A 57671-nucleotide genomic window follows, 5' to 3' on the forward strand; every position below is an offset into this window, starting at 1 on the left:
TCCCTTCTCTCCTTCCTCTTGAAACCTGTACCCTATTTTAAATTAACAGGCTGTACTTCTACTTTTCTCCCGAAACGCAGGAGTTTATGGGTTGGCGACTGAGGGGGGAACAGTACGAGGAGATTGAGCCAACGGAGCAGGGGTGGCGCTGGAGCGAGGTGTTGGGGCTGTATCTGGGCATTCACAACCGGCAGCTGCGGTACTTTTTCCCCAATGGTGAGCTGGTGCCCACACCAGAAGAAGCCGAAAAGATCGAACGGCAACGGGCGGAGCGCCTGGCCCAAAAGTTGCGAGAACTGGGAGTGGATCCCGATACTTTGTAAAGAAAACTGGCCAGCCCAAAATACCTATCGGAGAACTGGCAATGACCAACCCCAAACCGATTATTGAGGTGCCGGATCCGGTTAATCTACCCGACTGGCCCCCTACCCAAGACGAGCTCCCCTACGACGACGGCGTACCTATGGGAAGCTGGCGACACAAGTGCCAGATGGACTTGCTCATCTCCGTCACCCAAACCTGGCTGCAGCAGCGCCCTGATGGCTTTGTCAGCGGCAACATGTTCCTCTACTACAACTTGGAGCAGACCCGCAGCCGCAATTTCCGAGGGCCTGATTATTTTGTGGTGCTGGGAGTGCCCAAGGGCGAGCGCAAAAGCTGGGTGATCTGGGAGCAGGGCAAAGGGCCAGACGTGGTGATTGAGCTTCTTTCTCCCAGCACTGCCCAGGATGATAAGACAAGCAAAAAGCAGCTTTACGAGCAAATTATCCGGGTGCCGGAGTACTTTTGGTTTGACCCGTTTGAGCCAGAGGACTGGGCGGGGTTTCGGCTGAGGGGCGACCACTATGAGCCGATTGAAGTCGATGCAGGAGGTCGCCTGCCGAGCGCAGTTCTGGGACTGTACCTGGTGAAATGGGAAGGCAGGTTTCGGGACATCGAAACCACATGGATTCGCTGGGCCACCTCTTCTGGGGAACTGGTACCCACCGAGGCTGAACTGGAGCGGCAAAGGGCTGAGCAAGAACGGCAACGAGCCGAGCAGGCCGAACAGCGGGCGGAGCGTCTGGCCCAAAAGCTGCGAGAACTGGGGGTGGATCCGGGTACATTAGGCTAGAGAGAACGAAACGCCAGGGATCCCTTCCATGCAGTGCCAAGACCTTGCTCAGGAGCTGGCTTCGGAGCTGGAGCAAGTCGGGAGTCTCGCTCAGCTATTAGACTGGGCTCTAGCTTGCCTACCTGAACAGCAGATCTTTTGTCAGATCGGCTGGGAAGACTCAGGAGCTGTGCTAGAGGCAATGGTTCGCCACTCGGAAAAGTTAGCAGTAATTCTACGGGATCCGCTCCAGAATTCTTCTAAAAAATTGCCCAGCACGGAAGATCTCCAAGCCCAGATCCTTCGGCTAGGGTTAGGAGAACGGGTTTTGCTGCTCGAAGGATTCATCCCCGCTCTTCTGGCAGATTTGGGGGAAGGGTTTCCCGATACCCGAATTGGCGTTTGCTTCTGGGCGGAGCTTGTTGACTATCGCACCCATTTGCTCCAGTCTCTGCTTCTGCGGGATTACCTGGCTGAGCCGGCCCTGTACTTGGTCGATCACTGCCGCTACGGATCCCTTGCCCAATCGACCTTAGACTTGATGGGGGTGGATCCCGCTTTTCATCTGCAAAAAGCTTTTCCCAAGCTCAGCCAAGGGATCCATCTCTTGAGCTGGGATCCCCAACACAGAGCTTTAACTGAGCAAGATTTGGCTTACATTCGAGAGCTAGGCCCAGGCTTGTTGCTGAATGCCAACCCAGTATCCCTCACGTTTTCTCAGCCAGATCCGCCGGAGCCAGCCCGCTTCTATCCTTGTAAGTACGTTAAGCTGGATAACTTCCTGCCGGCTGAAGTTAATCAAGCCATCTTGCAGCATGCCATCGCTCATCAAGATAAGTTTATCCCTGCGAGAAGCTATAGCCAAAGCAACACTGAGGCTGAGTCTCTCAAGTTTCGCCGCTCTCTACGCCTAGATTATGCTTACTTTCAGGAGTATGGATCCCTGCTGAGGGAGAAGATTGCGGCGGTGGCTCCTCAAATCTTTGTGGAGCTAGGCATCGAGAACTTCGATATCCAAATCTTCGAGATGGAGATGATTGCTAGCTATGATGGCTGCTACTTTACTCCCCATACCGATAATTCCTATCCCCAGACAGCCTTTCGTCAGGTAAGCTGTGTGTACTATTTTCACAAAGAGCCCAAGCCCTACCGAGGGGGTGAGCTGCGTATTTACGATACTCAAAGGCAGAAGCCCCATCCGCCAATTCTCCATGGAACCTATGATGAGGTGATTCCAACTAACAACAGCATCGTCTTCTTCCCCAGCAGTTGCCTGCACGAAATCCTGCCTGTGTTTAGCCCCAGTCAAGCCCTTGCCGATAGCCGCTTCACCATCAACACTTGGTTAGGAACCAAGCAACTTGCCTAAAGGCTCGAATTCAATATGGCCAAAGTCTGTATTGTTACCACAGTTCGGGATCCGGGAGTTTGCCTGGAATCCTTCATTCGCTACCACCTTGCCATCGGGATCGCCCACATCTATATCTTCTTTGACGATCCGGAGGATCCCGCTGCTCAGATAGCGCTTAGATTCTCCGACGTAACAGCTATTCCCAATGACGAAGCTTTGCAAGTCCAGCAAGCGCTAGGCAACATCCTCTATGCAAAGTATGGCCCTCATGTCAGCTACGAGGTCATGGCCCGCCAGATTTTAAATGTGGAAACTGCTATACAGATTGCCCTTGAGCAAGGCATGGATTGGATCATTCACATTGATGGAGATGAGCTCTTCTATCTCGGCGAGGCACTTACCTTGGATTGGTTTGACCAGCTAGATAGCGACATACTTCAGGTTCGCTTCTTAAACTACGAGGCAGCCCCCGAGAAGTTTGAGATTGAAGATTACTTTCGCGAAGTTACTCTGTTCAAGAGAAATCCTGCTGTTTTAGATCCCAACTTTTATACTAAGTTTGAGAGAATCTCTGGCAAGATTCAATACTTTTTAGCCTATCAAAATGGAAAATCAGCAGCTCGAGTTTATCCCAGTATTTTGCCAAATAGCGTACATAGTTTTGACATTCCAGAGGAGCATACCCTAGTCACCTCATCTCCAACCGTTTTGCACTACTTGAATTGCGGCTTCCAGAACTACTACAAGAAGTACGCTCAACTGGGCAACTTTCCCGACTACTGGTGGCGCTCAAAGTCTAATCCCATTCGCGTTCCCTTTCACTTGGCCTCAAGGGATGCATACTGCTCGCGAGATATCAATCAAATGGTGGCTCTTTACCAAAAGTTCATACTCTATAGCAACTCCATGATTAACCAGAGCTTGATAGAGGAGGGTATCCTCACCCGCATCTACTATCCTTCTCAGTTACTAGCAACTGTACTTACCCCCTGAAAATCCCAGGTTGTTTCAGAGGACTAAAAAAAGCTCCCCAAAGGGAGCCAGGCAAACAGTGCAACCAGCAGAAACTAGTCAAACACGTTGCAGCTCTTGCCTACGAAGCTGGAGAGAGTGACTACAACTGTCTCCCGGGATCCCAGGCCAATGGTGCATTGAATTGGTTGGCCGGAAGCGTTAACGTAGCGGCTTGCACCTGTGACAGCAGTGGTGTCCCAGCGCATCCCTTGAGGTGAAGTACTAACAATGTCACTGGCCACTGGCGTTTGGTAGTTGGGAGCGCTCCACGGGTCGTTCATGAATCTATCACCCTTGGCGCCGCAGGAGTCCGCACCGCTAGTAGTAGGACAACCAAACTGGATTCTGGTGTAGTCGTTCGGATATACGCCAACATCCAGGCGATAGACCTCAGAACCGCGACCTACTGCAGTAAGAGCCGCCTGAGCCTCGGCCGTGCGGGAGCGGCGCACTTGGTTCAGAAATTGGGGAATTGCCACCGCGGACAGCACGCCCACAATCACGATCACCACCAACAGTTCGATCAGGGTGAAGCCTTTGGCTTGGGAGAGAAGTTGCTGAGCCAGCTTGGCCCGCAACAGAGACTGACGAGACTTCGCGCTCATGGTACTCGATCCTTGGTTACTAGAGAGTTACTTGTGCAGGTTACCTGCCAGTCTTAACCTACCCAGCCTGAGGGCCATTCATAACAGCCTGTCCCCAAGCAAAATTGCGGATCTTTGGGGGGGGGTGGATCCAGAAAGGTTCCGTAGTTTGGCCGAGCAGGCCTCTGCATGGCAGATTAAAAACAGCGCTCTCCTTTCGGCCCATGAACCTCGCCCTACAAGCTCGGATCCTGGAAGGCAAGCAACTGCTGCAGCAATCGCCGGCTGTCTTTGCAGAATGGCTGGCGGCTTTCTACCCACAGCAAGATCCAGAGGCATGGCGAGAGTTCTTGTGGGGACTCTTTGACCTTAGGGTGCCTTCGCCGTCTGAAGAAGAAGCTTTCCCAGCTGACCGGGTAGCGACTACCCTTGCGGCGCTGGAGCAGGTTTTGATTTCGGGCCGCCTAGACCTTGCCTACCAGGTCTACACGTCGCTGGTCAAGGCCGGGATCCTGCCATCGGAGAAGGTGATAGAGCTATTGCTGTCTTTGGCAGGCCGTCTGGAAAATACGCCCACCCAGGATCCCCAGCAGCGTCTGCGGATCTGCCTAAAACTGCGGGAGATGGCTTTTGAGTTGGATCCACGCCGGCGGGATAACACCCAAGTTCTGCTGTTGCGGGCCTTGCAAGCTCAAGACGAGCTGGCCGTCGGCTTCTACGGGCAGGCCCTGGTGGAGCATTTGGCCAGCTTGGGAGATGAGGAGACCCTAGACATTACCCAGGAGTCGCTCCTAACCGAACTCCTTATTCGGCTATGGGATGACGGCTACCTGGATCTGTTTTTCGAAGTGGCCACAGTTCTACAAGCTCATCTCCTAGAGAGTCAGAAATCCGGCTTTGCCGCTCTCCTAGCTCAGCTAGCCCAGGCAGCAGATCCAAAGCAGGCCGAGCGCTATCAAGGTTTGTGGACAATAGAGGACTTGATCGGCGACTTCTTTCAGAGGGCAGCTCGTGCCCTCTTCGGAGACTCTACTAGCGACGCTTATTCCATCTTGGGAGAAGCGCTTCTTGCGGCAGCCGCAAGCCCCCAGGCAGAGGAGAACTTCTCGCTGGGCCTATCTCTTCTCTCAGAATCTTTGGAAAAGCTGATCCACGCTGCTCGGCCAGACAGGGTGAGCTTTGTCATTCAGAAAATTATGGATTTACTCACCTCAAGTTCTATTGACCTAGAGTCTCTAAAAGTAAATGAAGAAAATATGCTTGAGAGCTTAACCGTCGCCAAAGCTATTCTCTTTCGAGTCTGCTTTTGTTGGAGCTATCTAACAGATGATCGATCTCTAATTCGTCGTTACCAGCAGCTTGCTGGCAGGATTTTTAACGATTGCCTCAGCCTCATGGCCTCTCAGCGTGATTTCCTGTGGTCAGAGTATTGGAAAAAAAATCAGCAAGATTATCAAACAGTCAGTGGAGAAAGCCGTAAACTTCGAGTTGGTTTCCTGGGCAACTGTTTTCAGCGACACTCAGTAGGCTTCCTCAGCGAAGCCATTTTGAGAAACTTATCCCGTGATGTATTGGATATTTGTTACTACTACTACCAGGGCTGGAAAACCGAGGAAATAGCTAGCCGCGACAACATGTATCGGAAGTTTCGATCCCAGGAGAGCCTTCATTTTCGCTTCTTCTCTGAAGGAGTTAGTGCTCCTCAAGTGGCTGCCCAAGCTCGCGAGGATCATATCGATATCATGGTTTTCATGGACTCCATCACTAGCCACGACGCCAATATCGTAGCAGCTCTGCGGGCTGCCCCTATCCAAATTGGCTGGCTAGGGGGAGATGCTGTCGGCTTGCCTGAGTTTGATTACTTCTTTGCTGATCCTTATATTCTTCCCGAAGATGCGCAGGCTGATTACCACGAAGAAATTATCCGCCTACCAAGCTATTGTGCAGTTGACCATCTGGACGTTATCCCGGCCGATGAGGTGGACTTCAAAAGTAAGTTAAGAATAGGCCCAAGAGATGTTGTTCTCCTTACTGCGGCCAATGCCTACAAGCGAACTGACGACTGTATCAATGCTCATTTGCAAATTCTAAAAGCCATTCCCAACGGAATTCTCATTGTCAAAGGCTCAGGGGAAATTGCCACAGTGGTTAGACGCTACCAAGAGAAGTCTAAAGAGCTAGGTGTCTTAGACCGTGTCCGCTTTCTGGCCAAAGCTGGGGGTGTGGAAGAGCATCGTGGCCAACTGGGTTTAGTTGACTTAGTTCTAGATACTTTCCCTTACACAGGTGCAACCCACACCATGGAAGCCCTTTATATGGGCGTGCCAGTTCTTACCCTGGTAGGCCGCCATTACTATGGCCGCATGAGCTACAGTCTGCTGAAAAATATCGGTCTCGAAGAGTGCATCACCTGGTCAATTGAAGAGTTCATCGAGCGTGGGATCCAACTAGCCAATAATCCAGAACTCCTGAAAAAAGCTAAGCAAACCATTCGAGATTCCTATGACAGATCGATAATTTGGGATCCAAAGCGCCTAGCCAGAGCCATGGAGAAGGTATACTTTGATCTTGCGTACAAGCATCAGCTAATTGAATCTGTTCCGCCTTTGCAAGAGAATCAAGCTGAGCCTAGGTCTACTCAGCGTATCCGCCTTCACATTGGAGGTAAAGAACCTCACCCCGATTGGAAGATCCTGGATATTCAGGCAAGGGAGCACGTCGACTACGTGGGAAATGCTAAGGATCTCAGTCAGTTTGCCGATGGCTCCGTAGAGGCCATCTATGCTTCCCATGTCCTAGAGCACTTTGATTACATTCGAGAACTTCCAATTGTTCTCAAAGAGTGGCATCGAGTTTTGCGTTTTGGCGGCGAGTTGATGATCAGCGTTCCCGATCTGCCTATTCTTTGTCGTCTTTATTTGCAAGAAGCAGTTTTGCCTGAGGAGCGATTTGCGATTATGCGAATGATGTTCGGCGGACAAACTGATGAATATGACTACCATAAAGTTGGCCTCTCTTGGGAGTACCTGTTTATGTTACTAACTCAAGCAGGTTTCAGGATCATTCGTAAGGTTGATAAATTTGGCTTATTTAATGATTGCAGTGACATGTCTTTTTTAGGCGAGCCTATTAGCCTAAATGTAATTGCGATCAAGTAGAGCAGCTTGGCAAGTTACAGCCTGCTAAAGAATCGAGGAGTACAGTAGCAGCACTTAGCAAACTAACCTCGGAAGCAGGATGGATTGAACAGTAGTAAAGAAGTCTTCACTATCTGCTCCATGCTATACTTCCCAATTCTGGAAAAACTGCCGAATAAAATGCTTCAACACCGACCACATCATCTCACAATAGGATTCAATTTATCATGAACCGTTCGGCTACCTGGCAGATGGGGGTCTAACCTGCTTGATAAGCTGCCCCAACTCTTTACCGTAACTCCAAAGAAGGGGCTGGCATCCCCTTTCCTCCTTTTTCTGGAATACCTCTACCCTACTTTTTTAAAGTAACAGGCTGTACCAAATCCCTTGGTGAAGTGAGCCTTGAGCAAAATTAACTAACCCGAAGAACGCAGGGACTCCATCAACTGCTGGGGCGTCATCTGCTCGTAGGGCTCGAAGGGCTGGTGGATCCAGGGGTTATCGGGCAGGTAGTCCACGTAGTAGTCGGGCTGGTAGACAGAGGCCGCTTTGTACCAGAGTACGCCAGTGCGGATTTCCTCGATGTAAAAGCCGTAGTGGTGCTTAAGCCAGTGGACGGAGCGCTTCAGGGTCATGCCGGAGTCGGCCAGGTCGTCCACCAGCAACACATGGCTACCCAGGTTGGCAGTGGTCATGGCCAGATCCCGCGAAAAGGTCAGTTGCCCCCGTTGGCGATTGCCAGGGCCGGAGTAGGAAGAAGCGGCGAGAATGGCTAGGGGGAGGTCGAAGAGACGGGCCAGGGTATCGCCGATGCGCAGCCCGCCTTTGGCAATGCAGACAATTTGGTTAAACTCCCAGCCGCTTTCGTAAACTTTGACGGCCAGCTCTTCGATTTTGCGGTGGTAGTCGGCCCAGGTAATAGAAATCTCGTGCAAGGGATCCCTCTCCCGCAGTCTGGATTGCTCAATTCTAACTATATTGATTCTTTTCCCATCGACCGGCCTGACGATGGCAACCTGAGGGTCTAGCTTTCTTTCAGCGGGATCACCTTCACCCAATGGGCGTAGGCGGGATCCCGATTTTCGGTGATGGCCGTCAGCTTCTGCCGCAACTGCTCGGTGATGGGGCGGGAGAGGGGCAAGACGTATTGCTCGATCTGGCGAATGGGCGTGATCTTGGCGGCAGTGCCGGTGAGGAAGGCTTCCTCGGCAATCAACAGCTCCGACTTATCGACCGGCCGCTCTTGGGTGGGGATCCCCAGGTCGCGGGCCAGGGTGAGAACGCTGTCGCGGGTGATTCCTTCCAGGATGTCTTGGTCAAAGCTGGGGGTAATCAGCACGCCGTTGCGCACGATGAAGATGTTCATGCCCGAGGCTTCGCTTACCTTGCCTTGGGAGTTCATCAAAATGGCCTCATCATAGCCGGACTGCACTGCCTCAGTTTTGGCCAGAGAAGAGGTGATGTAGGCGCCGGTGATCTTGCCCCGCAACGGCAGGCTGCGATCCTCTTGGCGGGCCCAAGAGCTGATGCGGCAGGTGACTCCCTCTGGTGAGAGGTAGTCTCCCAACTCCAACCCGTACACGAAAAAGTCTTTCTCGATGTTGTGCAACCGCGGCGAGATGCCCAGGTCGGAGGTGTAGACCAGGGGGCGGATGTAGAAAGAGGTGGAGGGGCGATTTTTGCGGATCAGCTCGATGATCACCTGCTCGATCTTTTCGGCGGGCAGATCGAAGCAGAGCAGGCGAGCACTCTGGCTCAGCCGTCGGCAGTGGCGATCGAGACGAAACACCAGCACCTGATCCGGATTTTGCGGGTCGGGGATCCCGCGTAGACCGCCAAAGGCTGCCGTCCCGTAGTGCAGAGCATGGGTGGCAATGGAGATCTTCGCCTCGGCAAAGGGGACGATCTGGCCCTGAAAGTAGGCGTAGGGCAGAAAATCCGGCATGGTCGGCACCTACTGCGGTGGGAAAAGATGTAAGAGTAGGAATATTATCACCGATGGAGGCAGCATCGGCAGCCCCAGCGTTGGCAGCACTCGGAAAGATATGCGCACTGCAGTGTTTTTTAGCCAGTCAAGTTCTGAGAGGGCTGTGGAGGCAAACAGCTTCTAACTTACGAGGGGCCGACGAACTACACCCCATGACGCAAGGAGTCCACTCCCTTTGCGAAAGCAACAGTGCTCCTTTTGGCAAGGCTTCTTTCACCCCAAGGTTGGTAGGGTAAGAATGTGGTTACTCAAACAGTTGGAAATGAAGCTTCCAAAACTTGCTGTTGCTTCCTTGCTTGTGCCGGGCGTTTTGCTCCTCAGCAGCCCGATGTTATCGGTAGGCAAGAGCACAGAGGCAGCTTTTGCTCAATCTCCTGCTCCAGCCGTCCGCGTTGAAGAAGCGATTCAGATGGCTCGATCTGCTGTTCCCGATGCTGTGATCAAAGAAGTTGAGTTGGAGCGCGAAGATGGGCGCTTAGTTTGGGAAGTAAAATTCACCAACGATGTTGAGGTCAAGATCGACGCCACTACCGGCGATGTTGTCGATATCGATGACTAGTCCTCAGGGGGGCACAAACTGGGGTAAGCGTTGCCGGAAAAAGCGGTAGTTGCCACTGCCTGATGAATGCTTGATGAAAAAGTAGCAATCTTGAGAACTGCAAAAGCTGGGGATCCCGTTTATTTGGGCAGGGGGAAGGTGTTCGCATGATAGACACCCGCTGGCTGAGGCCAGTTTAACTGCTGGCCAGGGGCAGGTGGTCGAGTTAGTCTGGGCTAAAATGCTGTCTATCCGTCTTGCTGCTCCCCCTGATGGACGACCCCCCTTTAGTCTCAGCGGCTACTTTCCCCAACACTGAGCTTTCGTGGGGAGATGCGTCTCTTAGTCTCTTTTGGGTCATCGCTCTTCTGGTCATCAACGCTTTTTTTGTGGCGGTGGAGTTTTCCTTGGTGTCGGCGCGGCGCTCCCGCATGGTGCAGTTGGCCAGCGAAGGGAACCGCCAGGCGGCAATTGTGCAAAAGGCCCAGGAACAGTTGGAGTATGCCCTCTCCACCACCCAGTTGGGCATTACCCTGGCCAGCGTGCTGCTGGGCTGGATCGGGGCCACCCAGGTTGCGCCGACACTGTTTTTGGCCTTGAGGCAGTTGGCCTGGTTGCGGAACGTGGATCCCGCCGTTGTTCAGGGGGTGGCAGTGGTGGTGGTGTTTTCGCTGCTCACCTATTTCCAAATTGTGGTGGGGGAGCTGATCCCCAAGACTCTGGCCATTCTCTACTCGGAGCCGATTGCCCTAAAACTGGCCTGGCTCAACCGCTTGGTGAGCCGCTTTTTGCACCCTTGCGTGGAGCTGCTCCGGTTCTCCTCCCGCTGCTTGTTGCAGCTTTTTGGCGTCCGCATCCCGGAGGCCACTTCTTTTTACAGCACCATGACGGTGGAGGAGCTGCAACTGTTGATCGCCTCGTCGGTGGAGTCGGGCAACATCGAGGCGGAGGAGCGGGAGCTGTTGAGCAATATCTTCGAGTTCGGCGAGACGGTGGCCAGCGAGGTGATGATCCCGCGCACCAGCATCGACGCGGTGCCGGAAACCGCTACGGTGCAAGAGGTGCTGGCCGAGGTGGCCGAATCGGGGCATTCCCGTTACCCGGTCTACGGCGAGTCTTTGGATGACATCCGCGGCCTGATTCATGTCAAGGAGCTGATCGGCGAGCTGGCCAAGGGATCCCTGGATTTGCACAGCCCCATCACCCCTTTCATTCGCGAGGCCCACTTTGAGCCGGAGAACAAGCTGATTGCCGAACTGTTGCCGGAGATGCGGCAGCACCACTGGCCAATGGTGGTGGTGGTGGACGAGTTCGGCGGCACGGCGGGCCTGATCACCATTCAAGACCTGGTGGAGGAGATTGTCGGCAAGCTCTCCGATGGCCCAGATCCCAAGGCGAAGGAGCCGGATATTCAGGAGCTGGACGAAAATACCCTCCTCATCCAGGCCCAGTTGGATATTGAAGAGGTCAACGAGCGCTGCCACCTCAACTTGCCCCTCCACGAGGACTACCAGACGCTGGGGGGCTTTTTGATCTACCACCTGCAGAAGATCCCGCGCGTGGGGGAAAAGTTCACCTACCAAGACATGGAGTTCCAGGTGGTGCGCATGGAAGGCCCACGGGTGGATCGGGTGAAGGTCGTTCGCCACCGCCGCAGCTCTCCCAACCCGCTGCCAGTGCTCCCCCCCGCCCAGACGACCAAGCCTGGCTCTTAAGGAGCTAGGTTTTGACGACCTTGAGGGTCTGCAGCCGCACATCTTCGGGGCCGTTGATAAAGCCGCCTGCCTCGTGCACCAACAACAGATAGTCCACCGCTTCCTGGGTTACCTCTTCGCCGGGCACCAAGATAGGGATCCCAGGGGGGTAGGGGGAGATGATCTCGGCACAGATGTGGCCTACGGCTTCCTGAAAGGGGATCCGCTCGATGGGGGCAAAGAAAGCCTGCCGCGGCGAGAGCCGTTGGGGCGGCAGGGGAGGGCGTTTCAACTGGGCCAGGCGCCGCAGTTTCTCGGCCATCGCCAGCGAGGGTTGGGATCCCTGGGCCTGCTTCGACAAAGCGGCGAAGCTCTCCACCAGCCGGTCGATATCCCGCTGGGTGTTGCCGAGGCTAACGATAAAGACCACGTTGTGCAGGGTGGACATCTCCGGCTGCACGTGGAAGTGGTCGTTGACCCAGTCGTGGGCGTCGAAGCCAAAAAGGCCCAGCCCCGACACCGTCACCGTCAAGCGGGTGCGATCCAGATCGAAAAAGCCAGGTGTAGAGCCGATGCGCTCCGGGCCAAAGCAAAAGAGCCCTGGAATGCGGTTGAGACGGGCGCGGGCTTGATCGGCTAAAGCCAGGGCTTGGCCCACCAAAGCTTCCCCTTCTAGGGCCATCTGCCGCCGCGCCACGTCCAGCGACATCATCAGCACGTAGTTGGGGCTAGTCGATTGCAGCAGTTGCAAGATGTTGCGCACACGGTTGGGATCGATGCGGGATCCCTTGAGGTGGAGCATCGAGGCTTGCGTCATGCCGGAGATCACCTTGTGGGTGGACTGCACCACCAGATCGGCACCAGCTTCCAAGGCGGAGAGGGGCAGTTGCGGGTGAAAGCCAAAGTGGGGCCCGTGGGCCTCGTCCACCAGGAGGGGCAGGCCGTGGCTGTGGGCGATGGCCGCTAAGGTTTCTAGGTCGCAGCAAACCCCGTAGTAGGTGGGGCTGACCACCAACACGCCCTTGGCGTCGGGGTGCTCGGCCAGGGCCTGCTCCAGGCCGGCAGGAGTGATGCCGTGGGCAATGCCCAGTTCTATGTCGAAGTCGGGCTCGATATATGCCGGTACGGCCCCGGAGAGGATCACGCCGGCAATGGCCGACTTGTGACAGTTGCGCGGCAGCAGGATCTTGTCTCCTGGGTCGCACACGGCCATCACCAGGGTTTCTACACCACAGGTGGAGCCATTCACCAGAAACCAACTGCGATCCGCTCCGTAGGCGGCTGCCGCCAGCTCCTGTGCTTCCCGGATCACGCCGTCGGGATCGTGGAGGTTGTCCACCTCCGGCAACTCGGTGAGATCCGCCCGGAAGACGTTTTCTCCCAAAAACTCCCGCAGGTCGGTGGCGATCCCGCGTCCCTGCTTGTGGCCTGGCGTGTGAAAGGGAGCCTTGTCCAAGCTGCAATAGTGGCGGATGGCCTCAAAAAGAGGGGCCCGCTCTTGAGCTTTGCGATCCAGCAGACGCAGACGACGGGACGCCTTCGACAGATGCGACAGCACCATGGGCCACTCCCCAACACACCAGCGTCCAGCCATTATCCACCCCCAGCGGAGCCAAGTCCACCCTCAAGGTCACCCCAGGAAGTGTCTTTCCTGCTAGCCTGGGTTCAGGTTGCCCTTCCTGCTTGTATGTTTGAAAAGCTGCCCCTCCCCCTGAGCACCCTGGTGTTGTTGGCGGGCGTTGCCGCCACAGCTTGGGGCTTTGCCCAGTACAGCGATCCCACCCTGAACCTCATCGGCCTGTTTACCGGGATCCCCTTGCTGCTGGGGGGGGTGACCATGAAGGTGGTGGAGCTCAAGCCAGTGCCTGCCCTGACGCCCCCCTCGCCAGAAGTGCTTCAAGCCCGTGCCCAGCAGGCCACGGAAATTCAAAAACAAGTCCGCACCGACATCACCAAATATAGCTATGGGGCCAACGCCCACCTGGAAGAGGCCCTGGAGTTCCTCGGCCTGCGCGGCCCTCTGGAAGCAGACCTACCCAAAATCAGAGGCTACAGAGAAGAATTGCGGGATGGCCGCTACACCCTGGTACTTCTCTTCGATTCGCCGGCCGTTCCCTTCCAGCAATGGCAGGAGAGCTACCAGAAAAAAATGCAGGGCTTCTTTGGCCGCGACGTGGAGGTGCAACTGCAGCAACCCCGAGAGCATCAGGTGGAGCTGGCGCTCATCGCCTGTCCCGGATCCCAGGCCACCTGAGCAAGACAGCGGGGCTTAGGTCCTTTGCTTCTCTGCACGACTTTTTCACAGTTTTGTTCCTAAGATTAGAACGACTCACACAGGTGTGTTGAAGACTGAGACACTAGAGGAAGGAGACTTGGGGATCCCCATATTTGGGATCCCTATTTTTTGAATGATAAAAAGTTAGCAGGATTCCTCTCGGAGCGACACGAAAACAGCGCCAGCAATGACGCTAATCTCAGCTCTCGTCCTCAAGCTGGTTGCCAGTCGCTTGCCAAAAGCTTCTACAACCCACCTCATGCAATCCAAGGGATCCCTGGCAGCAGTTGTCACCGGTTGGTCTCGTAGGGTTTTGGTTCCAAGATAAGCAGTTGGTCAAGAAACTTAACATCTAGGTCAACTCATCTTAACTCAATAAAGACTCCCCGAGCCATCGGGTTAACTTTTGTGGGTCTCAGCAGCCCAATCCTGAATAATCCAGGTACGCAAGATCTGGATTTCTTCAGGGCTCAAGTGGCCCAAGCGATCCGTGCCGGTGCCGTTGCGGCGAATGTAGGCCAATTCGGGAGATCCGCTGCGTCCAATAAAAGAGCCGGGAAATTCTCCTTGGGGATCACTCACGGGGGGTCTCGGCGTCAGCACAGTTCCCGTCCCAAGCTCCGATAAGGAACCGGGGGCGTCGGCCCCTTCTCCTTCTGCATTCAAGGGGATCCCTGCCGCCCGTTGAATAACAGCATGGCGAGCCAACCAGCGCGGTTTCAGCAACTCGCTATTTTCTGATCCGGGCGTTACGTAACGCATCACCGCGGCATAGCTATCCAAAGGGCTGCGCCGCATCCGACCGGCCCGCTGATGACAACCCACACAGCTAGCATCCAGTAGGGGCTGAATATCTGGCTGGTAGGTGTATTGAGGCTCGGTGCGGAAGGTCAACTCTATGGGATTTTGTAAATCTAGCTCTTTGGCAGCAGGTAAGAACACTCTGTAATCGGTACTGTAGTTGAGTGGCTGTAAAGGCTGTACAATTAGCTCGTTTCCCTGGATATCAAAGGCCACTTCCAAAGGAGGCTGGATCCCAAAAGCCAAACTCGTCATTCCTGTCGGAAGCTCTCGGTCGAAACGCAGGCGAATACTTTGATCAACTGGGATCCCTCTTTGGCCATTGGAAGGATTGCTAGAGACCAATGCGACTCCACCTTGAGGAAGAGGAGTAAATTCTACCTGAGCTTTTCGGGCCGCCACTCTTGGTTGTAAAAGAGTTAATGCATTGGGATAGAAAGTGGCATATTGCTCCAGTTGAGTTGGCGATGGGTTTTGCTGCCAAACACTGCGAGGCATTCGCACCGTGAAGAGGGGCACTTGTTGTTCCCCACCTTGCCCCAGTACTTCTAAAGTGAGCTGCTCCGCCTGCGGCTGTGCCTGAAATTGTTGTGCCAAGGTTTGCCAAACCAAGGAGCGCGATTGCTCGACAAGCTGTGAATAGCTCTGCCCCTGCACCCGTAGAGAGAGATGATAGGTTTGCGGCCATCCTACCTCACCCCAAGCCAGCACCCAGGCCAACCCGAAGGCGAGCAACAGGGATCCCAGCTTCAGCCAAGGCCGGCGGCGAGAGTTCGACATCAGCATTAATCAGCAACGTATCTTAGGGTTTAGCCGTTTCTATGAGAATCTTCCATCTTTGGCAAAGCAACCGGTCTGAGAGAATGACAGTCATTGGCGGGCCACTCTTCTACTCTTCTAGAATAGTTGGGGTAATCAAGACAACAACTTCACTTCTAATGTTCGTCGTGTTTTGCCTACGAAAGAGAGCACCTAGCAGAGGAATCTCAGCAAGAAGTGGAACTTTATCAACAGACACTCGATCCTCCTCTTGTATCAATCCTGCCAAAAATAGTGTTTCCCTGTCTTTAAGTCTGATTTGCAAAGAGCCAACAGAACGCTGATTGAGCAAGCTAATTACGGCTCCGTCTGCTAAAGTGATTTGGCTACCGATAGATGAAACCTGGGGAAGAAGATTCAACGTAACGTAGCCATTGTCATCAATCCTAACATTTTGAATAATTAAATTGACCCCTGCGTTTCCTTTTTCAAAGACAACTGTTGATGCACCTGTTGCAGGGTCTGTTACCAATCTCCTGTTAGTGATAACTTCTTGTCCAACCACAATGGCCGCACCTGTATTGTTGGCAACAACTACTTTTGGATCGGCTAGTATCTTAGCCGTTCCTGAAGCAATGGCTGCATCTATACGGGCTGCAAGAGACTGCTGAAGTCGATTCAGAGTGTTGAACACAAGCGAGCCTCCAGTTCCCGCAGAAGGAACTACGCCAACGTTAGGAACCGAAGACCCTGCAGGTTGGTTGAGGGGAGTTCCACCAAAGGTGGTATTATCTCCAGAGCCCAGTGCAAAGTTGCCAGAGGCACCGCCTAATGCCACTCCTAGACTAGAGTTGTTATTGAGGTTAATCTCAATAAACCTAGCACTAACTAAGACCTGACGACTTCTAAGATCAATCTGGGCAAGGTAGGCTGCAATCACATCATGCTGGGCAGGTGTGGCAACAATAGTTAGTGAGTTTGTTCTTGGATCTGCTTGAATGGCTGACTCTTGAGCGAGAGGGATATTCGATGCTTCCAGGATAGCTAAAATTCTACTTCTGATTTCACTTGGAGTGATACTTAGTTGTATAGCATTGATTTCGACTGTTGCTTGCCCGCCTCCGGCCCCAGCAGCAGTAAGGTTAAAGGTCTGTTCTGTCTCTTCGATTCTTAGTTGATTAAGTCTATATGTTTTGACAATCTGCTGGCCGACTCCAGGAAGGCTAGTGCCGATAAAAACTGTTTGCCCTACACGAGTTGCTTGCAGTTCCTTCAGCCGCAAGATAAAGTTGAACGTTTCCTGTAAGGGTGAGTCGGCTACATCTAAGGAAATCGTCAAGTCCGGAGGAACGTCGTTAAGAACTACGTTTAGTCCAGCTCGACGTACCAAGAGACTCAACACATCACCTACGGGAGCATCCCTCAGGGTTAAGGTAATCTTGGCATTTGAGCCCAAGTCAACTGGAGGGGGAGCAGGAAGGATGCTGCCGACTGCAAGATCCCCTGCCGGAGGAGCTACTGCTCGACCCTGGAAGGGAGAAGTAGTGGGATCAACGGATCCCGGCGGCAGTTGGGGTTGGTTAAGCTGCCCTACGGGGGGCACCTGAGAAATGACCGGCCCAGGGGAAGCCGGCTGAGGGGCAGGAGCCACCTGAGCTGGCGGGGAAGGGGGAGGAGTTTGGGCAAGGGGCTGAGGAGTAGGGGCTGTTCCCTGGGGAGAAGGAGGGTTTTGAGCAACCGAAGGGGCGGCAGGAGCCGGCGGCGGGGCCACAGGCTGAGGTCGGGTTGGCGAGGCCGGTTGATTGGGCGCTACTTGGCTGGGCGCGGCAGCTACAGGAGCCGGTGGGGCAGAGGGCAAGCCCTCAAACTCGAAGACCAACTGTGTTGGGCTGCGCTGGGCCAGCAAGCCCTGGGGAGCTGCCGCAACACCGGCAATTTCTATCCGCACGCTGTCACTGCCCAGTTGCTTGGCTTCGATGAAGCGCACTCCCGGCAAGGGAGACTCCTGACGATAGCGGCCTTGACCGCCATCCAGTTGGGCATTGGTGATATCCCCAATCCAAGACCGGCCCTGTTGGGTAAAGAACACCTGTGGACGGGCACCCCCTGCGGTGTTGATCTCCAGCTTCATGCGGTTGCCGTGGGGCACCAGGCGGATATCGGTGATGCGGCTGAGGCTTTGTGGATTGGCGGAGGTCAACTGCTGAGCGGCGGCTTCCTCAAGTTGGCTTTCTACAGCCAACAGAGGCAGCGAAAGGATCAAGCTCAATGCACATCCCCAGGCAACTCGACGGTTCATCATCCTCACACCTCACTCCGTTAGCCAAGCGTGTTCTTGCTTCACTGCAGCACGGGTTCACCCAGTGCTTCCCTAATCAAAGCCGAAATCTCGCACTTTGCCACTACCCATAGGTGATTGAGGGAAAAATTTTCCCGGATCTCCGATTCTGACAACACTACCTGCAGCTCATCGTCTGTAACCTCTCGACCCTGGCCATCTATCACAGGGATCTGGATACGTGCTCATCGTCAATAGAAACGGATTGTCTCGCCAATTCCCAACTCCCCTCTCCCTCAGGGAGAGGGGCCGGGGGTGGTCGCGCTAGCAGCGCGGAGCGCTTGGGTTGATTCCCTCAGGGAGAGGGGTCACGGCAGCGGTGTGGAGAGCCTGGGAAGTGTCTCGATCTGGTTTGAAATGGCTACGCAGCCGCAACTCCGAAGCTGGGAGAAGGCTTCAATCTGAGATGTGGTGAGGTGTTGAGTTGAACAGGCGTCCAGAACCGACCAGCCTACTGACTGGGAGCTTCTTGGGCAGGAGCCGTGCCCAAGGGAACGTCCTTGTTGTAGATGTAGGCAATTAGATCGAAAGCGGTATCCAGCTCCCCTGTGTCTTGCACAGGATTTAGGCTGATGTTGCTCACCCGAAACAAGGTGCGTAGGCGCTCTACATCCCTCATGAGATTGATGATGTCCGTATAGGGGCCCCGCACCGCGACGCGGGTGGTTTGCACCTGGATGGCCGGAGCAATGATCGCGGGCACTTCGGAGTTGGCCGAAGAAGCAGGGGTGAGGGGAGAAGGGGCAAAACTGCGCAGCTCGCTGTTGGGCTGTCCCCGCACCAGCCGGTTGAGATCGATCAGTTGCGTGTCGGCATTCTCGGGGGTGGCCAGCAAGGCGCTGATCTGCTGCTGCTGCACGCGAGCCCTCTCGATTTGGTTGGGCACGTCCTGTAAGCCGGCGATCTGGCCCTGTACCTCCTGCAACTGGCTGGTTTTTTGGGCCACCTCTCTTTCCAAGGCTTGCACCTCTCCGATCAGAGGACGGAGTTGGGTGAAGGCCAAAAAGCCCGCCGCGCCCAGGCCCAGGATCCCGATCAACAGGCCAATGCGAATGGGAGTCAGCTCGACCCCCAACAATATCGGCGGCCCTGCCGGGGGTGCCATTAGTTGGTCGTCGTGAAAACTTTCTACCGAGCCGGTCATCAGTTCCCCTCCACTTGACGCAGAATGCGGATCTTTTCCACCAAGCCTATTGCTCCCCGCTGCTCCAGCTCGCGGGTAAACTCTGGGTCGGGATCCCCTATGGTCCGAATAGTAACCGTTAGGCCGTAGGTGACGCTGGGTTCAGTTTCAGGTGTGCCCTCCACTCGAGAGGCACTGTTGAGAACGGCACTGGTTACGAAGTTGGAATCCAGCAGGGTGAGCAAAAAGTCGTTCACCAAGGGAAAATCCAGCGCCCCGCCTTGGATGTTCACGGTATCCCCAGAGGCGCTGATGTTGGTTATCCACACCCCTCGGCCAGGGATCCTGCGCCGCACTTCTTCCAAAATGGCCGACCAGGGCTGGACGGATCCCAGAAAAGAGCGAAACCCTTCCGTCTGGGTGCGAATGGTTTGTAATTCTTGGCTGAGGCCCTGGAGTCGGGTCAACTCGGCATTGGCTGTGCTGAGTTCACCGTCGAGGCGGGTTCGCTCTGCCCTCAGAGTGTTCCGCTGACGGGAGAAGCTGTCTTGGAAATACCAAAAAGTTCCCATGGCCACAGCAGCTACGGCCCCTCCCAGGAGAATGGCCAAGATCCAACTTTCGGATCGGCTACCGGCAGTTGCCGTGACGGCTACCGCCCCTCCTCCTGCCTGAGCTGCGGTGAGGACATCCGGCCTTTCTTTGAGGAAATTGATCTCCGGTGTGTACATCTTTTCTGACCGCCTTGTGCATTGTTGGACACTGCATCTGCGTCATCCTGGGCAGATCCCTACTTGTCGGATTCCCGCAACGCCAACCCCAGGGCCACCCCCATCGCCGGGCGCTCCTCCAAGGGCACTTCGATTGAATCCGGCACAAGGATGTTGCCAAAGGGATCCGCCAGTTCTACCGCCACGCTCAACGACTGAGATAGGAAACCATCCATCTGGCCAATGCTGGCCCCCGGCCCGGCCAGCAAGACTTTCACCACCGGGAAGCTGCTTTCTGTGCTCGTAAAGAAGTCGATGGAGCGCTTCAGTTCATCCGCCAAATCGGAGACAACGCGCGTCACTGCTGCTATGCCGGGATTGCTGGGAATCGGTTGCTCTCCCGTGGCCAAAACATCGACGGGGTTGAGCAGGGGTAACCTCAGAGTTCGCAACAGGTCGCCGGTGCGGCTAACCGGCAAATTCAGAGATTGGGCCAGCACCTGCCGCATGTGGATGGTGCCGATGTTGACGGTGCGGGTAAATTGCGGGATGCCGTTGACCAAGATGCTGATCTCGCTGCTGTCGTAGCCGATGGAGCCAAGCAACACCGCCTCTTGAGGGCTGTGCTGGATGAGCTGGTCGCGGATGGTGCGAATGAGGGAGAAGCTGGCCAGCTCCACACAGCGCACCTTCAAGTTGGCCGCCTGCAGCACCTCTAGGTAGTTGTCCACCACCTCTTTTGGGATGGCCACCAGCAAGACTTCGATGCGCTCAATGCCATCCTGGGAAAGGTCTAGACCGAGGGGTTGGTAATCTACATCTGCCTGATCCCGTGGGTAGGGGATGTAGAGTTCGGCCTCCTGCTCCAAGACCACCCGGCGCAACTCGTCGGCAGGCAGGTCGGCAGGCAGGCGAATGAGACGAACGATGGCCTCTCTTACGGGCACTGCTGTGGCTGCCGGCAAGTTGGTGGGCACCTTGTATTCGTTCAACAAGTTGGCCAGGGTCAAGCCAACCGTGCTCGGATCGAGGATGCGCCCCTCGATCATTGCCCCCTCTGGCATTTCCACACTATGGTAGTGGGCCAGACGATAGCGACCATTGCCCTGTTTTTTCAGTTGGGCAACGGCAATGCGCTCGGGGTTGATGTCCACCCCAAGCATGGTTTGAGTTTTGGAACCGCCAAGAAAGCCGAACACGTCCGGAAACTCCGCCCTTTGCGCTACCGCTAGAGGCATACTACCCAATTTATCGGGGGGTTACCACCGATTTGCAGTTGACTCCAAATCTCTACTTCTTGCAGCGAGCGTTTGCATCCCTTTCCAGATGAGCCCAGCCAGAATCAGCAGAGAATCTATCTGGGTTTAAAATAGCGGGGCTGCAGACTTTCCCGCCCAACGCTCATGAACCTACCCAGCTTACTCTGGCCGGATCCCAACGGGATCCCGGCGCCTTCTCAGCCGGGGATCCTCGGCATTTTGGCTTCCGGCAATGGCAGCAATTTCGAGGCTATCGCTCAAGCCATTGAGGCAGGTGAGCTGCAGGCCCAGATTGCTGTGGTCATCACCAACAATCCCATAGCCTACGTGCGGCAGCGGGCCCAAAAGCGAGGGATCCCTTGCCTTGTGCTCAACCATCAAGACTACCCCCGTCGTGAAGATCTGGATGCCGCCATCGTCCAGGTGCTCCGGCAGCATCAGGTGGAATGGGTGATCATGGCCGGGTGGATGCGCCTGGTTACCCAGGTGTTGTTGTCCGCTTACCCGGATCGCGTCTTGAATTTGCATCCTAGCCTGTTGCCCAGCTTCAAGGGCCTGCGAGCCGTTGAACAAGCTCTGAAGTGCGGTGTGAAAATCGCCGGCTGCAGCGTTCACCGGGTCACGCTGGAAATGGACAGCGGCCCCATCGTGGCCCAAGCAGCCGTGCCGGTTCTGCCCGAAGATACCGTGGAATCCCTTTACCGGCGCATCCAAACTCAGGAGCACCGCCTCTACCCGCTGGCCATCCGCCTCTGCCTGGCCGAGGGATCCCTGCTACCCAAGGCTTGAGAGAGGCTGCACAATTGAGGTTGAGTCCAGCGCTGGCGCATCCTATGGCTGAGATCCCGCCTCTCCTCGTCTTCGACAGCCCGGTGATCCTGGCCGGTCGCTTGGCCCTATGGCAGGAGTGGGCCCGCTTTGGAGTGTGTGTGCTGCCGCAGGCGGTGATGGCCGAGCTGGAGCGCTTGACCCGACAGGCCATTGATCCCCAAGAAGAATCGACGGCCCGCGAGTTTTTGCGCCGCTGGCCTGGCCTGGGGTTTGCCGTCTCGGAAGCCCGGGCCCTGGTGGGCGGTGCCGCTGCCAGCGATCAGTCCCTGCGGATCCGCTTGGAAGAGGCAATTGCCGACTGCGCCTATGCCCTGGCCCAACAGCAGCCGGGAACGCTGGTGGTTGTGGTTAGCAACGACCGGCCTTTGGTGGGGCGAATTCAGGGTATAGGTCTCAACAACCTCTGTGCCATCTCCCTGGCAGAACTGAACCGGTGGCTGCGTCAGCAGCAGCGCCCTCAGGCTGTGGCCACGGCTTTGAAGCGGTTGCCAGGGCCGGCCATTCCTGCCGCCAGATTGGCTTCCTCTTCCAGCCCCGCTCCACCCGTCCGTCCCCTGAGTCCTTCTCCAGCTTCAGCGAAGCCACCTGCTCGGGTCGGGTCGAGCCCAACCCGCCTTGGGCCCCTTTTGCAAGGCCTACAGAATGCTCTTGCCTTGTTGCTGGCCCTGGTTTTCCTCTCGGCAGCCGGGTTATTGGCCTGGCGTTGGCTCGATCCAGCAGGGAGCGAAGGAATCTGGCGGCGGCTGCCGCTGTCTCGGATCCCTTGGCTTCGGGATCTGTAGTCATCAAAGCTACTGCTCAACAATCGTGACGTTAAAGCCCTTGCTTTTCAGGGTTTCTGCGTGATAGCGGGCATATTCCAGTTGCTCAAATGCTGCCAACTGCACAAACTTCTGGCCATTCACATCTTTCACAAAGGCCCCATCGGAAACTTGTCGAGCGCGCGCCAAGCTCTCGGCCCCCGAGTAGGTGGTAAGCACCAAGAAGGTGCCCTCGCCGCGGTTCGGCCCCAAAGTATCGGGATCGTTGTTGCCCAGAGGCACCAGGGTCAGGGATCCCACAGAGGTGGGAGATGAGGGTTGAGAGGGGCGCTCCAAACTGGCCGCCAACTGCTCCACCGTTCTGGGCCGAGAGGGTTCTGCGGCAGCCAAGACCAAGTCGGTTTGCAGGCTATCCAGCAGGTTGGGAACGTCTTGAAGGGGAGCGATCTGCAAGTCCCTCAAGTCTGGGGAGGTCGTCAAGCCCAGCGCCAGCCGACTCGGATCCAAGCTGCCGGAATAGAACTCCTCTCCCACCTGCCCTTGCAGCGGTTCCAGTGGGATCAAGGGCAACCGGGACAGATCCACCTGGATGGGGCTCCTTTCTTCTGCTCTGTTGGCAGTGCTTGGGGGCAGAGACAGTTCTGCCGGCCAGATCAGCCAGCGCACCCCAAAGCCAATCCCGGCGCAAGAGAGCACCCACAGCAGCAAGACCCAGAGGGGCGAAAAGGCTCCAGAGGGCCGTGGCATCTCTTCTTCTTCCAGGTCTTCCACCACCTCTTGAATGAGCACAGGTGAGGAGCGCTGCCCAGAGCTGGTATTCCTGAGCTGACCTGCTCGCGGCGGCCCAGAATTCGTGCGCTGCAAACGCTGCCAGAGGCGAAACCGCTCCAATTCTTTCAGCACATCCAGGTGCAGATGGCCCAGCGCTTCCTGAAGAGCAGGTTGAGAACCTGAATGGGATGGGGACTGCTGTGCCGTAGGTACGGGTTGGGTAGTGTCTGGAAGAAGCGGAGAAGGACTCATAGACAGCCCACACTCAACTTAATACAAGTCTGACGGCAAACAATGCCGGTTAACTGTTGTGACAGCCGGAAACAGCTTAACAGGAGAACCTGCCTTGCCAACAAGGACTACCAGCGCTCTATTACCCTGCCATAAGACCATGACAGTCTTCTAGGACTTTGCCTCGAGGTAGAGGGCACACACATCTGCCGGCAGGTGCTGAAGCAAGATCTGGCGGGCAGAGGCAACGATGGCATCCACATCTTCTGGGGCAAGGTAGTATCCGTCGGCCTTGAGTTGGGCGGCAATGCGGGCCGGTGACCAGCCAAAGCAATCCCGCAGCAGCAGAATGAAGCGCAGGTCTCCCGGCAAGGTGTCCAAGCCGGCGCTTAAATAACAGGCCAGTGCCGGCGACAGAGAGGACTTGGTCCCGCCGCCACCAACAGCCTGCGAAGGAGCGGCTTCTTTCTCGGCAGGGATCCCGTCCAAAGCTTGGAGCAGCTCACGAGTTTGCTCTGCCAGCCAGGGTTGCAGCACGGGATCCCCTCGACCAGCCGCTTCTCCCAGAAGGCTGCGGACATCCAGGCGCTGTAGGCGCAGGTAAAGCCGCAACCAAACCTGTTCTCGATAGGCGGCCCATTGCTCGGGCGGCAGATGTTCGGCCAGGATCCCGTCCACCCACTTGCAGTAGCGGCAAAACAGGCCGATGAAGTAGCGCGCCACCTCCGGCTGCCGTTGAAAGGCCCGCAGCAGCTCCAGATCGCTGTAATGGGCCACCCCTCGCACGATGGGGGCATCGCATTCCGGCCAAAGGACAGTAGCTTCGGGCATCAGCATCTCTCCCGCAGAAAAATCCCTAGCTATTCTCCAGGATCTCCCGGCAGGCCGATAGCAACTGCTCCTGCTCCGGCAAGGTGCGTAGGCCAATGCGCAAGTAGCGCTCCCCCAACTCAGGAAAACTCAGGCAATCCCGCACCAGGATGCGGTGTTGCCGCAACAGCTTCTCCTGAATCTGGGTGGCAGAGCCGGGGCAGCGCGCCAGCACAAAGTTGGCTTGGCCGGGCCAGGGATCCCAGCCGGGCAGCGCCTGCAGACCGCTCAGCAAATGCTCCCGCGCCGTGGGCAGCCAGGCCAGGGTGCGCCGGCGAAAGTTTTCATCCGCCAGAGCCGCTGCCACCGCCACCGCCGCCAATCCGTTGACGCTCCAGGGATCCCGCCACTGCCGCCAGCGCCGCCAGTGATCCGGGTGCCCCACCGCAAAGCCAATGCGCAAGCCGGGCAGGGTGAAAAACTTGGTCAGGGAACGGATGACGATGGTGTTGGGGTGAGCTGCTAGATGGGGGATCACCGTTTGGCTGCGGGGCATTGCCGACAGACTGGAGTCAGAGCTCAGGCTGGGCGGATCCCGGGGAGAGTCCCCTGGCAGAAAGTCCATAAAAGCCTCGTCCACCACCACCCGCTCGAACTGGGGCAAAAGAGGCAGGATCTCTTGTTGCAGGAGCAGCCGGCCCGTCGGGTTGTGAGGGTTGTTCAGCCAAAGCACCCGGCTGCTCTTGCCTGCCGCCGGCAGGGGTTCTTGCAGAAGGCCAAAATCAGGGGATCCCTGAGCGGGGAAAAAAGGCAACGGCTTGACGGTCACCCCCGCCGCCGCCAGGGCCCGTGCATACTCCCCAAAAGCAGGCTGGGGCAGCCATACTTCCTGCCCTTGGGCATCGCGGGCGGCCCAGGTGAGCAACTCCGCCGCCCCATTGCCCACAAAAATCCACTCGGGCTCGACTGCCCAATGGTTGGCCAAGCAGATGCGCAAGTCGCGGTAGTCGGGATCCGGGTAGCGGCTGATCACAACCGGCTCTGCTGCGGACAGCGCCTGAGCCAGAGCTTGCAAGACCGACGCCGGGGGGCCAAGCGGGTTCAGGCTGGCCGAAAAATCCAGGATCTCCTCCGGAGAGCAGCCAGCAATCGCCGCTCCCCAAGCCTGATTGCCACCATGCCGAGGCCGCCCCATGCCTTGAGAAGAGCCTTACCCAGCAAGCGAGTCCCCACCCGGCGAAATTAAGATTTCCCCCCTGCCACTGCATCGCGGAACGACTTGCCCGCCGTAAAAGCGGGGACAATGCTTTCTGGGATCACCATCTTCTCGTTGGTCTTTGGGTTGCGACCTTCCCGTTGTTTGCGTTTGCGGGCCTCAAAGGAGCCGAAGCCCACCAGGGTCACTTTCCCCTTGGGTTCGCCGTTTTCATCGCGGGATGCGACCTCTTCAACGATGATCTCCAGCGCTGCCGAAATGACGGCCTCCGCTTCTTTTTTGGTTACGTTGGCGCGATGAGCGACGGCATCCACAAGCTCTGCCTTGTTCATCCTGATCTCCTCGTGAGTTAGGCAATAGGGTTAGAACAGTCTCTGGCCGCGTACTCGCGAGGGGCTGCGAAGCAACCACGGCCCAGAGTGTCTTCAGTCTGTAGGAGCGGGGCTTGCCCTGCACTGCGCCAAGGCGCCGCTGGCGCGAATGGCAGGATTGTGGCAGTTTGGCTCCAAATCACTGACATATTCTACAGCCAAGTTAGGTCAGAAGCCTGCTGGGATAGGGGTTTTAGGGGGGCTTGAGGCAATTTTTGGGAAAAAAGAGGCTGCGGAGATGATTTTTGTGCCCGGTCGGCTCACTTATGACTCAGGTCGGAAGTAGGCCCGCATCAGCTCGCGGAAGATCGGAGCCGCCCGGGATCCACCCCCACCGCCGCTGTTTTCCAGAAAGACCACGACCACCAATTCGGGCCGGTCGGAGGGGGCATAGCCGACAAACCAGGCGTGGGAGCGCCGCGGCGGATCCTCGGCGGTGCCGGTTTTGCCGGCGGTAGGGGGAAAGCCCGGCCCCAGGTTGGCGTTGCCGCCGGTGCCGTAGACCACCACATCCCGCAGCCCCTGTTGCAAGATCTCCAGGGTAGCGGGGGAGAGACCTACCTTCTGCCGCAGGGGCACGGGGCTTTCCGGGATCACCTGCTGCGAGAGCAAGGGACGCACCCGCCAGCCGCCGTTGGCCACCGCTGCTGTGACCACCGCCATCTGCAGCGGCGTGGCGGTGATAAATCCCTGGCCGATGGACATGTTCACCGTATCGCCCACATACCAAGGCTCGCGCCAGTGACGCTGTTTCCAGTCGGCGTCGGGCACCAGCCCCACAGCTTCCCCCTTAAGGCCGATCCCGGTCAATTGCCCCAGCCCGAAGCGGCGCGACCATTCTTGCAGGGGGGCGGCCTTGGTGCCCAGGGCAATCTGGTAGAAGAAGGTGTCGCTGCTGTAGGCCATCGCCTGGCGGTAGTTCAGCCGCCCGAAGCCGGCGCGGTTCCAGTCCCAGAACCTCCACCCGCCCACCTGGATGTAGGGGCCGGTCTGCAGCACCGTATCCGGGGGAAAGGCCCCCGACTCGATCCCGGCGGCGGTGGTGATGATTTTGTAGGTGCTGGCGGGGGGATAGGGCCGCAGGGCGCGGTTGAGGAAGGGAAAGTCCTGCTGTTGCAGGCTCTCCCACTGGGCTTGGGTGATGCGGCTGGAAAAGAGGTTGGGATCAAAAGTGGGATAGCTGGCCATGGCCAGGATCGAGCCGTCGCGGGGATCCAGGGCGACTACTGCTCCTTTCTGCTGGCCCAGGGCTTGCTCTGCCGCCTGCTGCAGGCGTACGTCCAAAGTCAGCTGCAGGGTGTTGCCCGGTTGGGGGGCTTGTTCTCCCAGCACCCGCAGCACTTCTCCCATGGCGTCCACCTCCACCTGGCGCCCGCCCCACTGGCCGCGCAGATGGCTCTCGAACAATTCCTCCACGCCCATCAGGCCGACGATATCCCCCAAGCGATAGCTGGGATCGGCCCGCAGTTGTTCTTGCGAGATCTCGCCGGTATAGCCCAGCAGGTGGGCGGCCAAGTCGCCATGGGGATAAAACCGCACCGTCTCCGCCTCCACCATCACCCCCGGCAGTTCGCGGCTCATCTCTTCCAGTTGAATGACCACCTGGGGGCTGGCGTTGCGCAGGATGCGTACGGGAAACGGGGAGCGGTAGCCGGCCTGTTCCAGCTTTTGGGCGATTTCTTCGGGGGCCATGTTCAAGGCTTGGGCCAGCTTGGGGATCGTCTCCTGCCAGCCCTGCCGCGACTGCACCAACGGCCACAGGAAGACTGAGTGGGAGAGCTGGCTGCCCGCCAGCAGCACGCCGTTGCGATCCACAATGCGCCCCCGTTCCGGCGGCTGGGGCAAGAGGCGAATGCGGTTGGTATCGGCCAACTGGCGGTAATACTGGGTGCGCACCAGTTGTAGGTAGGCCAGGCGGGATCCCAGCCCTCCCAGGAGCAAGCCGCTGGCCAGCAGGAGCAAAACCAGGGCCCGATAACCCTGACCCACCGTTTTGGCCGGCGGGGATCCCAGCCAGCGAGGGCTACTGGTCGGCGGGGGAAGGACGCGGCGCGGGTCGGGGGGCCTGGAGTGGGGGGAAAACAGGGTTTTGGGATCCCGTTCCGCGGATGTGGTGATCTTGCCAACAGGGTAAAGTTTGGCCATGAAGAATTGCCGAATAAAGCTGCAACCCATCCACCCAGCGCACAAGGTTGAATGCCTGGGCGGTCTCTCTCAGCCAGTATCCCCGGCTGCGGCCAGCCTCGTCCAGGAGGGTTGCCGTGGATAGGGCAGAACAACAGCGGCTACGACAGGCTGCCTGGCTGATGCTGGGCAATGGCCTGCGCCTGGGGTTGTCCGGGGCCTATTTCATCCTGCTGGCGCGGCTGTTGGGGCCGGAAGCCTTTGGGGTGTTCTCCGCCATCTTGGCCTGCAGCAACCTGGCCGCCCCGTTTGGCCATTGGGGCCAGTCGGAACTGCTGATCCAGCGCCTGAGCGGCCGGGGATCCGCGGCGGCTGCCCAGGAGATCGGCCCCAGCTTGTGGTTGGCGGGGCTGGGCTGCGGGGGGATGACGCTGCTGTTAACACCTCTGTTGAGCCTTTGGCTGGCCGGGATCTCCCCCCTCGTGGTGGGGATCCTGCTGGGGAGCGACCTGCTGTTTATCGCCATCCCTGAGGTGTACAGGGGGATCCTGATCGGGCAAGAGCGGGTTGCCGGCGTGGCTCTCATCGATACCGGCATGGCGCTGGGGCGGGTTGGCGCTGTGCTGCTAGCGGTGGCTCTGGGTTGGGGATCCCTGGTGCAGTGGGCCGTGCTGTACGGCCTGATGGTGCTGGTCGTGCTGCTGCTGATGGCGCGGGGGATGGGACGGTGGAGCAAGCCTTCTCCCCCCTTGGCCTGGAGAGATCTGGGGGAACGGCTGGCGGCGGGCTGGGATTTTGCCGTGGGGCTGGCGGCGGCAAAAACCTTCACCGATTTGGACAAGCTGCTTTTGCCCCGTCTGGCCTCGGCAGCAGCGGGAGGGCTCTACAGCGCCGCCTACCGGGTGATCAACTTCTCGCAAACGCCGATGATCGCCCTGCTCACCAGCCATTTTGCCGAGCTGTGCCGCCAAGGGCAAAAGGGCCTACGGCAAGGCTGCCACTACGCCTGGCAGCTCTTCCCTTGGGTGGTGGGCTACGGCAGTTTGGCCGCCCTGGGGGTGGCGCTGGGCTCCTACGGGATCCCCTGGGTGCTGGGGTCGGCTTACCGAGAGACGGCCCTCATCCTGCGCTGGCTCAGCCCGGTCATCCTGCTGGAGGGGATCCACCTGCTGCTGTCTCACCTGCTCACCGCAGCCGGGCTGCAAAAGCCCCGCAGCCGTCTGCAACTGGCGGCACTGGGTCTGAACGGGCTTTTGAATGCGGTTTGGATCCCAAGGTGGGGTTGGCAGGGGGCGGCCTTAGCGACCTTGCTGTCGGAGCTGGCTTTGGTGCTGGCCTTGCTGCTATTGGTTCGCAGGCAATGGTGCTCTTGGGAGAGATCGGGACTTACGGGGCCTTGATGATTTTGTAGGTGGCTTTGGCGTCGGGGCCGAAACTGATCACATCTCCCGACCGGAGCTGGTGGGTGGTCAATTTCTGTCCGTTGATCAACAGGCCATTGGTGCTGGGCCGACCTTCCAGATCCCCATCCAAAATGCGGTAGCAATATTCTCCCTCTCGCTCGGCAGGAACCCGCAGCAGCATGGCGTGGTAACGGGAAGCAAACTGAGAGTTGAGACAAATGTCGTTCGCCAAGTCCCGACCGATGAAGTATTTGGCGGATCCCAGCACCTGAGTACGGCGGCCATCTCGGTCTTCCACGATCAAGATGTGCTGCTGAGTGCCGGAAGGAGAAGGCGCAGACTCAACCATACTTCTGCTGTGAGACCAGTATTGAAGTGTACCCCACACTATACCTAAGTTTGGCCCTCTTCCTGCCATTGCCGGGCCTGACCGATCCGATGGCTAGCGAGGGATGTTCTGGAGCAGTGGGCCAACCCAGCCGGGAAAGAGGGTGTAAGCTCCTACCGCCCATTGGGCCATGCCCACCACCACCTCCGACTTGGACTGGCAAGCGGCGTCCCAAATGGCTTCGGCCACTTCTTCTGGCCGGCTGGCCCAAAAACTCTCCAGCGCCTGTTGCATTTGCTCGCGGGCTTTCCCACCTGAGGCTTGGGATTGGCCGTCAGCAGGGGACTCCGGCCCCCCCTCATCCAGAAAGATGGCTCGCTTGAGAAAATCGCTGCTGACAATGCCCGGATGAACACCGATTACCTGGATCCCGTGGGGTTGCAGTTCCAGACGCAGCGCCTCTGTCAGCCCGCTGACTGCGTACTTGCTGGCACAATAGGCGCTCATTTGGGGCAGGGGCATTTTGCCGCCGATGGATCCCACGTTGATGATCTGACCTTTTTTGCGCTTCAGCATATCGGGGAGCACGGCCCGGATGGTGTACAAGTAGCCCCAAAAATTGACCGCCATCAGCGCCTGCCAGTGTTCCAGGGTGGTTTGCAAAAAAGGTCCGCTCATACAGATGCCGGCGTTGTTGATCAGGCAATCGATGCGGCCATAGCGTTCTAGGGTTCTCTCCACCAGGTTTTGCACCTGTTCTGGCTGCGTGACATCGGTGGGAACGGCCAAGACCTCGGCGTTTAGACTTTGCTCCAGGTCGATGGCCGTTTGCTTCAAAGTTTCGGCAGTGCGGGCGGCCAGGGCCAAGCGGTACCCCCCACGGGCAAAGGTGAAGGCGGTGGCTCTGCCGATGCCTTCGGAAGCGCCTGTAATTAAAACAACATCGGCCATCCTGCTTCTCCGCAAATCTGGACAGGGATCCCTCTACCTGTTGTAGCTTCTTTGAGGGTTGGGGATCCCTGCTTGGTCTGAGAGCTTAAGATACGGAACGGTAGCGAAGATAGGGTTTATGGCCTCTACCTACTCATTTGATATCGTCAGCGACTTCGACCGGCAGGAACTGGTGAATGCCGTGGATCAAGCCCGGCGGGAGATCAAACAGCGCTATGACCTCAAGGATACCCAGACAGAAATGGAGCTGGAGGAGGGATCCCTGACCATCACCACCGCCAACGACATGGCCCTCAACTCCATTCGGGAGCTGCTCCTCACCAAAGCGGCCAAGCGGGGCCTCTCCCTGAAAATCTTCGACTTCCAGCCGCCGGAGAGCGTCGGCGGCAACCGGGTGCGCCAAGTGGTTCGCCTCAAAAAGGGCATTGATGCCACGCTGGCCAAGCAGATCGCCAAGCAGATCCGCGACAACTTCAAGAAAGTGCAGCCTTCCATTCAAGGGGATCTGGTGCGGGTTTCCGGCAAGGATAAGGACGAGCTGCAAGCGGTGATTCAAATGCTCAAGCAGCAGGACTACCCGGTGGCGTTGCAATTTGTTAATTATCGCTAGGGAACCGTTGAGCCTCCGTCCCTTCCCCCTCAATTCCCATCCAAATTCAGGATCGCTGGACTCACAGCAAGGCAACGGTAATGCAACAGTTCGTTCACATTTCCAACTCCCCTCTTCTTCTGGGGGCAGGGGTGAGGGTTATAGTCATTTCAAACAGCAATGAAACGGTTCGTTACGTCGTTATTGCTCCGCAACGCCGTCGCGAACGCGCCGCTCTAACTCCCCTCTCCCTCAGGGAGAGGGGCTGGGGGTGAGGGCTGGGAGAGGGGCTGGGGGTGGTCGCGTAAGCGGCGCGGAGCGCTTGGGCCTCAGGGAGAGGAACTGGTCGAAGAGCGCTTGGGGAAATGAGCGCCTGGGAGCTGTTTCAATCTAGTCTGAAATGACTACAGCCTACCCCCTTTAAAGCCTGAGTTGCCGGCCAAGTGGGGTCGGAAACTTTGCCGAGCGATCTTGTGCACGTGGCCGACGCAATCAAGCCAACAAGTCCTTGAGAACCTCATTGGAAAACAGCCAGCCCTCCGGCGGGATCAGCCGCAGCCGCCCGGCCTCACAACTGGCCCAACCCTTCTCAAAATAGGGATCCAGTCTCTCCAAGGCTTGCTTCAGCTTGTTGTCGCCAAAACGCTCTTGTAAATGGCCTAAATCCAGCCCTTCTTGTAAGCGCAACCCCAACATCAAAGTATCCATCCAAACTTCCTCTGGGGATGCTTCCGGGGGGAGGGGGTGGGCTTTGGCTTTCACCTGCTCAAAATAGTCGTAAAGGGTTTTGGGCTGCTGAATGCGCCGTCCCTCTTCGTAGCCGACGGATCCCATGCCAAAGCCAAAGTAAGGGCGATTTTCCCAGTACACCCGGTTGTGGCGGCAGGCATACCCAGGGCGGGCAAAATTGGAGATCTCATAGTGAATGTAGCCTGCTTGGGTGAGCAGCTCTCGCGCCATCAAGTACATTTCAACTGTGATTTCCTCAGTGGGCAAAGGTGCATCTCCCGGTCGGTACATCCGACCAAATCGGGTTCCCGGCTCAATCGTTAAATCATAGATGGAGACGTGGGGCGGGTTGATTTCAAGAACAGCCTGCAGCGATTGCTGCCAGTGCTCCAAGGTCTGGTAGGGCAGCCCAAAGATCAAATCCAGATTGAAATTATCGAAGCCCACCGCCTGCAAGTCGGCCACAGCTTCGTAAACTTCTTCCACCCCATGCAGGCGGCCACAGGCGGCCAGCAGCTCAGGTTGAAACGCCTGTACCCCCAAGCTGATGCGGTTAACCCCCAGATCCCGGTAGCCCGCCAACTGCTCCCGCGTCAGGGTGCCAGGGTTGGCCTCCAGCGAGATCTCGCAGTTGGGATGAAACGGGATCCTCTCCCGCAGTTGAGCCAAGATCCGGCCCAACTGCTCCACCGTCAGCAGGGAAGGGGTGCCGCCGCCGAAAAAAATGCTGGTCAAAGGCTGGGGATCCCCGGCCAAATGGCGGTAGCGGTAGGCGCCGCCGATCTCCTGGCAGAGCCTCTGCACATAGGTTTCCATCAGCTCGCGGGTGCCCAGGCCGGTGGCAAAGTCGCAGTAGTAACAGCGCTGCCGGCAGAAGGGGATGTGCAGATAGGCTGCTGCGGGCCAGCCAAGCTGAGTGGAGAGGATAAGGTTTTCCTCAGATGCTGCAACTACCATAGCTCCCTACCTTGCTAAAACCACTATACTGGTAGGCTCCTAAACGCTTTAGGAAAAGGGATCCCATGAAAGCCGTGCGCCTGGCGGTGATCGACTATGATGCCGGCAACTTGCATTCGGCTTGCAAAGGGCTGGAGCGGGCCGGGGCCGAGGTGCAGCTAGTAACAGAGCCGGCTGGGCTGGAGGCTTTTGATGGCATTGTCCTGCCCGGCGATGGGGCTTTCGACCCGGCCATGCAGCAGTTGCGGGCGCGGGGCTTTGAAGAGGCAATCCGAGCAGCAATCGGGCGGCAGCAGCCCTTTTTGGGCATTTGCCTTGGGCTGCAGGTTTTGTTCGAGGGCAGCGAAGAAGGGACAGAGCCAGGGCTGGGCCTTGTGCCGGGGCGGGTGCAGCGCTTTCGACCGGAGCCTGGCCTGCGCATCCCCCACATGGGCTGGAACCAGTTGCACCTTACCCAGCCCCAGTCTCCTCTTTGGGCAGGGATCCCCGACCAAAGCTGGGTTTACTTTGTCCACTCCTACCACGCCGTGCCCAGCGACCCAAGCTGGGTGGCCGCCACCACCCAACACGGCAGCCAAACCTGCGTGGCCGCCATTGCCGGCGGCGCTTTGTTGGCCACCCAGTTTCACCCCGAAAAGTCCGGCCCGGTTGGTTTGAAGATCTTGCAAAACTTCGTGGACTTTGTGGCAGGATCCCTGGCCTAGACCTCGATTTTTCCCAAGCCCCATGAACTACTGGCTGATGAAATCGGAGCCCAGCGTCTACAGCATCTGGGATCTGCAGCGGGAGGGCCAAACCCTTTGGGACGGCGTGCGCAACTACCAAGCCCGCAACTACCTAAAAGCCATGCAGGTTGGGGATCGCGCCTTTTTCTACCACTCCAACGCCAACCCCCCCGGCATAGCCGGCCTGATGGAGATCCGAGAAACCCAGGTGGTCGATCCCAGCCAGTTTGATCGCACCAGCCCCTACTACGATCCCAAGTCAACCCCTGCGGATCCCCGCTGGCACACGGTGCGGGTGCACTTTGTTGCCGCCTTTGAGCGCTTGATCCCTTTGGCCGAGTTGCGAGCTGCCTTCACCCCCGATGAGCTGGAGGTGGTGCGACGAGGCACGCGCCTGTCGGTGATGCCCGTTCCCCAGGTTGTTGCCGAGCGGCTGCTGGCATTGGCGACTGCTCCTACTTAGCTGCTTCCGTTTCTGAAGATTCAGAGCGCAAAGAGATACAGCGTACCTGAAGCTTCTTAACGAATCCGAAAAATAGGAAACTGGGTATTCAACACCTGCCTAGGATTGAGAAAGCGACCTAGGGCGAGGTCATTGTGGCGCTGCGCGATGAATACGCTCATTGGAACCGAGCCATTATTCAATGGGCAACACTGGGAGTTCCTTACAACACGCCAGTCTACCTTAGTGTAGATCAAAAAGTTTTAGCAGGTCTGGGCCTAGGCACAGTTAAGGATTTCTGCCAAGCCGTGCGCGCCCAGGTGGCAGATGGCAATCGGCTGCAGTTATCGGCTTTGCAAAACCAGGGATCGTCCGAACCGGCAGGGGTGGCCTTCTTGGCGCTGATGGTACTCGCCGCCAACGACATGATGAGAGATGACAAGCTGGATGCCAATGACTTCTTCACCCATTTTTGCCAACGGTTGGAAATACCTGGCGACACCCGTCCGATAGGGATGAAAGCCGGAGATGAAGAAAGCTTGTGGCAGGAGTGGAACCGGTGGCTAGAGGAAAAAGGATGGATTGCCACCGCCAAACCAGGGGAAGGCTCGCGCCGGTATTTGAATTACCCCATTTCCCAGGCCTTGCTGCGGGAGGCGGACACCCAAAAGTTATGTCGCATGTTTTACGAGAAAAAGTGGACTACGGCCCGCAGCGAAACCCAGTTGCTGGTGGATTTGGCGAGCGAAAAGAACCTAAACCAACATCTGGCAGAGCTGCTGGACGACCGCCAGCGACACGAAGTCCTGGGCGCCGAAATCCTAGCCGTCCATCAAGAGTGGTTGGATGCAGGACGCCCGGAACCGCAACGATTTAGCCGAGCGTACCAGCCCCCCACGCGTCTGACTGCGGGGCTGTATCGCACCGAGGATCGGTGGGGGGATCCAGCATACTACCTTTATCCCAAGCTGCCGCGTCACTGGCCAGTTGCAGAGGTGACGGTAGAAAACTTAGGTCGCCTGCGCTTGGAGCGCGCAGGTTGGTTTTACCCCGTTGGCAAGCCACTCTCTGCTGGCGATCTAGCTGAGGGGAGAGCCTGGCCTATTCGCGGCCATGCCCACTTGCGGGAGCTCCAACTGCCGGCTCGAGATTTCTGGGTCTTGGTGCCCGATCCTGAGAACCCTGAGTCCGGTGCTCTAGCCAGTTGGGGAGCGCCCAAACTTGGCAGTCACTTCACTGTGTTGTTTCGGGAAGCCCTGTGGCCGGATTTGCAGCGGCTGCGCGAAGAAAGCCTGCTGCAATGGTCGGGCGAGCGCCAGCCTGCGTTTGCCGAAACTTCTGACTGGTGGGAAATCCAAGAATGTCAGGTGCTGGCCCCCGTATGGGACGGTTTGTTTTTACAACATCCCGAGTTGAAAGAAGCCTTGCAGCCGCGCGATCGCCTGCACATTGCCTTGAGTGGCGGATTACGGGTACCCCAAGGACGGGCTTGGCTGAAGGATCACTTACCACAGGTGACCGTGTACGGATTTCAGCCTACGGCAGCGGTGACCCTGACTGAAGTGGTCACTGGGAACATATACCTTCAAGGAGACCATCGCTCTACCAACCAGCCTTGGGATTTGCCAGCAGACTTACCTCCTGGTACTTATCGAATCCAAGTTCGGAGCGGAACTGCCCACCAGGAACGCTCTTTAAAGATTCTGAATTGGGATGATTTGTCATTAGCTTGTGTAGTAGGAGAATGATCTTATGTCTAAGCTGATTTACTGGCTCTTTCACACTCATTGCAAGAAATTTAAGCCACAAAAGCTGCTAGAGCACTTACAGAAGCGAATTGCTAAAGAAAATTTAGTAGATGTCATATCTCATGTTCGAATTGAGAAAGGTATCAAGAAAAAAGGCGAGTACTACTTCTACTTGGGTATTGATCCGAAGGCACGCCCTGATTGGGAATCCAGACAAAAAGACAATCTTGAGAAATTTCTTAAAACAATAAGCGGTATTAATAAGGCTGCAAGGCAAGAATTTTACTGGGAAGAAATTCGACACATGGTGGGTATCGCCTACGATTTAGAGCAGGATATCCAAACTATAAGGTATTTCGAAGTCAAACGGCTGCCTAAAGTCAACCCATTTCGTTTGGAAACACCTATAGCTGAGTCGGCAGAAAGCGATCGCTCTCGAGCGTGCGAACAACTGCTTTGGTGGCTATCGGCAGCCGGTTCCGGTTCTTGGGAAACCTTTCAAGCCGTATGCGATCGCCTAGACCTACCCCAACCACGTCGGTTGTTGCGTCGGCTACAATTGCTGGGGCATCTCACGGTGGCTCGAGATGGCAGACGCTGGCAGATGCAGCCGCCTTCCTTGCAGCCGGTCGGTGAAAATTGCTACGTGCTGTACGGTCAGCGGAATGCAGCTCTCCAGAAAGATCTTCAGCAATTGGGTCGCCTTGAGGAGATCCCCCAATCTCGAAAGGATGTGCCACCCTGCTGGCAGTTCGAGCTGCAGACTGATGTTGCCACGGCGATCGCCAAGTTGCGAGCCAGCTACCCTACCCTAGGCATCCGCCCGGTCGAGGCTCCTCCCCAGTGGGACAATTGGGTGGCTACACTGGACGTTGTCGATTGGGTGCCACTCCACCGCTATCGGCTGAAGCGTTATGATGGGAGCCACTTCGCAGACGTGCCGACTGCTGAGGAAACAGGTTTCTACGAATTGCATGAGAAGGGATCCCCACAACAGCATGCCCTGTTCTACGACCGCGAGCAAGACAGGTGGTACAGCGGCGAGTGGTACGGCTTACGTTTTTTGGCTTTGACTCGCCTTGCTTCCGAAAACCTATCAGTTAAGTACGACCCAAATAGCCGAGAATTATCGATCCCTATCAGCCAGCGCTGGCCGCTAGCCTACGAACGCTATTTGGTCATGCAATCCGGCTGTTTGCCTTGCTACAGACCTGAAACAGAGGAACTGGTTTATCAGAACATTACGCCAACTGCATGGCAAATCATCGGCGAGCGGCTGCCGCTGCTCGATTTGGAGAAATAGCTAAGGTTTTTGCCCAAAGCCAAGGAGAAATCATGTACGACCTCATCGGCACCTATCAGCGATTGGATCGAATCTATCAGCTTTACATTAAGAGTGCTTTTCCCTTACGGTATCCTGCTCTTAGCGCCGAGCGCGATCGCCACTTGCATTACAGCCCTGATCATCCTCTGCTCAGTGTTCCTCCTCTACTGGAGCCCACACCCGTCTACCCTTCTTCTGGCAAAACCCTCGAGGAAGCAGCAAAAGATTTACCCGCTGGCTATGAAGACTTGGCCTACCTCGGTCGTTCCTTGTTCCCGAACTTACCCCTCTATGAGCACCAATGGCAGAGTTTGAAAGCAGCCATCGTTGATCAAAAGGATATTGTGGTAACGACGGGAACTGGCTCCGGCAAGACCGAGTGTTTTTTGTTGCCAATTCTAGCCCACCTTGCGCGGGAATCCCGTAGTTGGGATCCGATGTCTAAAAGCGGGGATACGTTTTGGTGGCAGGAGGAAGACAATCCAAATTGGGTGCCACAGCGCCAAGAGCAAAAACGACCGGCGGCAATCCGGGCGCTCATTCTCTATCCCCTAAATGCTTTGGTGGAGGATCAATTGCGCCGGTTGCGCAAAGTGTTGGATGGCCCAGAAACCCATGAATGGCTTGATCGCGAGCGGGGTTGCAATCGCATCACCTTCGGTCGTTACACGGGTCAGACCCCCCTCCCCGGCTATCCCACTTCCGATAAGGTCAAGGAATTAGCCCGGCAATTGCGAGAGTTGCAAGCGGAGCAGGAAAAGGTTGCCGTCCAGAGCCAAGACCCAGATTTGAGGTTTTACTTTCCGCGCTTGGATGGAGGAGAAATGCGCTCGCGCTGGGATATGCAAGCGCATCCCCCGGACATCTTGATTACCAACTATTCCATGCTCAACATCATGCTGATGCGGCAAATCGAGGCCGGGATGTTCGAGCAAACGAAAAGGTGGCTGCAAGAGAATCGCGAGCGCAAATTCTTGCTCGTGGTCGATGAGTTGCACACTTACCGAGGGACGCCAGGCTCAGAAGTGGCCTACTTGCTGCGCTTACTGCTGTACCGTTTGGGGCTAACAGTCAACTCAGAACAACTGCAGGTTTTGACCACCAGTGCCAGCTTGGAAGAGGGCGAGGCAGGCCGCAAGTTTCTCCGGGAGTTTGTTGGGCGCGATCGCTTTGTGGTGATTGCCGGGGAACAAGTTCCTCCGGTTCCCAAGGCGCCAGCACAAGTGCGTCAGCATCAAGCTGCTTTTGCTCAGTTTGCCAGCGATGTGCAGCCGGATCCCCTCCAGCCGCTGCGCCCTCTCCCAGTCACTAAAGAAGCCCTGACGAGGCTGGTGCGGGCTTTGGGCGGCGATCCCAGCTTGGGATCCCCAGAGCAGGCTTTGGGGGAGTGCCTCGAGGGACTCAACGTTGCAGATGCGCTGCGGGAGGCCTGTCGGCAGGCTAGCGGCAGCGTGCGCGCCACCCCCATCCAAAAAGTTGACCAGCAACTGTTTCCAGGCGCACCCGTGCCTGCAGGCGGTCTGGTCTCTGAGGCCTTGCGGGGACTGTTGATGGCAACGGCAGTAGCGAAGCGAGAAGATGGGCGATCGCCCCAGCCCGTGCGCGGCCACCTCTTCTTTCACAACCTGCAAGGCCTGTGGGCGTGCAGCAGCCCCAAGTGCAGCGTTGCCCAACGCCCTCAAGAGGACAACCAACCCCCTCCGCCTATCGGTGCCTTACATAGCCAGCACCGCCTCAGTTGCGACTGCGGGGCACGGGTTCTGGATTTGATCGTCTGCGAAGTTTGCGGGGAGGTATTCCTAGGGGGTTATGCTTACTCGTCTGGCAAGTCGGTTATCCTCACTCCCGATCAACCTGATCTAGAAGGCATTCCCGATTTAGTAAGCCTCACCCAAAAATCCGGGAACTATCGCGTTTTTTGGCCCCTCCCCCATGACCCAGAACCTTGGGCGACCGAGCCGCAAGATCTGGAGTGGAGCGCTGGAAAAGTCAAGCGGCGGTGGGTCGAGGCCAAACTCAACCCCGCTACGGGCGAACTCAACAAAGAGAAGACACCTCCTAAAGAAGGCGAGGTTCCTGGCTGGGTGTACCAAGTAGAGGCCGAGAACCAGCCTGCCTTGCCGACCCGTTGCCCGCGCTGCGATACCGATCGCGCCCGCCGCGAAGCCTATCCCACCCCGCTACGTGTGCATCGCACTGGATTTCAGAAAGCCTGTCAGGTGATTGCCGGCGCTTTGTTGCGGGAAATGCCGACGCCGCAATCCCGCAAGCTGGTGATTTTTTCCGATAGCCGCCAGGACGCCGCCAAATTGGCTGCTGGGATGGAAATGGATCACTACCGCGATATGGTGCGCTTGTTGCTGGTGCGATTGGCGCGGGAGTACTGGCAAGACCTGCGGGCTTTTCTGCGCAGCATTTTACCTACCCCAGAGCAACGGCAGCAACGGTTGCGCGGCTATCCCAAGCTGCTGGAAGACGTTGAGCGGATGGCGGAGGATTGGGCGGCACGCAATCGCTTTGCCAATCTGCAGCCTACCCTTGCTACCGAGGCATTGTTTTGGGCGCAGGACATGCCGCCGGCCGATCCTGAGGCACGCCAACAATGGCTAGCAATGCTCGAGTCTTACCCCGGGCAAGTTCCACTCCTCAAGCTTCGACGCACTCTGGCAGACCGCCTCTTACAGTTGGGACTATGCCCTGGTGGTATGTCCTTTAGCGCCCTCTACTATGCCATCAACAAGGATCGGCATCACTGGACGGAGCTTTACAACTGGCAAAACAACCCAATAACACGAAGAGCCGACCGCCCGACTCCAGAGCAAGAAAAACACCTGGACAAGCTCAATGCCTACTTGGCCGATGAAATGATGTTCGCGCTGTTTGCCCATGCGGTCAGAAACATTGAGTCTTTTGGCCAGGGCTATGTTACGGCTCAAGTTCCTCCAGAGCTACAAGATGTTGTGAGTGCAGTCATTCGTCAACTGGGAATTCGCAAGCGGCATCGATTCTCTAGGTACTACGAGGGTGGTTCTAACGGGGAATTGCCGAAGTATGTGGTTCGATACCTGGAAAAGTTAGGGCTGAAATCCCAGATCGAGCAGGAGTTGCGCAAGATCTGTCGCAGTAGCTCGGGCAGACTGGTTTTGGATCCAGATCGCCTCTACTTCGTGCCCGTCTCTCGCGAAGGTCTTCAAGGCTATCGCTGTCCTCAGTGCAGCGCCTTTTATTTGCACGCTGCGGGGGGATGGTGCCCCGAATGCAGCAGCGGTCGCAACACCAGCCAACGCTCTGACTCGCAGGCCATCAAACTGCAGCCGAGTAGCTTGCCGCGCGACTTGGACTACTACGCCTACCTCTCCGACCCTGACAACGAACCGTTTCGGATGAATGCTGCCGAATTAACTGGCCAAACGGACAAAGAGGAGCGCCTCAAACGGCAGCGCTGGTTTCAGGACGTATTTTTGGAAGGGGAAATACCGCTGGCTCAGGGGATTGATTTGCTGAGCGTAACCACCACCATGGAAGCCGGGGTAGACATCGGCGGGCTGTTGGCGGTGATGATGGCGAACATGCCGCCCCGCCGTTTCAACTACCAGCAGCGAGTGGGCCGAGCCGGGCGGCGCGGCGCAGGGATCTCCCTGGCAGTTACGTTTTGCCGGGGTCGCAGCCACGACGATTTTTACTTTCAGCGCCCCGAGGCCATCACCGGCGATCCGCCACCTCCCCCTTACATCGATCTGCGCAGCCGTAGTATTGCCCAGCGCGTCGTCGCGAAAGAAGTCTTGCGGCAAGCTTTTCAGAAAGTCTCGCAGCAAGATCTATCTGCCGCAGCGGATCTTGAAGACGTGACCAGCGTCCACGGCGAATTTGGCCTAGCTGAAAACTGGCCCAAGGTGGAACCGTCGGTTCGCCAATGGATTGCCAGCCATCCCCAGGAGATTCAGAACGCGATCGCCCAACTCTGCCAGCAAACTTACATTTCAGAAAACGAGCAACGAGCTTTGTATCGCTACATTGGCGAGGAGTTGGTTGATAAGATTAGCGAGATTGCCGCTTCCAATGCCTACAGCCAAACTCAACTCAGCGAACGTTTGGCCAATGCTGGCATTTTGCCCATGTTTGGCTTTCCTACAGGGGTGCGATTGCTCTACACCCGCTGGTCAGCTAGCCAAGGTACCATCGATCGCAACTTGGATACGGCAATCGCCCAATTTGCCCCAGGGTCAGAAATCGTCAAAGATCGGGCGGTGCACACTGCCTGCGGATTGGTGGAGTTGGTGCCTCACAAGGGAGGTGTGCAATCGCGTCCCGGTTTGGTGCCTGCCCTTGGCCAACCCAACCGCTGGTTGGGATTTTGTCGCAACTGCCAAGCCATGATCGAGGACTACCAGCCTCAGCGACCCCTTTCTTCTCCTCCTTTGGCTGAGCCCAAGCTGCCGGAGCAAACGTGTCCTGTATGCCAGCAACCCACCCTCCGCTGTCTCGATGCCCGTGAGCCGACAGGCTTTTTCACCACCTTGGAGCCGCGGGATTTCGACGGTCAATTTGAGTGGCAACCCCGCGTTAGCCGGCCCACCCTGGGCGTGCCTGAGCTTGAGCGCGAAGCGAAGACTGGTAACGCTCACCTGCAGGGTGGCAGCGGCAACGTTCTAATCGTCAACGATCGCGGCGGCGAGGGTGGTTTCCGGCTGCAAGCGGCGGAAGTTTTTGGCCAGAAGCAGGCGGGAGCCTATGTCTGCCTCGATCCCTATTCGCAAGCCCAAGGGGAACAAGTCAAAGGGATCGGCCCTACCTATCGAATTGCCTTGCTGTCCAAGCGACGCACTGATGTGCTGCTGGTCGGCTTTCAGACTTGGCCAACTGGCGTGTTTGCCGACCCAAGGACTTTGGAAGGGCGAGCAGCTTTGTATTCTTTTGCGTTTTGGTTGCGGGCGGCTGCCTGTGCTTTTCTGGATGTGGATCCTGACGAGTTGCAAGCCAGCTTTCAGACCACAGCAGAGGCCGGTCGAGTAACAGGTCAGGCTTTTCTGTTTGATAGGCTGGAGAACGGCGCAGGGTATTGCCTCTACCTTGCCCAGCCGGAAGTTTTCTCGAAGCTGCTAGAACAGGAGGACTTGTCTCGGCCCAACAGTTTAGCCGACCGTTGGCTGCAGCACCAAGAGGGCTGCGACACGTCTTGCAACAACTGCTTGCGCGATTATTACAACCTGGTTTACCACGGGCTGTTGGACTGGCGGCTGGCCTTGGATATGGCTCGCCTCCTGCGAGATGCTGAGGCGCCGGTCGATTTGCAAACCCCTTGGGGGGAAGGTCAGGAGAATCCTTGGCGGCGCCTGGTGGAGCGAGCACTGCCGCCGCTGCTGGAAAACTTAGGCTTCCAGAGAGCGCCTCAGGACTTTCCGCTGCCGGTGTGGACGGGAAATAAAGGACGGGAAGTGCGGATCGTGCGCCATCCCCTCTGGACTGACGGGCACCCTATCTGGCAACAAACTTTTGGGCAGGTTCAGCAAGCTTATCCCCAGGCCAACATTCAGGCAATCAATCCCTTCTTGACCCTGCGGCGACCGGGGGATGTCTTGGCGAAGACAACAAAACCTACCCGCTCTAAGCATTCATAAACCTGAAAGTTCAAATAGGTGTGCAGCCGGCTTGAGAATAGCTGTTCGCTGGCCGCAGTTCTAGAGTCGGCTGGAGACGAGCAGCAAATAGTTAAGCTAGCTACAAAACCTCTGACTTGTTGCTTGGGCTCTCTGAGAATGGAGCGATGTGATTTAAGTGGGGATCCCTCAATACTCGAAGGTCATGGGCGGGAAGCGGCAGGGACGGGATCTGAGCTTGGCCGGTTCAGAGGCGGGGGCAGGATCCCGAAAAGCTTCTGCCTGCTGCTGGAGGTGTTGCATGGCCTGCTCGATTTCCTGGAGCCGGGCCTGAATTTGCCCTTGCCGCTCTTGGATAGACTCCAGCTCCTGGTTGAGGCGCTGCTTTTCCACGGTGAGCTGCTGCATTTCGGCATAGAGAGCGGATTCGGTTTGGCGGCGCGGGATCGAGCGCAGTTTGGGGCGGGGGCGAGTTCGGGGCACACGGGGCAAGCTCATAAGTGGGGATCCCAGAAAACGGCTTGCGCCCATCGTAGCCTGCTCTTGGCGGCCCTTCCATTCCTGGGTAGGATCCAATTCGTCTGGCGTGGAAAACGGCGATGGTAGAAACTGGGGCAGAGCTGCTGCAACGCTACGGCAGCGGCGAGCGCGACTTCAGCAACAGCCAACTAACCGGGGCTGACCTGGCCGGGGCCGACCTGGCCGGGATCGATTTGGGGGGGGCTATTCTCCGGCAGGCCAAGCTGGCCTCTGCCAATCTGGAGCGGGCCTACTTGAGCGGTGCCGACCTCAGCCAAGCCGATCTGCAGGGATCCAACCTGCGCCTGGCCAATCTAGAAAAGGCCAAGTTGCAGGGATCCCGACTGCAGGGAGCCAACTTGCGTGGAGCCAACCTGGCCGAAGCGGACTTGAGCGGTGCCGATCTCAGCCAAGCGGACTTGGCGGGGGCCAACCTCACCGGAACCAACTTAAAGGGATCCCTTCTTGCCCAGTGCAAACTCAAGCTGGCCAACCTGCGCGGGGCCTGCTACGACAGCACCACCCAAATAGAAGCAGATGTCGCCCCGGCAGAGCTGGGCATGGTGCAAGCCTAGAGTTCCGGCTCCAGATCGAGGATCTCCTGGATCTCAGAATGGGTATAGCCCACCGCCCGCAACTTCTCCGAGACCGTCTCAATCTCTTCTGAAGACAGATCCTGTTGCCGTACTCGATCCCAGAGATTGGCCACAATCTGCAGCAGCAAACGGCTGCTTTCCGCCTCGAACAGCTCAAAAGCCGTCGCCAGCTCGATCGCCTGCAACACCTCCTCGGCGCTGCCAATCGGTTGATCGAGGGACTGTTCCTCCAACTCCACCAGCAACTGCCGCAGTTGGTTCAGGCCATCCCCAAGAGCAGACATACAGCAGGCTCCCCAACGGCACCTGAGCACTCACGCTAGCAGACCCCTATCCTGAATCAGAAGGGATCCCACCCATTCTGCAGCAGCTACGGCTATCCTGTTAGAAGAGCGATGCCGTTGCTGGACATCCGCAACCAACAATCCACAACAGCCAAACCACAGCGAGAGGAGATGCATGAGTATGGCCCCGGCGAACGTCCTGCCCAATCCCCCCCAGCCCTTGGCTAGCGAGGGTGGCACCACCCTGGACTACGGCAGCGCGGTTTATCGGCAGGCCTACTCCCGCATCAATGGCATTGTCATCGAAGGGGAACAAGAAGCCCACGACAACTACCTCAAGCTGGCCGAACTGCTGCCGGAAGCAGCAGAAGAGCTGCGCAAGCTGGCCAAAATGGAATTGCGGCACATGAAAGGCTTCCAATCCTGCGGCAAAAACCTGCAAATAGAGCCGGATAGGGAGTTTGCCCGCGCTTTCTTCGCCCCTTTGCGCAACAATTTCCAAAGCGCCGCGGCGGCAGGGGATCTGGTCTCCTGTTTTGTCATTCAGTCTTTGATCATCGAGTGCTTTGCCATTGCCGCCTACAACATCTACATCCCGGTTGCCGATGAGTTTGCCCGCAAGATCACCGAGGGAGTGGTCAAAGACGAGTATTTGCACCTGAACTTTGGCGAGCGCTGGCTGGGCGAACACTTTGCCGAGGTCAAAGCTCAGATCGAAGCGGCCAATGCCCAGAACCTGCCCCTGGTCTGGCAGATGCTGCAGCAGGTAGACGAGGATGTGGAAGCCATCTATATGGATCGCGAGGCCATCGTCGAGGACTTTATGATTGCCTATGGCGAGGCGCTGGCCAACATCGGCTTCAGCACCCGCGAGGTGATGCGCCTCTCGGCCCAGGGTTTGCGGGCAGCGTGACCCAACCCGGTATCCATCCTCTGCTGCTGGACTGGAGTTTCAGCCCGGCTGTCGGGGATCCCTACCTCTCCCGCGTATGGACGTGTTTTGATGGGATCCTGATGCGATCCATTAGTCATGCAAGCGAGTAAACCTCTATGTTCGGCCTGATCGGGCACTTGACCAGCCTGGCTCATGCGAAGCGGGTGGCAGACAAGCTGGGCTATTCCGAATATGCGGAGAGCGACTTAGAGTTCTGGTGCATGGCTCCCCCGCAGGTGGTGGACGAGATTACGGTAACCAGCATTACCGGCCAAAAGATTTATGGGCAGTACGTCGAATCCTGTTTCTTGCCGGAAATGTTGGCGGGGGGACGGGTGAAGGCGGCCTGTCGGAAAGTTTTGAACGCGATGGCTCTGGCCCAGCGGCGCGGCCTGAACATCACCGCTCTGGGGGGGTTTAGCAGCATTATTTTCGAGAATTTCCGCCTTGACAGTCTCAGGCGAGTCCGCAACATCGACTTGGAGATCCAACGCTTTACCACCGGCAACACCCACACCGCCTACATCATCTGTCAGCAGCTACAGTTGGCGGCCCAGCGCTACGCCATGGACTTGGCAGCCGCTACGGTTGCGGTGGTGGGGGCGACCGGAGATATCGGCAGCGCCATCTGTCGGTGGTTGATAGCCCACACCCACCTGGGCAAATTGTTGCTCATCGCCCGGGAGCGGCGGCGCCTAGAAGAGTTGCAGGCCAAGCTCAAGCAGGGGGAGATCTGTTCGCTGGAAGAGGCCCTGCCGCGCGCCGACTTTATCGTTTGGGTGGCCAGCATGAGCCAAGGCATGACCCTCGATCCGCAGGTGTTGCCGGATCCCTGCGTGATCATTGACGGCGGCTACCCGAAAAACATTGCCTCTAACTTGCAACGAAAGGGACTTTACGTCATTGACGGGGGGATGGTGGAGCACTCTTTGGATATTGAATGGAACATCATGCAGTTTTTGAATGTGGCCAACCCGGCCCGTCAGCTCTTTGCCTGCTTCGCCGAGTCGATGCTGCTGGAGTTTGAGGGCCTGTACACCAATTTCAGTTGGGGCCGCAACTTGATCACCCTGGAAAAACTGGATCTAATCGGTCAACTGTCTCGCAAGCACGGCTTCCGCCCCCTTATGCCGGAAGCCTAGATTCCGATGCTCATAACTTCAAAAACCGTTGTTTTTGGGGATGGCGACGGGAAGACGGCGCCCATGTCCCGTTTCCTGGCTACAGAGCGACCCAAGAGTTTTCCCAGAGGTCTCAACCCAATTGCAAACGAACTTCCAGAGAAACCGCCGCGAGAGAGCCACCATGTCTTTTACCACCCACCTCTGGCAGACGATCGAGCCTATCTACCAACAGATCTTGGATCACCCCTTTAACCGTGAGTTGGCGGCAGGCAGCCTCTCGCGGCAGCGCTTCCAGTTTTATTTGCAGCAAGATGCTCTTTATCTCACCGATTTTGCCCGCGCCCTCGCCTTGATCGGGGCTCGTTCTGAAGGGGCTGAGCGGGTGGTGAGTTTCTTGAACTTTGCCCTGGGGGCCATTGTGGCCGAACGCAGCCTGCACGAGAGTTACTTTCGCCTCTACGACATCCAGCCGGAGACAACCTACGCTCCTGCCTGCTTCGCCTACACCCGTTTTCTATTGGCTGCGGCTGCCTTGGATCCCTATGAGGTGGCCATGGCCGCCGTGCTGCCCTGTTTTTGGATCTATCGCGAGGTGGGATCCGCCATCTACCGCACCGCCCAGCCCAACAATCCTTACCAACAATGGATCGACACCTACGCGGGGGAAGAATTTGCCCAGGTGGTGCAACAGGCCCTCAACCTCACCGACTCCTTGGCTGCGCAGACCACAGCGGCGATGCGGGAAAAGATGACCGCCGCTTTTGTAGCCGCCTCCCGCCTGGAATGGCTGTTTTGGGACAGCGCCTACCGCCTGGAAACCTGGCAGCCGGCTTGATCCCTGCCGGGCCCGGCGGCTCAGCAAGGTAGTCGCTGCCATTGCAAGTGGCTATGAAACAGCTCCTCCGCCGATCTCCAGCTCCCCTCTCCCCTTGGGGCAGAGGGGTTGGGGGTGAGGGGCGGCAACGACTCCAGCCTTTGGCAAAACGTCCGGCCACTGCAGAATCTTCGGCTCAAAACTCGATCAGGGGGGTGGATGGCGGAGATGGGGACAACAACTGCTGCGCCCGCTCAAAGACGGCGTCCAGCATCGCCTCTGTCAACCGCTTGGTGGCCGTGTTGCGGCGGCTGGGGTGGTAAGACGTCAGCAAATAGCGACCCTCTCCCAAAGGAATGACGCAGTTGTGGCCAAAGCGGGGGCGGGGCCTGAGAGGCGGCAAGAGCGCCAAGGTGTAGCGAAAGGCAAAATGGCCCAACGCCAAGATCACCCGCACCTGGGTCAACAGCTCCAGCTCTTGTCTCAGATAGCCCAGGCAAGCTTCGGCTTCTGCGGCGGTGGGACGGTTCTGCGGCGGCGCACAGCGCACCACGGCTGAGATGTAGCAATCCCGCAATTGCAGGCCATCCTCCCGGTGGATTGAGGTGGGTTGATTGGCAAACCCGACCCGGTACAGGGCGCGGAACAGCCAATCCCCGCTGGGATCCCCAGTAAACACCCGGCCTGTGCGGTTGCCCCCATGGGCGGCTGGCGCCAAGCCGATCACCCACAGCCGCGCCTGCGGATCCCCAAACCCCGGCACCGGTCGGCCCCAGTAGAGTTGGTCGCAAAAACGGGCCACCTTTTGCTGGGCAACCCCTTCTCGCCAAGCTACCAGGCGGGGACAGCGACGGCAACGGACGATTTCAGCTTGCAAAGTGGCCCAATCCGAGAGCTCCAGCGCCTCACTCCTCTTCCTCATCCTCCTCCAGCTCGTCAAAAGCAGGGGTGGAGTCGTCGATGAGCTGGTCGTCTTCCAAGATCAAACGGGGCGGCAGCTCCGGCAGCACGACAGGCTCCTCCTCTTCCTCCGGCTCCGGTTCTGGCGCCATCTCCTCGTAGGTGCTGAAGCCGGTGCCCGCGGGGATCAAACGCCCGATGATCACGTTCTCCTTCAGCCCCCGCAGCCAGTCCGACTTGCCCTCGATGGCCGCCTCCGTCAGCACCCGCGTGGTCTCCTGGAAGCTGGCCGCCGAGATGAAGCTGTCGGTGTTTAAGCTGGCCTTGGTGATCCCCAGCAAGACGGGCGTGTACTTGGCCGGCGCTCCCCCGGTAAAGGCCATGTTGGCATTGGTTTGCTGGATTTCCCGCAGCTCCACCAGCTCGCCCGGCAACAGGATGGTATCGCCGCCGTCATCCACCCGCACCTTCGAGGTCATCTGGCGCACCACGATCTCGATGTGTTTGTCGGCAATCTCCACCCCTTGCGAGCGGTAGACATTCTGCACTTCGTTCACGAAAAAGCGCTGCACCTCCCGCAAAGCCAACTGCGCTGCTTGGTCATCTCCCAAGGTTTGGCGATGGTACTCGTAGTAGATCTCCAAGAGGTCGTGGGGATTGGCGGGGCCATCGGTAAGGGGATCCCCTGCTTGCACCGGTTGGCCATCGACCACGATCAGATTTTGCCCCGGCATCACCGAATACTCGGTAACCGTGCCATCGGCTTCGATGACCCGCAGATCCGGCTCTTCTCCTCGCCAGCTCAGTTGCACCGTGCCGGGCCGCCTGGCCAAAACGCACATTTCCTTGGGCTTGCGGGCCTCCAGCAGCTCCTCGATCCGCGGCAGACCTTGAATGATATCCCCCGTCTTGGCCCGCTCAAACACCAGGAGGGCCAAAGAATCCCCCCGCTGCACCAGATCCCCATCCCGCACCTGCAAAATGGCGCCCGCCGACACCAAGTAGGGCCGTGCCGCCCGCAACACCACTTGGCCATCGGTTACCTGCATCACTTGCCCCGACTCGGGAGCAGGGATCCCCGGAGCCAGCTCGTCTCTGGCCCGCACCAGCGCTCCCACCTCGACGCTGGCCGGGCCCGCCAGGGGCACCGTCAGCAGGTCGTCGTCAGTAACCACCAGAACCCGCCGCACCACTTCTGCGCCCTGGCGGATCCCTTGCACGATCCCGGCTTTTTTGGCCTGAATCTCGGTGCGGGCGATCACATCTCCTCTGGCGATGTTGTCTCCCTCGCTCACCAACAGCCGCGTGTGGGTACTCCCCTGCGTCAGATCTGCTTCCACATCGCGGCGCAGCAGCAGGGTTTCCAGAATGACCAGTTGCAGGCGGCGGATACTGGGATCCTTCTCATCTTGGATCAGCTCAATATCGGCCTTCAGTTGCGGGGCGTCGGTATCGATCTCCAGCACCAGTTGCGTGCGCAGGAGCTCCACCGGCCCCACCGACTTCACGCGCTCTCCATCTTTGAAGGGAACCCGCTGCACCGCCCGCAGGCGAATGGAGCGGCCGGACTCGCTGGTGGACTCCTGGCTGGGCACCGAGGGTCGGTCGGGGATTTCGTACTCCTGCACCGGGCGCAGCAGCAAGCCTGGGCCTTCGGGGGTTTCCACATGCTCCAGATAGACCAGTTGGTCGGGAACGATGCTGCTGAGCACCTGTTGCCCTGGCTGGATGAGGGTGCCGCTTTTCACCTCCAAATCGGCGGGGTTGTCCACCAGATGCAGGGATCCCGGCTTGATGACGATCTCCCGCAAAATGTCGTTTTTCTGGATGACCTCGACAACGCCGGCATTTTGGCAGAAGATGTCCTTCACCACCTCGGTGCCGGCTTCTACGTACTGGCCATCCTCCACGTTCAATAGGGAGATGTCTTTGTTCACCTCATGGGTCTCTTCCGGGATCCACAGCAGGGTGCCACCCTGGATGACTTCGTAACCTTGCTTGGCCTTGCCACGCCGTGCCACCTCAATGCCGGCAAACTTCACCAAGCCCCCCGTCTGGCTGCGGAAGTGGTTGTCGATCAGCTCTGCCACCACTTCGTCGTTGCCCACTTTGGTGCCCGGCGTGGCCTTGAGCACGAAGGTCTGGCCGCTGGCGGTATCCAGCAAAAATTGCTCCCGGCCCTGGTGGGATTCCACCCGCACCCGCGCCTCGTGCAGCACCACAGAAGCGTTGATGATCTCCACCTCGCGCCCACTTTTGGTGTCGCTGCGCTCCGGCAGCCGCACAATGCCGCCGTGCTCCGTCACCAGCGAGGTTTCGGCGATTACATCCCCCGCCTGCACCCGATCCCCGTTTTTCACCACCGGCTCGGCCCCCGGCGGGAGATTGTACACCTGGCCAGACATCACCCAGATCAACCCCTGCCGCTGGGCGGTGTAGGTGGTGTTCCCCTGGCGGTCGGTCTTCTCCTCGATGGGCAGATCGGCAAAGCGAATTTCGCCGGCCAGGTCGGCCACCACCTCTTTCTGGGCTTTTTCGGTGCTCTTGCGGCTGGCCTTGGCCAGCGACACCTCCGCAATTAACTGATCCCGCTGCACCTGGGTTCCGTCCCGCACCAGCAGGGTGGATCCCTGGGTCATGTCGAAGACTTCCCGCTGGCCGTCTGGGCCTTCCAAGACGATTTGGTTGTTCACCTCCACCTGGAGAGCGTCATCGCCGTGGCGGGTGCGGAAGGGGCGGGTGCGCAGGTTTTTCGGGAACCGCACCACGCCGGCAAAGGGGGCGCGAATTTGGCGGGCCACCTCCCCGGTGAACACACCCCCCGTGTGGAAGGTGCGCATGGTCAACTGGGTGCCCGGCTCCCCAATCGATTGGGCGGCGATGATCCCGACGGCCTCTCCCAAATCCACCAGGCGGGAGTGGGCCAGGCTCCAGCCATAGCACATGCGGCACACGGAGCGGTTAGCCTCACAGGTGAGGGGAGAACGCACCATCACCTGCCGGATGCCGGCCTCCACGATGGTTTTGGCCAGGTCGTGATCCACCTCTTGGTTGCGACGGGCAATGATCTCCTGGGTTTGCGGATGCACCACATCCCGCGCCAGCACCCGGCCCACCAGGCGCTCCTCCAAGGACACCACCACTTTGTCCCCGTCCATCAGGTATTCCAGGAGAATGCCCTGCTCGGTGCCGCAGTCGGATTCGCGCACGATCACATCCTGAGAGACGTCCACCAAACGGCGGGTCAGGTAGCCGGAGTCGGCGGTGCGCAGGGCTGTATCCACCAACCCCTTGCGGGCCCCATAGGAGGAGATGATGTACTCGGTAACCGTCAGGCCCTCGCGGAAATTGGTTTTAATCGGCAAGTCGATGATCTCCCCCTGCGGGTTGGCCATCAGGCCGCGCATGCCCACCAACTGCCGCACCTGCGAGACGTTCCCCCTCGCTCCCGAGTTGGCCATCATGTACACGGAGTTGAGGGGATCGTTTTGGCGGAAGTTGCTGAGCATCTCCTCCTTGATCTGGTCGTTGGTCTGGTTCCAGGTGTCGATCACCTTTTGGTAGCGCTCCACCTCTGTGATTTCTCCACGGGTGTAGCGCTCCGTAGCTGCCTCGATCTCCGCTTCCGCCTGGGCCAACAACTGCCGCTTGCTGGGCGGGACGCGCAGATCCTCGACGCTGATGGAGACGGCGGCCTGGGTGGCGTATTTGAAGCCCAGGGTCTTGAGGGCATCCGCCATCTGAGCGGTGCGGGCGGTGCCGTAGCGGGCAAACGACCACGCGATCAGATTGCGCAGCTCTTTTTTGCCGATTTGATAGTTGCGAAAGGGCACAGGGGGCAGAGGGGCCTCGGCGTTGTTACGCGACAGGCCGGCGGAAAGGCGTCCTTTTTCACTCATGATGCCTCGCTGATATGTTCAGCAGATTCTCGACAACGGCTGGGTGAGGGGATCCCGACAATCCATCCTTCAAAGAAGAGGACAGCTCGGGAGTGGGTCTAGGCAGACAAAATATCTTGCACCGCCTTGTTAAAAATGATCCGACCTGCCGTGGTGCGCATGTACTGGCTGATCACGTTGCCGTCTTGATCCTCACGGATGCGACGGTAGTTGGTGATCTTGAGGCGGGTGCCGCCCGCTTCTTCGATAATCTGGGGCTCGGACTCTTTTTCGCCCTTGCCCAGCTCCATCGGGCCGTTGTAGCGCACCCAGATTTTGCTGTGCAGGCCGATGACACCGCGGTCGTAGGCGATGAGAGCATCCTCGAGGCTGGCAAAGTAGCGATCTTCAACCGCGGGCGCGTGGGGGTTATCTGCGGTCAGGTAGTAACATCCCAACACCATATCTTGGCTGGGGGTGATGATGGGAGCGCCGGTGGCCGGGGAGAGGATGTTGTTGGTGGCCAACATCAGCAAGCGTGCCTCCGCCTGGGCTTCCAACGACAGGGGCACATGCACCGCCATCTGGTCGCCGTCGAAGTCGGCATTGAAAGCCGGGCAGACCAAGGGGTGGAGCTGAATCGCCCTCCCTTCCACCAGGATCGGCTCAAAAGCTTGGATCCCCAGACGGTGCAATGTCGGGGCGCGGTTGAGCAAGACGGGGTGGCCGTCGATCACCTCCTCTAGCACATCCCAAACCTGCGGGTCGTTGCTCAGGATCAGCTTTTTGGCGGCTTTGATGTTGTTGACGATGTTCCGCTTGATCAACTTGTGAATGACGAACGGCTGGAACAGCTCGATGGCCATCTCTTTGGGCAGCCCACACTGGTGCATGCGCAGGTTGGGCCCCACCACGATTACCGAACGCCCGGAGTAGTCCACCCGTTTGCCCAACAGATTTTGCCGGAAGCGCCCCTGTTTGCCCTCGATGATGTCCGATAGGGACTTGAGGGGACGGTTGTTGGCCCCCGCCACCACGCGCCCCCGCCGACCGTTGTCGATCAGCGCGTCCACCGCCTCCTGCAGCATGCGCTTTTCGTTGCGCACAATAATCTCCGGCGCCATGATCTCCTGCAGCCGGGCCAGGCGGTTGTTGCGGTTGATCACCCGGCGGTAGAGATCGTTGAGGTCGCTGGTGGCAAAGCGGCCCCCATCTAACTGAACCATCGGGCGCAGATCGGGCGGGATCACCGGCAGCACCCGCAATACCATCCACTCCGGACGGGATCCGGTTGCGATAAAGTTATCGATCACCCGCAGCCGCTTGATCAGGCGCGCCCGCTTCTGGCCGCGAGCACCGGCGATGTCCTCCCGCAACTGCTCCGCCTCTTTTTCCAGGTCGATATCCTTGAGCAGGCGTTCGATGGCCTCTGCCCCGATCATGGCCCAGTTCTCCGGCAGTTGCAGCTCCGAGCCCTCCTCGTACATCTGATCCTCGATCTCGAGGTATTGATCCTCGGTCAGCAACTGCTTGTAGGAAAGATTGGGGGCGTTGCCGGGATCCACCACCACGTAGGCGTTGAAGTAGACCACTTGCTCCACATCCCGCAGCGGCATATCCAACAGCGTGGCGATGTGGCTGGGGATCCCTTTCAAATACCAGACATGGGTGACGGGGGCAGCCAACTTGATGTAACCCATGCGGTGACGGCGCACCCGCGACTCGGTCACCTCCACCCCACAGCGCTCGCAGACGATCCCCCGATGCCGCACGCGCTTGTACTTGCCGCAGTGGCACTCCCAGTCTTTGGCTGGCCCAAAGATGCGCTCGCAAAAAAGACCATCCATCTCCGGCTTGAGGGTGCGATAGTTGATGGTCTCCGGCTTGGTGACTTCCCCCACCACTTGGCCGTTGGGCAGGGTGCGCTGGCCCCACTCCATGATCCGCTCTGGAGAAGCCAAGCCGATTTTGACATAGTCAAAGCGTTGCTCTGTTTTGGCCATCGCCGTTGTTCTCCTGACTTGTTGCCCTGCTACCTAAACCCAAGGGAGAGGTAAACACCACCCTCCTTCACAGGTCGAATGGGATCCCGATCGACAATCAAAACTCCTCTTCCTCTTCTCCGTCCTCATCTTGGCTGCGGCTGGCGAAGGTAAAGGCCGCCCCAGGCGATAGGGAAAGATCCTCAGGCGTAACCGACTCATACGTGGGTCGAGAGGGAGTGTGACGGTTGGAAGTATCGGCCATCAGATCCACCTCCACATTGCGGGTTTGGCCCTCGTTGTCCGTCTCCACTTTGTGGACCGAAACATCCAGACAGAGGGACTGCAGCTCCCGTACCAGCACCTTGAAGGACTCCGGCGTGCCAGGCCGAGGGATGGGCTTGCCCTTGACGATGGCGTTGAGAGCCTCGTTGCGACCCACCATGTCGTCGGACTTGACGGTGAGCAGCTCCTGCAAGATGTAGGCCGCCCCAAACGCTTCTAGAGCCCACACCTCCATCTCGCCAAAGCGCTGGCCACCCTGCTGCGCCTTGCCCCCCAAAGGTTGCTGGGTCACCAAAGAGTAGGGGCCGGTGGAGCGGGCGTGGATCTTGTCGTCCACCAAATGCACCAGCTTCAACATGTAGGCGCGGCCCACCGTAACGGGCTGGTCGAAAAGCTCCCCGGTGCGACCGTCAAACACCTGGATCTTGCCGCAGTACTTACCTTCTGGGTTGAAGATCCAATCTTTGCCGGTCTTTTCTCGGGCCTCCCGCAACTTGGCCTCCACCGTCAAACGCGAGGCCTCCAAACCATGCATCTCGTCGAAGGGCATCAACTTGAAGCGCACTCCCAAATGTTCTGCTGCCCAACCCAGGAGGCACTCATACACTTGGCCCACATTCATGCGGGAGGGAACCCCCAAGGGGTTGAGCACCACGTCCACCGGTGTGCCATCCGCCAGGTAGGGCATGTCCTCGATCGGCAAGATGCGGGAGATGATGCCCTTGTTGCCGTGGCGGCCCGCGATCTTGTCCCCCACTTGAATTTTGCGCTTGAGGGCGATGTAAACCCGCACCACCATGTTGGCGCCCGGAGGCAGCTCGTCCCCCTGCTCACGGGTGAAGATGCGCACATCCACCACCCGACCGCGCTCGCCGTTGGGCACACGCAGGGAATTGTCCCGCACGTCGCGGGCTTTTTCCCCGAAGATGGCCCGCAAGAGTCGCTCCTCTGGTGGCTGATCCGACTCCCCTTTGGGAGTGACTTTGCCCACCAAAATATCGCCAGCCTCCACCCAGGCCCCAATGCGCACAATGCCGTTTTCGTCTAGGTCGCGCAGGGCATCTTCCCCCACGTTGGGGATCTCGCGGGTGATCTCTTCAGGGCCTAGCTTGGTTTGCCGGGCCTCGATCTCGTGCTTCTCGATGTGAACCGAGGTGAAGACGTCGTCGTAGACCAGCCGCTCGCTGATCAAGATGGCGTCTTCGTAGTTGTAGCCCTCCCAGGGCATGTAGGCCACCAGCACGTTTTGACCCAAAGCCAGCTCGCCCCCCTCGGTAGCCGGACCGTCCGCCAGCACCTGCCCGGCTACCACCCGATCCCCCGCGTAGACAAGAGGACGTTGGTTGAGGCAGGTATCTTGGTTGGAGCGCTGGTACTTCTGCAGACGATAGACGATGGGATCCCCGCCATCTTCGGGCCGCACCACAATTTCATCGGCAGAAACGTAGGTCACCACGCCGTGGGTGCGCGACACCACCACCATGCCGGAGTCCCGCGCCGCCTGGGCTTCCAAACCCGTGCCCACATAAGGCCGATCCGGCTTCAGCAGAGGCACCGCCTGCCGCTGCATGTTCGCCCCCATGAGGGCGCGGTTGGCGTCGTCATGCTCCAGAAAGGGAATCAAGGAGGTGGCCACCGAGATCACTTGCACCGGCGCCACCTGCACATAGTGCACTTCCGTGGGGTGGGCGGTGGTGAACTCTTGACGGTAGCGCACCGGCACCAAGTCGGCGGTAATGCGGCCTTCGGCATCCACCGGCACATCCCCCGGCGCCACGCGATACTCGTCCTCCTCGTCGGCGGTGAGGTAGACCATGCCCAGGTCTTTGCGCACCACGCCGTTTTCGACACGGTAGTAGGGGCTTTCGATGAAGCCGTACTGGTTGACGCGGGCGTGGGTGGCCAGGGATCCGATCAGCCCGGCGTTGGGGCCTTCGGGAGTTTCGATGGGGCAGATGCGTCCGTAGTGGCTGGGGTGGATGTCCCGCACGGCAAAGCCAGCCCGTTCCCGACTCAGGCCGCCCGGTCCCAGAGCCGACAGCCGCCGCTTGTGGGTCAGCTCCGCCAGCGGGTTGGTCTGATCCATGAACTGGGAGAGCTGGCTGGAGCCGAAAAACTCCTTGATGGCCGCTACCAAGGGCTTGGGGTTGACCAAAGAGGCCGGGGTGAGGTTTTCCGACTCCGAAACTGTCATGCGTTCGCGGATGATCCGCTCCAGGCGATTCAGACCCACCCGCACCTGGTTTTGCAAGAGCTCGCCCACCGAGCGCACACGGCGGTTGCCCAGGTGGTCGATGTCGTCCACATGGCCGATGTCGTACTCCAAGTTAATCAGGTAGTCGATGACGGCCAAGATGTCCGGGACGGTGAGCACCCGCACGTTTTCCGCCACGTTGAGATTGAGCTTTTTGTTGAGCTTGTAACGCCCTACCCGGCCCAGGTCGTAGCGCTTGGGATCGAAGAAGCGGGACTCCAGCAACTGCTGGCCGCCGGAGACGGTGGGAGGCTCGCCGGGCCGCAACTTGCGGTACAGCTCCATCAGGGCCTCTTCTTCGCTGTAGTGCCCCTCTTTTTCCATGGTTTTTTGGAAAAATTCGGGGTGACGCAGGCTGTCGTAGATCTCCGAGTCGCTCAGGCCCAAGGCTTTCAGCAGCACCGCCGCCGAGAGCTTGCGGGTTTTGTCGATGCGCACCCACACCAGGCCGTTTTTGTCGGTCTCGAACTTCAGCCAGGCGCCCCGGTTGGGGATGAGGCTGGCGCTGTAGGTGCGGCGGCCGTTTTTGTCCAGTTCCGACTTGTAGTAGACGCCGGGGCTGCGCACAATTTGGTTGACGATCACCCGCTCGGCGCCGTTGATGATAAAGGTGCCGCGATCCGTCATCAAGGGCAGTTCGCCGATGAAGACGTCCATGTCCTTGATCTCGCCGGTCTCCTTGTTGATCAGGCGAGTGGGCACCCGGATTTGCGCTTGGTAGGTAGCATCCCGTCGCTTAGCTTCCTCAGGGTCGTAGCGCGGTTTGTTGATCTTGTATCCTTTGGAAGGATCCCCAGGGCGATATTCGGGCAAAAAGTGCAGCTCCAGCTTGCCCGTGTAATCGACGATGGGGGAAAAGCTGAGAAGCTCCTCTTCAAACCCTTCTCGCAAAAACCATAAGAAACTCTCCCGCTGAATCTCTACCAGGTCAGGAAAGGTAGGAGCGGCAGGGGATGGCACTGCTAATTGTGTCATGCGTTGCTCGGGAGGGGTCGCGCTGCAGTCAGGCCTTTCATTATAGAAACCCCACCAACGATCGTCAACGAACGTTACAAGGGCCGAGGGGGCATCCGGAAAGTTTGGGCAATGGCACCTGGATCCCACCCAAGCTGCCAACCTTAGGGCGATCCCCAACTTAAGGATTGTTCACATCCATTCACACTCAGGCAGATTATTCTAATCGTTGACCGTTGGGAAGTCAGCCGCTGCTCCGACTCCGCTTGCCGGTCGTCAACAGGGATCGGAAAAGTGGGGTAGGCCTAGAGGCTGAGTCGAGTCGTTATGAGGGCGCGCTCAGCCTGTTAGGGGGGTCTGGTCTGCGTCGCGGTGACCAGAGGGGTTCCCCGGCAGGATCTACCTTCATCCAGATGAGAAGGGGTTGAAATGGGTTTACACAGCTTCTCAGGCCAGGGCGATCTTTATTGATGTTTTTGAAAACAACTGGACACAAGCAGCCGTCTTTGACGAGGAGGGTTTTGTGAGTCTGCACCATCAAGAGAATCAGAACACCAGCCTATCGGCCCAGTTGCG

At 58.0% G+C, this 57671-nt stretch carries 45 protein-coding genes and 1 pseudogene (1 of these 46 running past the window's edge); 22 read left to right on the plus strand and 24 right to left on the minus strand.

The window, feature by feature from the left end; genetic code table 11:
• The first annotated feature begins 86 nt into the window (after positions 1–86).
• The 4 genes from NW826_RS10645 to NW826_RS10660 all read left to right on the plus strand — a co-directional run bounded on the left by NW826_RS10645 (position 87) and on the right by NW826_RS10660 (position 3437).
• The gene (locus NW826_RS10645) at positions 87–323 is read left to right on the plus strand and encodes a hypothetical protein (RefSeq protein ID WP_414510109.1); all 237 of its coding nucleotides are present in this window, start codon (positions 87–89) and stop codon (positions 321–323) included.
• Positions 324–364: 41 nt separating this feature from the next.
• Positions 365–1114 (plus strand): Uma2 family endonuclease, encoded by a 750-nt coding sequence (locus tag NW826_RS10650; RefSeq protein ID WP_414510110.1) that lies wholly within the window; start codon positions 365–367, stop codon positions 1112–1114.
• A gap of 307 nt (positions 1115–1421) precedes the next feature.
• A complete protein-coding gene (locus NW826_RS10655) occupies positions 1422–2462 on the plus strand; it encodes a 2OG-Fe(II) oxygenase (RefSeq protein ID WP_414510111.1) in 1041 nt (346 codons plus the stop codon).
• 15 nt (positions 2463–2477) lie between these two features.
• Positions 2478–3437 (plus strand): glycosyltransferase family 2 protein, encoded by a 960-nt coding sequence (locus NW826_RS10660; protein WP_414510112.1) that lies wholly within the window; start codon positions 2478–2480, stop codon positions 3435–3437.
• Between the two features lie 74 nt (positions 3438–3511).
• Here NW826_RS10660 and NW826_RS10665 read toward each other — a convergent pair whose 3' ends face one another.
• The gene (locus NW826_RS10665) at positions 3512–4063 is read right to left on the minus strand and encodes a type IV pilin protein (protein WP_414510113.1); all 552 of its coding nucleotides are present in this window, start codon (positions 4061–4063) and stop codon (positions 3512–3514) included.
• Positions 4064–4266: 203 nt separating this feature from the next.
• On the opposite strand from NW826_RS10665, the gene NW826_RS10670 reads away from it, so the two are divergent.
• Complete coding sequence (locus NW826_RS10670) at positions 4267–7200, plus strand: methyltransferase domain-containing protein (protein ID WP_414510114.1); 2934 nt, start codon at positions 4267–4269, stop codon at positions 7198–7200.
• Between the two features lie 62 nt (positions 7201–7262).
• Here NW826_RS10670 and NW826_RS10675 read toward each other — a convergent pair.
• The 3 genes and pseudogenes from NW826_RS10675 to NW826_RS10685 all read right to left on the minus strand — a co-directional run.
• A pseudogene (locus NW826_RS10675) lies at positions 7263–7386 on the minus strand (IS630 family transposase); the annotation flags it as partial.
• A gap of 209 nt (positions 7387–7595) precedes the next feature.
• Complete coding sequence (locus NW826_RS10680; RefSeq protein WP_414352298.1) at positions 7596–8114, minus strand: phosphoribosyltransferase; 519 nt, start codon at positions 8112–8114, stop codon at positions 7596–7598.
• A gap of 89 nt (positions 8115–8203) precedes the next feature.
• On the minus strand, positions 8204–9124 hold the full coding sequence (locus NW826_RS10685) for a branched-chain amino acid transaminase (RefSeq protein ID WP_414510115.1): 921 nt from the start codon (positions 9122–9124) through the stop codon (positions 8204–8206).
• 217 nt (positions 9125–9341) lie between these two features.
• Here NW826_RS10685 and NW826_RS10690 point away from each other — a divergent pair, with 217 nt between their 5' ends.
• Both NW826_RS10690 and NW826_RS10695 read left to right on the plus strand, forming a co-directional pair.
• Positions 9342–9725, plus strand: coding sequence for a PepSY domain-containing protein (locus tag NW826_RS10690; RefSeq protein WP_414510116.1), 384 nt, complete (start codon positions 9342–9344; stop codon positions 9723–9725).
• Between the two features lie 251 nt (positions 9726–9976).
• Positions 9977–11419, plus strand: a complete 1443-nt coding sequence (locus NW826_RS10695; RefSeq protein WP_414335896.1) for a hemolysin family protein — start codon at positions 9977–9979, stop codon at positions 11417–11419.
• Between the two features lie 4 nt (positions 11420–11423).
• On the opposite strand, the gene NW826_RS10700 is transcribed toward NW826_RS10695, so the two are convergent.
• The gene (locus NW826_RS10700) at positions 11424–12959 is read right to left on the minus strand and encodes an aminotransferase class I/II-fold pyridoxal phosphate-dependent enzyme (RefSeq protein ID WP_414510117.1); all 1536 of its coding nucleotides are present in this window, start codon (positions 12957–12959) and stop codon (positions 11424–11426) included.
• Positions 12960–13085: 126 nt separating this feature from the next.
• Here NW826_RS10700 and NW826_RS10705 point away from each other — a divergent pair, with 126 nt between their 5' ends.
• Complete coding sequence (locus NW826_RS10705; protein WP_414510118.1) at positions 13086–13652, plus strand: DUF2854 domain-containing protein; 567 nt, start codon at positions 13086–13088, stop codon at positions 13650–13652.
• 420 nt (positions 13653–14072) lie between these two features.
• Here NW826_RS10705 and NW826_RS10710 read toward each other — a convergent pair whose 3' ends face one another.
• From NW826_RS10710 to pilM, 5 genes are all read right to left on the minus strand, one after another.
• Positions 14073–15254: an Ig-like domain-containing protein gene (locus NW826_RS10710; RefSeq protein WP_414510119.1), complete on the minus strand. Its 1182-nt coding sequence runs from the start codon at positions 15252–15254 to the stop codon at positions 14073–14075.
• A 109-nt stretch (positions 15255–15363) separates the two neighbouring features.
• On the minus strand, positions 15364–17535 hold the full coding sequence (locus tag NW826_RS10715; RefSeq protein WP_414510120.1) for an AMIN domain-containing protein: 2172 nt from the start codon (positions 17533–17535) through the stop codon (positions 15364–15366).
• A gap of 487 nt (positions 17536–18022) precedes the next feature.
• Positions 18023–18715 (minus strand): hypothetical protein, encoded by a 693-nt coding sequence (locus NW826_RS10720; protein ID WP_414510121.1) that lies wholly within the window; start codon positions 18713–18715, stop codon positions 18023–18025.
• A complete protein-coding gene (locus NW826_RS10725; protein WP_414510122.1) occupies positions 18715–19425 on the minus strand; it encodes a PilN domain-containing protein in 711 nt (236 codons plus the stop codon). Before NW826_RS10725 ends, NW826_RS10720 begins: the two co-directional genes overlap by 1 nt.
• 59 nt (positions 19426–19484) lie before the next feature.
• Positions 19485–20642: a type IV pilus biogenesis protein PilM gene (gene pilM, locus NW826_RS10730; protein WP_414510123.1), complete on the minus strand. Its 1158-nt coding sequence runs from the start codon at positions 20640–20642 to the stop codon at positions 19485–19487.
• Positions 20643–20807: 165 nt separating this feature from the next.
• Here pilM and purN point away from each other — a divergent pair, with 165 nt between their 5' ends.
• Together purN and NW826_RS10740 are read left to right on the plus strand one after the other, a co-directional pair.
• Positions 20808–21452: a phosphoribosylglycinamide formyltransferase gene (gene purN / locus NW826_RS10735; RefSeq protein ID WP_414335208.1), complete on the plus strand. Its 645-nt coding sequence runs from the start codon at positions 20808–20810 to the stop codon at positions 21450–21452.
• A gap of 44 nt (positions 21453–21496) precedes the next feature.
• Positions 21497–22276 carry a hypothetical protein gene (locus NW826_RS10740; protein ID WP_414510124.1) on the plus strand — a complete coding sequence of 260 codons (780 nt, stop codon included), beginning with the start codon at positions 21497–21499 and terminating at the stop codon, positions 22274–22276.
• Between the two features lie 9 nt (positions 22277–22285).
• Here NW826_RS10740 and NW826_RS10745 read toward each other — a convergent pair whose 3' ends face one another.
• The 5 genes from NW826_RS10745 to mrdA all read right to left on the minus strand — a co-directional run bounded on the left by NW826_RS10745 (position 22286) and on the right by mrdA (position 27799).
• Positions 22286–23278, minus strand: a complete 993-nt coding sequence (locus NW826_RS10745) for a hypothetical protein (protein ID WP_414335204.1) — start codon at positions 23276–23278, stop codon at positions 22286–22288.
• A gap of 150 nt (positions 23279–23428) precedes the next feature.
• On the minus strand, positions 23429–24088 hold the full coding sequence (locus NW826_RS10750; RefSeq protein ID WP_414335203.1) for a hypothetical protein: 660 nt from the start codon (positions 24086–24088) through the stop codon (positions 23429–23431).
• Between the two features lie 25 nt (positions 24089–24113).
• Positions 24114–25262, minus strand: coding sequence for a threonine-phosphate decarboxylase CobD (gene cobD / locus NW826_RS10755; protein WP_414510125.1), 1149 nt, complete (start codon positions 25260–25262; stop codon positions 24114–24116).
• Positions 25263–25309: 47 nt separating this feature from the next.
• Entirely contained in the window at positions 25310–25615 is a 306-nt protein-coding gene (locus NW826_RS10760) for an HU family DNA-binding protein (RefSeq protein ID WP_414335200.1), read from the minus strand.
• A 303-nt stretch (positions 25616–25918) separates the two neighbouring features.
• Positions 25919–27799 (minus strand): penicillin-binding protein 2, encoded by a 1881-nt coding sequence (gene mrdA / locus NW826_RS10765; RefSeq protein WP_414510126.1) that lies wholly within the window; start codon positions 27797–27799, stop codon positions 25919–25921.
• A 116-nt stretch (positions 27800–27915) separates the two neighbouring features.
• Here mrdA and NW826_RS10770 point away from each other — a divergent pair, with 116 nt between their 5' ends.
• A complete protein-coding gene (locus NW826_RS10770) occupies positions 27916–29178 on the plus strand; it encodes a lipopolysaccharide biosynthesis protein (RefSeq protein ID WP_414510127.1) in 1263 nt (420 codons plus the stop codon).
• On the opposite strand, the gene NW826_RS10775 is transcribed toward NW826_RS10770, so the two are convergent.
• Both NW826_RS10775 and NW826_RS10780 read right to left on the minus strand, forming a co-directional pair.
• Positions 29165–29530: an FHA domain-containing protein gene (locus NW826_RS10775; protein WP_414335195.1), complete on the minus strand. Its 366-nt coding sequence runs from the start codon at positions 29528–29530 to the stop codon at positions 29165–29167. The two genes, NW826_RS10770 and NW826_RS10775, sit on opposite strands and share 14 nt — an antisense overlap.
• 93 nt (positions 29531–29623) lie before the next feature.
• Positions 29624–30460 carry an SDR family oxidoreductase gene (locus tag NW826_RS10780; RefSeq protein ID WP_414335194.1) on the minus strand — a complete coding sequence of 279 codons (837 nt, stop codon included), beginning with the start codon at positions 30458–30460 and terminating at the stop codon, positions 29624–29626.
• A 118-nt stretch (positions 30461–30578) separates the two neighbouring features.
• Here NW826_RS10780 and NW826_RS10785 point away from each other — a divergent pair, with 118 nt between their 5' ends.
• A complete protein-coding gene (locus NW826_RS10785; RefSeq protein WP_414335193.1) occupies positions 30579–31070 on the plus strand; it encodes a YajQ family cyclic di-GMP-binding protein in 492 nt (163 codons plus the stop codon).
• Positions 31071–31541: 471 nt separating this feature from the next.
• On the opposite strand, the gene hemW is transcribed toward NW826_RS10785, so the two are convergent.
• Positions 31542–32735 (minus strand): radical SAM family heme chaperone HemW, encoded by a 1194-nt coding sequence (gene hemW / locus NW826_RS10790; protein ID WP_414510128.1) that lies wholly within the window; start codon positions 32733–32735, stop codon positions 31542–31544.
• Positions 32736–32800: 65 nt separating this feature from the next.
• On the opposite strand from hemW, the gene hisH reads away from it, so the two are divergent.
• The 5 genes from hisH to NW826_RS10815 all read left to right on the plus strand — a co-directional run bounded on the left by hisH (position 32801) and on the right by NW826_RS10815 (position 42592).
• Positions 32801–33439 carry an imidazole glycerol phosphate synthase subunit HisH gene (gene hisH, locus NW826_RS10795; protein ID WP_414336135.1) on the plus strand — a complete coding sequence of 213 codons (639 nt, stop codon included), beginning with the start codon at positions 32801–32803 and terminating at the stop codon, positions 33437–33439.
• 22 nt (positions 33440–33461) lie between these two features.
• Positions 33462–33923, plus strand: a complete 462-nt coding sequence (locus tag NW826_RS10800) for an EVE domain-containing protein (RefSeq protein ID WP_414510129.1) — start codon at positions 33462–33464, stop codon at positions 33921–33923.
• Between the two features lie 134 nt (positions 33924–34057).
• Positions 34058–35650 carry a hypothetical protein gene (locus NW826_RS10805; RefSeq protein ID WP_414510130.1) on the plus strand — a complete coding sequence of 531 codons (1593 nt, stop codon included), beginning with the start codon at positions 34058–34060 and terminating at the stop codon, positions 35648–35650.
• A gap of 4 nt (positions 35651–35654) precedes the next feature.
• Entirely contained in the window at positions 35655–36953 is a 1299-nt protein-coding gene (locus NW826_RS10810) for a hypothetical protein (RefSeq protein ID WP_414510131.1), read from the plus strand.
• Between the two features lie 32 nt (positions 36954–36985).
• Positions 36986–42592, plus strand: coding sequence for a DEAD/DEAH box helicase (locus NW826_RS10815; protein ID WP_414510160.1), 5607 nt, complete (start codon positions 36986–36988; stop codon positions 42590–42592).
• A gap of 168 nt (positions 42593–42760) precedes the next feature.
• Here NW826_RS10815 and NW826_RS10820 read toward each other — a convergent pair whose 3' ends face one another.
• Positions 42761–43069: a gas vesicle protein GvpV gene (locus NW826_RS10820; protein WP_414510132.1), complete on the minus strand. Its 309-nt coding sequence runs from the start codon at positions 43067–43069 to the stop codon at positions 42761–42763.
• Positions 43070–43170: 101 nt separating this feature from the next.
• Here NW826_RS10820 and NW826_RS10825 point away from each other — a divergent pair, with 101 nt between their 5' ends.
• Positions 43171–43665 (plus strand): pentapeptide repeat-containing protein, encoded by a 495-nt coding sequence (locus tag NW826_RS10825; protein ID WP_414332887.1) that lies wholly within the window; start codon positions 43171–43173, stop codon positions 43663–43665.
• Here the strand turns inward: NW826_RS10825 and NW826_RS10830 are convergent.
• The gene (locus tag NW826_RS10830) at positions 43662–43970 is read right to left on the minus strand and encodes a hypothetical protein (RefSeq protein ID WP_414332889.1); all 309 of its coding nucleotides are present in this window, start codon (positions 43968–43970) and stop codon (positions 43662–43664) included. The genes NW826_RS10825 and NW826_RS10830 overlap by 4 nt on opposite strands.
• Before the next feature lie 181 nt (positions 43971–44151).
• On the opposite strand from NW826_RS10830, the gene NW826_RS10835 reads away from it, so the two are divergent.
• The 3 genes from NW826_RS10835 (at position 44152) to tenA (ending at position 46863) form a co-directional block, all read left to right on the plus strand.
• On the plus strand, positions 44152–44883 hold the full coding sequence (locus tag NW826_RS10835) for an aldehyde oxygenase (deformylating) (protein ID WP_414332891.1): 732 nt from the start codon (positions 44152–44154) through the stop codon (positions 44881–44883).
• Between the two features lie 137 nt (positions 44884–45020).
• A complete protein-coding gene (locus tag NW826_RS10840; protein WP_414332893.1) occupies positions 45021–46046 on the plus strand; it encodes a long-chain acyl-[acyl-carrier-protein] reductase in 1026 nt (341 codons plus the stop codon).
• A gap of 163 nt (positions 46047–46209) precedes the next feature.
• Positions 46210–46863 (plus strand): thiaminase II, encoded by a 654-nt coding sequence (gene tenA / locus NW826_RS10845; protein WP_414510133.1) that lies wholly within the window; start codon positions 46210–46212, stop codon positions 46861–46863.
• 175 nt (positions 46864–47038) lie between these two features.
• On the opposite strand, the gene NW826_RS10850 is transcribed toward tenA, so the two are convergent.
• The 4 genes from NW826_RS10850 to rpoB all read right to left on the minus strand — a co-directional run bounded on the left by NW826_RS10850 (position 47039) and on the right by rpoB (position 57116).
• Positions 47039–47764: a uracil-DNA glycosylase gene (locus tag NW826_RS10850; RefSeq protein ID WP_414510134.1), complete on the minus strand. Its 726-nt coding sequence runs from the start codon at positions 47762–47764 to the stop codon at positions 47039–47041.
• Entirely contained in the window at positions 47748–51641 is a 3894-nt protein-coding gene (locus NW826_RS10855; protein ID WP_414332899.1) for a DNA-directed RNA polymerase subunit beta', read from the minus strand. The genes NW826_RS10850 and NW826_RS10855 overlap by 17 nt, the downstream gene beginning before the upstream one ends.
• A gap of 98 nt (positions 51642–51739) precedes the next feature.
• Positions 51740–53623 carry a DNA-directed RNA polymerase subunit gamma gene (locus NW826_RS10860; protein ID WP_414332901.1) on the minus strand — a complete coding sequence of 628 codons (1884 nt, stop codon included), beginning with the start codon at positions 53621–53623 and terminating at the stop codon, positions 51740–51742.
• Between the two features lie 97 nt (positions 53624–53720).
• Positions 53721–57116 (minus strand): DNA-directed RNA polymerase subunit beta, encoded by a 3396-nt coding sequence (gene rpoB, locus NW826_RS10865; RefSeq protein WP_414332903.1) that lies wholly within the window; start codon positions 57114–57116, stop codon positions 53721–53723.
• 502 nt (positions 57117–57618) lie between these two features.
• On the opposite strand from rpoB, the gene NW826_RS10870 reads away from it, so the two are divergent.
• Positions 57619–57671, plus strand: the 5' portion of a protein-coding gene (locus tag NW826_RS10870) for a heme oxygenase (biliverdin-producing) (protein ID WP_414332905.1). The gene runs 697 nt beyond the window's last position; 53 of the gene's 750 nt are visible here — the first part of the coding sequence; its start codon is at positions 57619–57621; its stop codon lies off the right edge, out of view.

It is taken from the genome of Synechococcus sp. OH20 (genome assembly GCF_047502685.1).
Classification (GTDB): domain Bacteria; phylum Cyanobacteriota; class Cyanobacteriia; order Thermostichales; family Thermostichaceae; genus Thermostichus.

Coding starts and splice junctions, on each gene's coding strand:
- NW826_RS10720 (WP_414510121.1), bottom strand. CDS start 18,715: ATGACCGGCTCGGTAGAAAGTTTTCACGACGACCAACTAATGGCACCC.
- cobD (WP_414510125.1), bottom strand. CDS start 25,262: ATGGGGCGGCCTCGGCATGGTGGCAATCAGGCTTGGGGAGCGGCGATT.
- NW826_RS10665 (WP_414510113.1), bottom strand. CDS start 4,063: ATGAGCGCGAAGTCTCGTCAGTCTCTGTTGCGGGCCAAGCTGGCTCAG.
- NW826_RS10775 (WP_414335195.1), bottom strand. CDS start 29,530: ATGGTTGAGTCTGCGCCTTCTCCTTCCGGCACTCAGCAGCACATCTTG.
- NW826_RS10695 (WP_414335896.1), top strand. CDS start 9,977: ATGGACGACCCCCCTTTAGTCTCAGCGGCTACTTTCCCCAACACTGAG.
- NW826_RS10740 (WP_414510124.1), top strand. CDS start 21,497: ATGGCTGAGATCCCGCCTCTCCTCGTCTTCGACAGCCCGGTGATCCTG.
- NW826_RS10840 (WP_414332893.1), top strand. CDS start 45,021: ATGTTCGGCCTGATCGGGCACTTGACCAGCCTGGCTCATGCGAAGCGG.
- mrdA (WP_414510126.1), bottom strand. CDS start 27,799: ATGGCCAAACTTTACCCTGTTGGCAAGATCACCACATCCGCGGAACGG.
- pilM (WP_414510123.1), bottom strand. CDS start 20,642: ATGCCTCTAGCGGTAGCGCAAAGGGCGGAGTTTCCGGACGTGTTCGGC.
- NW826_RS10650 (WP_414510110.1), top strand. CDS start 365: ATGACCAACCCCAAACCGATTATTGAGGTGCCGGATCCGGTTAATCTA.
- NW826_RS10685 (WP_414510115.1), bottom strand. CDS start 9,124: ATGCCGGATTTTCTGCCCTACGCCTACTTTCAGGGCCAGATCGTCCCC.
- rpoB (WP_414332903.1), bottom strand. CDS start 57,116: ATGACACAATTAGCAGTGCCATCCCCTGCCGCTCCTACCTTTCCTGAC.
- NW826_RS10715 (WP_414510120.1), bottom strand. CDS start 17,535: ATGATGAACCGTCGAGTTGCCTGGGGATGTGCATTGAGCTTGATCCTT.
- purN (WP_414335208.1), top strand. CDS start 20,808: ATGAACCTACCCAGCTTACTCTGGCCGGATCCCAACGGGATCCCGGCG.
- NW826_RS10785 (WP_414335193.1), top strand. CDS start 30,579: ATGGCCTCTACCTACTCATTTGATATCGTCAGCGACTTCGACCGGCAG.
- NW826_RS10850 (WP_414510134.1), bottom strand. CDS start 47,764: ATGAGGAAGAGGAGTGAGGCGCTGGAGCTCTCGGATTGGGCCACTTTG.
- NW826_RS10660 (WP_414510112.1), top strand. CDS start 2,478: ATGGCCAAAGTCTGTATTGTTACCACAGTTCGGGATCCGGGAGTTTGC.
- NW826_RS10750 (WP_414335203.1), bottom strand. CDS start 24,088: ATGCCCGAAGCTACTGTCCTTTGGCCGGAATGCGATGCCCCCATCGTG.
- NW826_RS10705 (WP_414510118.1), top strand. CDS start 13,086: ATGTTTGAAAAGCTGCCCCTCCCCCTGAGCACCCTGGTGTTGTTGGCG.
- NW826_RS10860 (WP_414332901.1), bottom strand. CDS start 53,623: ATGGCCAAAACAGAGCAACGCTTTGACTATGTCAAAATCGGCTTGGCT.
- hemW (WP_414510128.1), bottom strand. CDS start 32,735: ATGGTAGTTGCAGCATCTGAGGAAAACCTTATCCTCTCCACTCAGCTT.
- NW826_RS10710 (WP_414510119.1), bottom strand. CDS start 15,254: ATGTCGAACTCTCGCCGCCGGCCTTGGCTGAAGCTGGGATCCCTGTTG.
- NW826_RS10835 (WP_414332891.1), top strand. CDS start 44,152: ATGGCCCCGGCGAACGTCCTGCCCAATCCCCCCCAGCCCTTGGCTAGC.
- NW826_RS10725 (WP_414510122.1), bottom strand. CDS start 19,425: ATGTACACACCGGAGATCAATTTCCTCAAAGAAAGGCCGGATGTCCTC.
- NW826_RS10820 (WP_414510132.1), bottom strand. CDS start 43,069: ATGAGCTTGCCCCGTGTGCCCCGAACTCGCCCCCGCCCCAAACTGCGC.
- NW826_RS10700 (WP_414510117.1), bottom strand. CDS start 12,959: ATGGTGCTGTCGCATCTGTCGAAGGCGTCCCGTCGTCTGCGTCTGCTG.
- tenA (WP_414510133.1), top strand. CDS start 46,210: ATGTCTTTTACCACCCACCTCTGGCAGACGATCGAGCCTATCTACCAA.
- NW826_RS10830 (WP_414332889.1), bottom strand. CDS start 43,970: ATGTCTGCTCTTGGGGATGGCCTGAACCAACTGCGGCAGTTGCTGGTG.
- NW826_RS10815 (WP_414510160.1), top strand. CDS start 36,986: ATGTACGACCTCATCGGCACCTATCAGCGATTGGATCGAATCTATCAG.
- NW826_RS10745 (WP_414335204.1), bottom strand. CDS start 23,278: ATGAGTCCTTCTCCGCTTCTTCCAGACACTACCCAACCCGTACCTACG.
- hisH (WP_414336135.1), top strand. CDS start 32,801: ATGAAAGCCGTGCGCCTGGCGGTGATCGACTATGATGCCGGCAACTTG.
- NW826_RS10760 (WP_414335200.1), bottom strand. CDS start 25,615: ATGAACAAGGCAGAGCTTGTGGATGCCGTCGCTCATCGCGCCAACGTA.
- NW826_RS10825 (WP_414332887.1), top strand. CDS start 43,171: ATGGTAGAAACTGGGGCAGAGCTGCTGCAACGCTACGGCAGCGGCGAG.
- NW826_RS10670 (WP_414510114.1), top strand. CDS start 4,267: ATGAACCTCGCCCTACAAGCTCGGATCCTGGAAGGCAAGCAACTGCTG.
- NW826_RS10810 (WP_414510131.1), top strand. CDS start 35,655: ATGTCTAAGCTGATTTACTGGCTCTTTCACACTCATTGCAAGAAATTT.
- NW826_RS10645 (WP_414510109.1), top strand. CDS start 87: ATGGGTTGGCGACTGAGGGGGGAACAGTACGAGGAGATTGAGCCAACG.
- NW826_RS10780 (WP_414335194.1), bottom strand. CDS start 30,460: ATGGCCGATGTTGTTTTAATTACAGGCGCTTCCGAAGGCATCGGCAGA.
- NW826_RS10855 (WP_414332899.1), bottom strand. CDS start 51,641: ATGAGTGAAAAAGGACGCCTTTCCGCCGGCCTGTCGCGTAACAACGCC.
- NW826_RS10800 (WP_414510129.1), top strand. CDS start 33,462: ATGAACTACTGGCTGATGAAATCGGAGCCCAGCGTCTACAGCATCTGG.